We start from the raw sequence: 42,531 nt of genomic DNA, 5'->3' as shown, positions 1-42,531 counted from the left end.
GCCCTGCCATTTTGCAAAATAGATGAAAGTTGCGTAACCGGCGCCAGTGGTTAGAACCGTGGGAAAATAGAAAAGGTTATTGAAGAAATAGCACCAGCCTGCGATGAAACCATGAAAGGGACCGAGCGACATTTTGGTCCATTCATAGAGACCGCCTTCGACCGGCCATTTCCGGGAAAGTTTGAGCAACACGTATGCCTGCGGCAAAAAAAAGCAGAGGAACGCGGCAAACCACAGTGGGATAGAGGAATAACCATTTCCTGCTGCGATGCTGATCCAGCGCAGTCCAACGATCGCGGTGAGGTGGAAAAATACCAGATCCCAGAAACCGAGTTCTCGCTTTAATTCCGCCGCCATCGGTGATGATTCTAGCCCAAAGGCGTATTTTTTCAACGCAGAGTCGCAGAGAAAAAACAAAAGAATCTTTTTAATAGCTCTGCGTCTCCGCGTCTCTGCGTTAAAGAGCTCCTTCTTGTGGTGGTAAGACTGATTCGATGATGCGGCGTACGAACATGGACTCCGGCATTGCGCCTTCAATGACAGCCTGATCGTTGATGACGGTTCGCGGCACGGCCATCACGCGATAACGCTGCGCCAGATCCGGAAATTCTGTCGCCTCGATCGCTTCCGCCGTAATCTTATCGCTTTCCATTGCCATTCGATGCGCCAGCACCACGGCTGCCGGGCAGTGCGGTCACCCAGGTGTAACAAAGACTTTCAGATTCAAAGGCTCCGTAAGTTTTCCAATCAACTCTTTAGAAGAATCGCTGAGTCCTGATTGCCGTTTCCCTGCGGCAACAAGACCCTCCAGCAAACTTGCAAATTCATAACCGCCTGGAATTCCAAAATACCGGATTCCATAATCGCGATCCCCCTCAATAATGATTGCGGGCACTCGACTGACATTGTATTGCTCCGCTTGAGCGCGATCGATCAATGGATTCAGAACTTCCAGCTTGATTCGGTCGGACAGCGCTGCGACGGCCTTGAGCAGCCGTTCTGTATCGGGACAGGTCTCGCAGTTTAAGGTTTGCGTAAAGAGGATAACGCGAACATCGTGAGCCATCTCCGACAAACGTTTCTTGATTTCAATTTCGTCTTGCGGGTCAAACATCGTCGCTCCTTCAAAGCCAATCAACTTATAATAGATCGAGAAACTGATCATGACCAGCGCAGAAATCACTCTATTGGATGAAATCCTTCCGGATTTTGATGTGGCTGCAAAATACACGATCCGGATTCAAGCATCACCGGAGCAAATCTTCAACATTCTGCAAAGTGGAATTCCAACCGGAACTCTGACCCGTCTCTTGATGCTCTTGCGCCGCATTCCCCGGATCTTCCGGAACGACGGATGTGCTGATTACTCATTCTATAAATTAAAACAGTCACAAGGTCGCGAGATTGTGATCGGAATCATCGGACAATTCTGGAAACCTGCCGCAACAACGATTGAGATCAACAGCCTGGATGAATTCATGAGCTTCCAAAGACGCGGATTTTCCAAAGCAGCTTTGAATCTCCGCATCGTGTCTCAGAAGAACGGTAGTTCTCTTTTGAGCACGGAAACACGCGTAGTCAGTTACGGTTCTGCGAAAGATAAGTTTGGAACCTACTGGCGATTGATCAAACCGTTCAGTGGAATGATCCGGCGCGAAATTCTAAGGAAGATTAAGAAACAGGCAGAAGCTGCGTAACGACTATTTGATTTCTGCTTCGACTGGAATCACAATTTCCGGGAATTTCTTGTCATCGGTCGCGACCCGGACACTTCCCGAAATTTTTCCTGCAGCCAATTTTTCCTTCACGACAGCAATATTGAGTTCAAACATGGAACTTCGGCCGGATGCAGGAGACTGCGTAATCTTCAAAAACGGGACGTCTGTTTGAATGCTCTTGATTTCAAAGTCCCCCTCACGTTTTCTCAACCTGACAGTCTCATATAAATTCTCGATCAGGTCCGGATTTGTATTCAGGAGCGACAGATCAATTCCAGTAAAATCTACGCTTTCCGGGTTCGCAAAAAGATCACGCATGACAAACAGGTTCACGCCAACTGGAACAGCCGAAAACTTGGGGTGATTCGTGTGCAACAATAGTGATTCTTCGTAACGTCCGGGAGCCGTACCGGCTGGAACTGTAATGGTGAGTTCAAAGATTTTACCAGTCTGGACTTCTTTCAGGTTGGCCTTAAAATGTGTGCCGTGGAGTTCCACGTTTGTAATCTTCAGCGGTTGTTCTTCATGATTGATTACACGTAGTGTTTGGTCCTTGTTTTCATCTGCATACAAGCTAATGTACGCTCCAGGAAGGGGGCTTACTTCAATTACAGGTTCGATGACACCGCTAAGCGTGAACGTGAATTTCGGTTGAACAGGATCGTTCGAATGCAGTTCTGCTTCCATGTCCATCTCTCCAGTAAAGTAAGTCGTGTTCAGCTCGATTTGGATGGATCCCTCTGCGCCCGGAGGGATCTCGGGTTTGAACCTGGATGTGAGACCGGGAAGATTAAATTCAACTTTGTCGAGAATCAAAGGAGCAGTCCCTTCATTCTTTACCTGAAATTTATGGACAACGATTTCACCCTGTTTGACCTGCCCAAAAGTGTATGTTTTCTCGCCAAACACAGCACGAGGCGCTCCTTGAGTTTCAGCAATGGAAATGCCAACCAGAGCAATGAACAGAAAAATAACGCTGAATCGAATTTGCATGGAAAATGAATACTCCAAAAGACAGTTAGAGACCGAATTGCTTCGGTCTCTAACTACTAAACTTGCGGTTTGTGAATCAATCGCACTCTGCGCCGCAGAAAATGACCATACCGTTTCGTAGGCCTTGATTGTCATACTCCCACAGGAAGTATTGAAATTCATTTCTGAACAACGCATAACGTCCGCACTGCAGATTTCCACCGACGTCAACACATCCCACCAATGAGCTCAGCTCATTTGTCACTTTCGTGAACTTTGGCGTCCCGTAACCGCGGCTAATCAATCCTGTATTTTCACTGGAGCAAACCTTGGTTCCGTCAGACAGGATGCCGCACGTGGTAATGGTTACACCACCGCCGGGAGTTCCCAGCGCACGGAAGTAGATGTCGTAGCACGCCGTTTCGCCACCATCGCATGCAAAGTCAGCCGGAATATTCAAATTGCAGGGCAGTTGGAATGTAGATCCGGTGAAGTTGCTGATTGCGTCTCCGTTGCAGTCGTATGCCTGGTCCCAGGAATTACCATCGCAAACGGAGAAAGGTCCCTGTGTCAGCCAAATCGTTGACTTGGACGGTGAGCCGTTACTACCGAGTCGAACAAAAATCGTTTTTCTGCTGGTGTTATTCATCGGCGGATTCTTGCCCTTTTCCACACCGATGATGTTCATCTTAAAGAGGAACTTGCTATCGCACAGATTCCCGACGCCGCCCGCGAGAGCCGGCATGGAAATGGCCAGACATAAAATCAAGGCCAGTCCAATTTTTTTCAAATTTCACCTCCCTGTGAAATTACTGTTTGATTTGTTTTCATTAGCAGCCTCTCAAGTTGAGAGTCCTGAACTCCTCGAAAAGTAGATTATAGTGTAACACCTGAGGATTCGATTGCAATAACGGATCGCGGTTTTTACATGAATTTATTGTTGATTGGTACTCTTATTTTTATTGCTGGAATTCTGACCTTCCTTCTGATCGCTCGCAAAGGAAGGAAACTCCGAACGGCGCATGTTTTGCCTCCTGAAACAGATCAGGCTTTTCTGGAAACCAGCGGCGGAGAAAAGCATCCAGTGCAGACCGGTTCTCATTTTTATATCGGAAAAAAGCCGGATAGTAATCTTGTAGTTTCGAGCGCTTCACAGGATTACGAAGTGTGCATTTTCTATCATCGTAAGCGGTTTGCGTTTCAGACATTATCCGGCGGCAGGGAAGTGCTGATCAATGGTGAGGAACAGGTAGCGGGCTATCTATCGGACGGGGACGTTTTGAAAGTTGCAGGTGAGTCGTTTACCTTTCGCTCGTTTATAAACTACTCGTAACTTTGGAGAATCCACTGTCTGTTGTGATACGCAAAAACGAATGTTGAACTGCCACTGCCATAAGAACGCGAATCCTTATCTGATTCCAGAAATTTTTCGTACTTGACGATTACTTTAGCGGAAGGCGGATATCCTTCATTATTCTGAAGACCGTAAACTGCATTAGCAAGATCGTATTCAATTCTCATTCCATACTGCTTCTCTTTTTTTGGCGTTTCGGCAGTTTTCTTAATCCGGCCGATTGCTTCTTTTAAAACAGGTTCCACTTCCGCTTTCATTTGCTCCAAAGTCATTTCTGTGCGGGGAGCTGGTTTTGTTTCCGGAACAACCGGTTGGGATTGTGGTTTCAATTCTTCCCGGAGGTTTTGAAGCTCTTTCAAAAGTCTCTGGTTTTCATCGGACAACTTCTTGACGTCTTTTTGAAGCTGTTCCATCTGAGGATCTTTTTGTTTTTCCTGGCTGCAGCCAAAAAGGAATGAGAAAATCAGAAGAGTGAAGAATATCTGCCGGGAGATGATGGCGCTCCCGGCAGATAAAAACTTAGAATCCATTGGACCAGAATCTACTTCAATTTAGAAACAATTTTCTTAAGTTCTTTTCCGGGTTTGAATTTTGGAATGCGTTTGGCAGCAATTTTAATTGCTTTTCTGGTTTGGGGATTGATCCCCGTACGAGCCTTTCGCATTGCAGTAGAAAATGTGCCAAACCCGATTAAAGCGACTTTCTGGCCTTTACGCATGGAGTCACTGATAGCGTTAATGGCTGCATCCAGCGCGCTCGCAGCCTGCTTCTTGCTCAGCTTAGCGCCCTTTGCAACCGCATTCACTAGATCTGTCTTGTTCAACTTTTCCTCCTGTTGTCAAAATAAAAGACAAAGCATTCTAGCTCAAGGTGCTCAAAAGGTTCAAGGGGCTTCAGGGGTTGCTTTTCTACAATCTGAAATCTACAATTTGAAATCTGCAATCCTGAATGGCGGTATCGTCTAGGGGACCAGGACGGGTGGTTCTCAGCCATCAAACCGGGGTTCGAATCCCCGTACCGCTACTTTGTAGAATTTTCAAATTACAAACCACAAAATCCAAACAATTTACAAATGTCAAAGGTCAATTTTCAAACAAGGGGTCCCAGCAACGGTTTGAAAAATTGAACCTTGGAGCCTGGAATTTATTTGTAATTTGTAATTTGGGATTTTTGGTTATTATCTTTTTTCGAGGGGGATATAGTCGCGGTGGCCATGACCAAGATAGATCTGGCGGGGCCGCGCGATTTTCTGGTCAGGATCAGAAAGCATTTCCATCCATTGAGCGACCCATCCGGACGTTCTGGCAATTGCGAAAAGAACAGGGAAGATCGTAATCGGAAATCCCATGGCTTGATAGATTAAACCTGAATAAAAATCAACATTCGGGTAAAGTTTTTTCTTAATAAAATACTCTTCTTCCAACGCGATTCTTTCCAGTTCCAGAGCGATATCAATCATTGGGTTCTTTCCCGTTACGTCAAAAACCTCATACGCAAGATTTTTAATGATTCGCGCGCGCGGATCATAGTTCTTGTACACGCGGTGCCCGAATCCCATGAGACGGACCTCGCCGGCACGAACGCGTTTGATGATGTCGGGAATGCGTTCTTTGGTGCCGATTTCCGCCAGTTGCCGCAGCACCATCTCGTTCGCGCCACCGTGAAGAGGCCCGTAGAGCGCAGCCGCCGCGCCTGCGGTTGCCGAGTAGGCATCGACATGAGAAGAACCGATGCTGCGCATTGCATTTGTGCTGCAATTCTGTTCATGATCCGCATGCAGGATGAACAACACATCGAGGGCGCGTTCCAGCACTGGATCCGGTTTGTATTTCAATTCCGTTTTCTTAAACAGCATGTTCAGGAAATTCCCGGTATATTCCAGATCGTTGTCAGGATACGCAAAGGGCATTCCGATGCTGTGACGGTACGCGAAAGCAGCAAGAGTCGGCATCTTCGCAATCAGACGATAGATTTGAAGTTTTTGCGATTCAGGATCCATGATGTTCTGGGCATCAGGATAAAAAGTGCTCATTGCTGCAACCGTGCTGACCAGCATTCCCATCGGATGAGCGTCATAGTGAAATCCATCAATAAACTTTTCAATGTTTCTGTGAACGATTGTGTGGTGCGTGATGTGGTACTTCCATTCCTGCAGCTGTTCTTTGTTGGGGAGTTCGCCAAAAAGGACCAGGTAAGCGGTTTCGAGAAATGTGCTTTTTTCAGCGAGTTGTTCAATCGGATATCCACGATAGTTAAGGATTCCTTTGTCTCCATCAATGTACGTGATCCGGCTCTGGCAGGAGGCAGTGTTGAGGAAACCGGGATCATAGGTCATCAAACCGGAATCGTCGTCACTCGCCTTTATCTGTCGCAAATCAATGGCCTTGATTGCTCCATTTTGAATGGGAACTTCGTAACTCTTGCCTGTTCGATTGTCAATGATGGTTAAGGAATTCTTCTCGCTCATAGCACGTCACCTTATTCAATCTACAATATGCAATATGCAATCACTTTTCTATTCTGCTGGTGGTTCCTCTTCCGTTTCTTCCGGCTCAGGCGTTTTTGGAGTTTCCGGTTTCGCAGGCGCGGCAACTTCGGGTTTCCAGGTCTGCAAACGATGTGAATTTACGCTGATTCGGGTTTCCAACTCGCCCAGGCGGGAACGGAAAATGTTCACATTTTCAAAGGAATTCCATTCTCGCACTCCCCGGTGGAAGTCCGAAAGATCGGTCATGGTTTGCACAAACAGGTTGTAACCATCTTTGTACTTATCGGGGGCATTGGCCATCGTTTCCTGCCAGCGCGCCATGCTGATCAGGTCATCCGAAGCTTGTTTCAAGACAAGAGTTGCTTCTTCTGTGGATAAAGCGGCCTTGACCGCTTCGGCGGGGTCCTTTCCTGTGCTTGCTGCGACTTCCCAGGCAGTTGCCGTCGCATCACGAAGCTTTGTCAGTCCCGGGAGATTCCTGCTGATTCTGCCTGCGCTTTCATTGATTCTCTTTGAATATGCTTCCGGTTTCAACACGCCTCTGTCGAAGTCTTCCGGATTTTCAATAGGTTCACCGATGGACAGTTCAGGATATTTCGTCCGTAGATTATCAACATCCTCTTTTGTATAGACTCGTGCTTTTTTCTTCGTCTCCGTATCTGCAGCCGGCGGCGCTGGAGCGGGTGGCGGAGCCTCTACTTTTGGGGCGTTAGCTTCCGTCATTTTACCCAGATCTAAATTCGCCTTCTTCAAGGAATATTGAACGCCCGAATCATCTTTAAAAAGAATCATCTGATCCGTTTCGGAGACCAGCGTCCCCGTCATCATCTTTCCATTCTTTAATACAACCGTATAAGCACCTGCACTCGCAAGGCTGAAACAGAAAACCAAGAGCAGGAAAGGAATCGTTTTTCGCATAGCTCCTCCACTCAAAAGTGTCTTTATTCTAGCATACGGAGCGCAGGCTTCCAGCCTGCATTAGAGTTTCTACATTTGCTTCTGTAATCACGAGGAGAATGATTTTTTAAACAAAACCACGCCGGCAGAATGCCGGCGGTTATTAATGCCAGCCTGGAGGCTGGCGCTCATCTATCGGCAGCAAAAATGAGCGCCGGCATTCTGCCGGCATTAATGTTCGCCGGCTTTTAGCCGGCGCGCAGGCTTCCAGCCTGCATTAAGGACCGCCAGCCTGCCCGCTTGCAAAGTTCAGGGAACCACACCAATATTGATTCTCGGAGGTAATAATTTCATGAGCAATCGAATTGAAAAATACTGGTATGTTGTTCTCGGCAGCATGATAGGCGCCGGCGTTGCATTACTATTTGCTCCTCAAACGGGAGAAAAAACACGTCGACAGATTGCAAAATATAGCAAGAAAGCCGGCAGCCGCGCCCAGTTATTTGTGGGCGATATCGCCGAATCGTTGGATTGCGTTGTTCGCGATGCTCTGGAGTACGGCGGGACAGGCCTGGAAAAAGGAAAGAAGCTCACCGACCGGGCGCGAAATGAAATCCTCGAAGTGTTAGATGCCGGAAAGAAGTATCTGGAAGACGAGAAGCACAAGCTGGATAAAATTCTGAAATAGTTTGCGGGCGACCCGCCCGCGAGACTGTCCAAAAAGTCAAGAATTGCCGCGAGTTAGTGGGAGCGCGGGCATCCCTGCCCGCAATGAACTCGTCGAGCTACAATGCTTTTGCGGACTGGAAGTCCGCGCTCCAACTGACTTTTTGGACAGTCTCCCGCACCACTTACGAGCCCGGCTCGATTATGTTGGGTGCCGGGCTTTCCTCGGCCTTCGTGGACATTGAAATCAGCAGGAGGCCGACGCCTATACAGATGGACATGTCTGCGATATTGAAGAATGGCCAGTGGTGTTCAAACCAGTGCAAATCGATGAAATCGATTACATATCCATAAAGTAAACGGTCGTAAAGATTTCCAAGAGCGCCTCCCAGAACCAGGGCCAGACCGAAGAACATCCTGGGATTCCTGACATTCAAACGCAGGAAGTACACCAGAATTACAGCCAGCGATACGACGGAAAGAATGGAGAGTCCCCACGAAAGGTAAGGACTTGTAACAGAGGAACCCAATCCAAAAACAGCGCCTCTGTTGTGGATGTACGTGATGTTCAGAAAATCGGGAATCACGGTGATGGACTCATGTTGCATCATTCCCTGAGTCACGATCTTCTTCGTCGTTTGATCCAGCAAGAACACAATGATAGATGCAAGCAGGTAATTGACTCGATCTCTCCAGGAACTCATGCGTGGCCTACCTGTAATTGGTCGAGAACTTCAGCGCATCGACCACAAACATTCGGATAAGCGGGATTGGCGCCGACATCCATTTTAATTTGCCAGCATCTCTGGCACTTTTCTCCTTCACTCCTCCGCACTTCAAAACGCGTTTCTGTACCGAAATTTACGCGTACGCGCGAAACGATAAAGAGCTCCGCTAGAAAATTTTCGTATTTTTCCACAATCGGTTTTTCCTCTTCTGCGAATTGACAGATCACCTCCGCTTCCAGTGAAGATCCGATTTCTTTCCTTTGTCTGGCCTCTTCCAGTAATTTTAAGACAGCATCGCGGTATTCGGCCAGTTTTTCCCATTCTTTTTTTTCTTCTTCAGTAAGCCAGTCCCTTACTGTGGTTTCGAATTCGGTAAGATGGACCGTTTTAGCCTTATCTTTAAAAGCGGGCATCTCCTGCCAGACTTCTTCGCTAGTGAAAGAGAGGATCGGCGCGGTCAACCGAACGAGCTGGTTCAGGATTTTAAACATCGTTGTTTGCGCGGCCCGGCGCTTGGTGCTGGACGCAAGCGAAACATACAAACGGTCTTTGTTGATATCCAGATAAAAAGCGCTCATGTCCACCACACAGAATCTGTAAAGTGAGTGATAAACAATGTGATATTCAAAACGCTCATAAGCTTTCAACACTTTTTCTGTTAACTCGGACAAACATTGCAAAGCCCAGCGATCCAGCGGCTCCAAATTCTGTTCCTCAACTTCCTGATAGTCCGGCTGAAAGTCGTAAAGATTGGAGAGCAGATAACGGAATGTGTTTCGAATCTTGCGATAAGCTTCCGCTACCCGTTCCAGCGTTTCGTGCCCGATGCTGATTTCTTCATGGTAATCCACCATGGAAACCCACGCGCGCAGAATTTCCGATCCGCTCTTCTTGACGATTTCTTCTGGATCGATGTAGTTTCCAAGACTCTTCGACATCTTGTGCCCTTTCGCGTCAACCACCATGCCGTGAGTAACGCAGATCTGGTAGGGCGACCGGCCTCGAGTCTTGATCGCAGTCATCAACGAGCTGTTAAACCAGCCACGATATTGATCGTTTCCTTCCAGATAGACATCCGACGGCCACCAGAGATCCTTTCTCACGGACATCACCGCCTCATGACTGCATCCTGAATCAAACCAGACATCCAGAATGTCAAAACCTTTTTGGAAAGTTGTGTGACCGCAGTTCTGGCATTCTACATCGGGAGGAAGCAGATCCTTCGCATCGCGGATATACCATGCGTCTGCTCCCTCCTTCTCATAGATATCCGCGACAAAATCGAAGATTCGCGGATCCTGTAAGAGCTCTTTGCATTCGCCGCAATAAAAGGCGGTAATCGGTACACCCCAAACTCGCTGTCTGGAGATTGTCCAATCGGGACGTGTATCGATCATGTTGTACATCCGTTCTTCACCCCACGCCGGTTCCCACTTTACTTTCTTGATCTCTTCCAGAGCTTTGTCTTTTAACCCTTTCATCGAGACGAACCACTGTTCTGTCGCGCGAAAGAGAATCGGATTATGACAACGCGGGCAATGCGGATAGCTGTGATCATATTTTTCCGAATAGAGCAGCATTCCGTTCTCTTTCAAATGCTGCACAATTTTCGGGTTAGCGTCGAAGACGAATTGACCGCCAAAAAATTTTACATCCGGATAAAACCGTCCCTTGTCATCTACAGGATTCAGGATTTCGAGTCCATATTTGACGCCGCTATAGTAATCATCCGCGCCATGACCGGGAGCGGTATGCACCGTTCCTGTGCCCTGATCCATAGTCACGTGATCGGCAACAATGAGAATCGAGTCGCGATCCAGAAAAGGATGCCGGGCTTTGCGGCCTTCGAAACGACCTCCCGAAATTTTCGCGATGATTCGTCCTTCGGGCAAACGAGCTATCTGCGTCAGATTTGCAAGCAACTTTTCGGCAAAAATGTACGTTTCACCATCCGGTAACTCGTAAGCAACATAATCAAAATCCGGATGGAACGCGATGGCGAGATTGGCCGGCAGCGTCCAGGGGGTTGTGGTCCAGATCAGAACAAAGATTTTCTTGCCTTTTAGCGCAGGATCCAAGGAGCTCCAATCCGCTTCTACAGGAAACTTTACATATATGGAAGGGGACCGGTGGTCCTGATATTCGACTTCCGTATCGGCCAGTGCGGTTTCGCAGGACCAGCACCAGTGCACAGGTTTGAATCCTCTATAGACATGGCCGCTGCGGTAAAATTCACCGTAAATTCTTGCAATGGTTGCCTGATACGAGGGCGCCATCGTCATGTAGGGATTCTCCCAGTCGCCAAAAATGCCAAGTCGCTTGAACTGGTCCCTCTGGATGTCGAGGTATTTTTCCGCGTACTTTCTGCATTCTCTGCGGAAATTTACCGGATCCATATCCTTCTTCTTCGCGCTTGTATGCTTTTCCACCTGCAACTCAATCGGCAATCCGTGACAATCCCACCCGGGTACATAAGGCGAATCGTATCCCATCATCGATTTGGATTTAACCATGAGGTCCTTCAGAACTTTGTTGACGACATGACCGAGATGGATTTTCCCGTTCGCGTACGGAGGGCCGTCATGAAGTAAGAACCGTGGCTTGCCTTTTTTCGAGCGTCTCAAATTTGCATACAAATCGAGAGAGTCCCAGAGTTTCATGGTCTCCGGTTCGCGCTGACTTAAGTTTGCCTTCATGGGGAACTTCGTTTGAGGCAAATTTAGCGTCTTTTTGAGTTCTTTTTCGTCCATAAGTTGCTTGATAATTGTAAGCACAAAGAGAATTTAACGCAAAGGCAGAGCTTACTTGCTTGCGTGTCAAAATAATGGATATACTAGCTACGCCTTGAAGCAACTTTCAGAGAGGGAGAAACCGTACATTCCACGAGTGTCAACCACTCCGACCGTATTCGCGTACTTGGCCACAAACTATTTCACCTTTTGGAGCCGATGAATTTCGAGAGAAACGTCCCGGCGGATTTCTCGCCGGTGGAACTTGCAATCGCAAAGGATCTGGTGGAAGCGCAGGGCTGAAAGCGGAATAATAACCACAGATGAACACAGATAAACACAGATTTGAAGTTTATTATCGTTGTTCATCTGTGTTTATCTGTGGTTACAAGTAGCGGCATATTCCAGCAGCGCATCAAACTGAACATCTACTTCGATCGCTCCAGGGCGTAAGCCCCGGATCGTGCGAATCGCATCGATGGCCGTCATTCCATTTCGTATGAGCCACGCCGCCACAATCGTTCCCGATCTCCCGTATCCTGCATAACAATGGACGTAAATCGGCCCGTGCGAGGCAATGTATTGCATGCAGTCGTCGATCTGCTCCATTGTCGGCGCCTGAAAGTCATCGACAGGAACATGACGCGCCTCAAAACCTGCGTTGTGATAGTTTTCAAGCTGCGGTTCTTCCTCAACTAATGAAAGAATGGATCTGACCCCTGAAGTTTTCAGAAATTCAAGGTCTTCATGCACAGGCCTCCATTTGCCCGGCTTTTCTCCAAAAGAAAGGATATCGGGTTTTACCCATATGAAGGATGTTTCAAAACTCATCTATGAAGTATAATGGCATTGTTTCACGAGACTCAAATACAAGAAGATTTCAACTGACCTCATGGAGGGGCTGTATGAAAGATTTCACCTTGCGTCTTGTTTTTTTTGCCTTCCTTTTTTTCTTAATTGGCCATACAGTTTATGCTGCGGAAACAACCGCGAACATCATTGGCACTGTCTATGATGACAAAGATGCGGCCATTCCCGGGGTGACGATCACCGCCGTAAACGCAGCCACTAACTTCACACGCGTAACAACTTCTGAGGCCGGCGGCTTCTTTCGCGTTGCATTGCTTCCACCTGGAACCTACACAGTGACGGTTGAGATTGCAGGTTTTGCGAAGGAAGTGCGGAAAGGAATTGAGCTGACACTCGGCAAAGAAATCATTCAGGACTTCCACCTGAGGCTCGCTGCTGCAGGTGAGATCGTTGAAGTTACAGGTGTCACTCCGCTCATCGATGCAACGAAGTCGCAACTTGGGGAAACCTTGAGTGCTGAAAGCATAGAGAATCTTCCTTTGAATGGCCGCGATTACACTCAACTATCCCTGCTCGCACCCGGTGTGAAGCCTGTGACGCTTGGTAACTATGGGCAGTTCCAGATTGGTGGCCAGCGTGGTGACGCTGTGAACTACACGATTGATGGCGCCGAAAACAATTTCTCATATACAAATGAAGGACGAACGCTTTTCACACAGGAAGGTATCCAGGAATTCCAGATTTTGACGAACCGTTTTTCTGCTGAATACGGCCGTGCAACAGGCGGTGTAATCAATGTGATTTCAAAATCCGGAACAAACGATTTTCATGGCAATGGATTCTTTTTCTTCCGGCCGGATGAATTGGATGCCGCCGACTTTTTTGCTGATCAACGAGGCGTGGATTTTCCCGTAGATCAACAACAAGGTGGTGTTACCTTAGGCGGTCCGATTAAAAGAGACGAGACATTTTTCTTCTTCGCGTTTGAACAAGTAAATAGAGACGGATCGTTATCGGTTACACCGGTCGACCGATTCCCTGATGGTGTACGCCCCAAACCGATTGATCTGAGTCTTTTTACAGGAAAAATCGATCATCAACTCAACGAAGATCATTCCATGGTGTTCCGTTACAACTTTCAGGATCGGTCGGAAGCAGGATTCTATGCCGGTGGGAGTTATGTGGATGGCGTTGTTACGGAAGCGAATTCTCATTCACTTGCGATCTCTGAAAATGCCGTTCTTTCGAATGACAGTTACAACGAAATCCTCATTCAATACGGAAGACATCTTCGTGAAGATACCGTTGAGGGGACCGGTCCGGCTCAATATCGCTTTGCTGATCTAACCTCCGTGACCGGACATCACTATTGTTGTCCTCAGCGTTTTGAAGAAAACCGAATCGAGATTTTGGATAACTTCACAAAAGTCTTTCCTACAGAAAAGGGAGAACATACTGTAAAGTTTGGCGGCGATTACATCCATATTAATTCCGACATCATATTCGCACAATATTTCGGTGGGGGTTACTTTTTTAATACCGATCAACCTTTTGATCGGGACAATCCGGACACATACCCTACCTACTTTTTTATCGGTGTTGGAGACCCGAGAAATGAGAATACAAATCATCAATTCTCTGCCTTTGTACAGGATGATTGGCGTGTTAATGACAGGCTCACTTTGAACCTTGGACTGCGTTACGATATCGAAACTTTCAACGGTACCGAGACACCGGTGCCCCTGGGAGGTGGTACGGATATCGTTCTCGGAGAGATTCCAGATACAGATACGAACAATATTTCTCCGAGGTTAGGATTTACGTACGATTGGGGCGGAAAAGGAACTACCATCCTGCGTGGCGGTTATGGCCGTTACTATAAACCGATCCTTCATAATGTGTACAATAACGCTCTACTTTTTGATGGAGCGCAGTATGCTGTCAAGGCCATAACAGATCCGGACGTTTTGAGGGATATCTGCTGTGGACTTCCAGATCCATCCCTTTTTGAAGACACCGGGTTCGATATCCGGCCAATGGAAAGCGCAGATGTGGCTTTTACAGATCAGATATCCATTGGATTCCAGCAAGAACTTGCACGGGATTTTGTGATCAACGCTGACTATGTGTTTGTTCGGGGACAGAATCTTACCCGCGAACGGAATCTGAATGCTCCATTGGACATAGATGATCCGAATTTTACGCCGCCCTTTCCTCAATACGGGCGGGTCAGACTACTGCTTACCGATGCGGGCTCCTGGTATCATGCCCTTCAACTGAATTTGCAGAAGCGCTTAAGCAACAAATTCATGTTCACGACTTCTTACACACTTTCGAAAGTTGAGGAAGACGCGGGCGACTTCTTTAGCATCTCTGAGCCCAACGATCAGTCGAACCTGGATGCAGAAAAGGGCCCTGGTACGCACGATCAACGTCATGTATTTTCTTTTGGTGGAGTCTATGAACTGCCAAAGCAATTTCAGGTTAGTACGATAATTCGTGCTGCGTCCGGGATTCCGATCAATTTCCGCATAAACGAAAACCACAACGGCGATGGTTTTTGTTGTAACGACCGGCCCGATTTGGGTCCCAATGATACTTTTGGATTCCCGCCACCCGACCGTCCGGGGAATATGCCCAGGAACTTTGGTCGTGGCGAATCCTTTTTCCAGGTAGATTTGCGCGTTGCGAAAAATATCGATTTTGGCGAACGCTACCGGCTGGAGTTGATCGGGGAAATCTTTAATTTGTTCAACCGTACAAATTTCAACTTCCGTCCGGCTTCTGTGAATCGAATCGTCACTCCTGATGATGTTGGCAAGTCTGTGGATGGTTTTGCAACGGCGTCGGAAGTTTTTGATCCGTTGCAGGTGCAATTCGGCATCAAACTGAACTGGTAAAAGTAAACCGCCAAGACGCCAAGGCGCCAAGGATTTTTGATGGTTCTTAGCTTGGCGCCTTGGCGGTTTAAAATGTTAAAATTGTTTTGTGTACCGGTTTACACTTGTTTTACTCCTCATTCCTGTTTTGTTGAATGCGGCTGAGAAGCCAGATTTACTTCTGATTACAATCGATACACTGCGGGCGGATCATCTGGGTTCCTACGGAAATCAGACCATCCGCACTCCGAATCTGGACTCCCTTGCGCGGAAAAGTCTGTTTTTCGAAAATGCAATTTGCCCGGCGCCGCTCACTTTGCCGTCCCATACATCTCTCATGACCGGACGATATCCTATTCGTCATGGAATTCGCGATAACGCCGGTGTTGTGGATTCGAAAGAGCTCACTCTCGCAGAGATTCTTCGCGCGAAAGGTTATCACACTTACGCATTTGTCGGTGGATTTCCGCTGGAGCATCGTTTCGGGTTGAACCAGGGATTCGATGTTTACGATGATCTTTTTCCGAGGGAGAAAAATCGCTCACTGGATTTTCGATCGGAGCGCGGCGCTGATGCGGTGGTAAACGCGGTTCTGCAAACGAAAATCGTACGCCCGTTTTTTTTATGGGTCCATTTTTATGATCCGCATGCACCCTATTTGCACAACGGTTACCACGGCGAAATTGAGTTTGTAGACCGGCAAGTCGGCGTTTTGCTGCGCAAATTCCAGCAATATCAGCCTGTGATTGCAGTGGCCGGTGATCACGGTGAGAGTCTGGGAGAGCATGGCGAGTGGACCCATCGAATCTTTGTGTATGACAGCACAATGAAGGTTCCTTTCTGGATTCAAGGTCCTGGAATTACTGCGGAAAGAATCAAACGACAGGTTCGCATAATCGATTTTCTTCCCACGATTCTCAGCATTCTAAAAGTGCAGGCCCCTTCCAATTTAGATGGCGTTTTGTTGCCGAAAAATGCGGGCCAATCGGCATTTCTGGAATCGATGTTTCCTCAGCTGGAGCTGGGATGGAGCGGGCTTTTGGCGATTCGTAATGATGAATGGAAGTTCATTCAGGCGCCAAAACCGGAGCTATACGATTTGCGCTCGGATCCGGGTGAGAAAGTGAATCTATATGCGAGCAAGAAGGATATTGCAAAAAAAATGCAATCGCAGATTCCGGACATGCGCAGGCGAGACGCCCGCGCTACTATCTCTCCTGAGATGGCAGAAAAACTCGCTTCACTTGGATACATTAGCGGAGGATCGACGAACAAGACCTCCACCATCGATCCCAAGGATCGGATAGCAGTCTGGAACCAGATAGAAAAGGCAGTGGATCTGGAAAAAACGAATTCCACGGAATCCGTTGCAATTTTGGAGCAGGCGCAAAAGAACGATCCGGATAATCCGATGATTCTTGGATTTCTGGCGCAGAAATACGCTGAAGCGAATCGATTGAAAGAAGCAAAAAGCATTTTAGCCAGAGTTCTTAAACAGGATTCGAAAAATTCGCTTGCACTTTACAGGATGGCGCGGATTTGCCTCAAAACAGGGGAGGCGACAGAAGCGAAGCGCTGGGCAGACATACTACGGAAACTGGAACAGAGTAACGCCGATGCGTGGATCCTTCTTGCGCACGCCGATGTTGCTCTTGGGAATCTGGATCGCGCCGCTGAAAATCTGTTGACCGCTTTGAAAATTGATCCACGAGACGACGATTTGCGGATCGATCTGGGGAACATTTACTTGCAGACGGAGAAAGCCGGGTCGGCGCGAGAACAATTCGACTTCGTTCTAAAATCGGATCCGAAGAATCTTCAAGCCCTCAACGGTGTGGCAACCTGTCTGTTTACACAGGGGGATTTGACTACGAGTGAGGCCAAACTGAAGACGGCATTGCTGGTTGACGGCTCTGATCCGCAAACCAAAATGAATCTGGCTCTACTGTATTCGAAGCAAGGGAAAAAGTCCGAGGCGATCGCCCTTTATCGGGAAGTGCAGAATTCGCCAACCACTCCTCCGGATTGGAAGGAACAAGCGTCGCGTCGTCTGAAAGACCTGCAATGAAAACAAAGTGGTGCGGGCGACTCGCCCGCGAGACTGTCCAAAAAGTCAAGAATTGCGGCGAGTTAGTGGGAGCGCAGGCATCCCTGCCCGCAATGAACTCGTCGAGCTACCATGTTTTTGCGGACTGGAAGTCCGCGCTCCAACTGACTTTTTGGACAGTCTCCCGCTTCGTTTTGCTCTTCACACTCCCCGTTCCTCTTTTCGCAGCGAAATCGAACGTACTCCTCATCTCCATCGATACCCTTCGCGCGGATCATCTCGGATGCTACGGTTACAGAACAAAGACGCCGGCCATCGATACGCTGGCTTCAGAATCGATGCTGTTCGAAAACACAATTTCTCAGGTGCCACTGACTCTACCCTCGCACTCCACTATTTTTACCGGGCTTTACCCTGATCAACATGGAGTTCGCAACAATGAGAACTTTGTTCTTGCCGGAAGCTTCAAAACACTTGCAGAAATTTTTCAGCAGAACGGATTCAACACGGGCGGTGTGATCGGTTCCTTTTCACTCGATTCCGGTTTTGGAATTTATCAGGGATTCCAGTACTACGAAGATCAAATCGGTCAGGGACACGACCCTGAGATCAACCGGCATGTGGAGCGAAGAGCCGAAACTGTTTGGAAGCTCGGCAGGAAATGGATCGAGTCGCAAAAAGGTCCCTGGTTCACTTTTCTGCATTTTTTTGATCCGCACTTTGGCTTTAATCCCCCTTCCGGTTATCCGCAAACTTATGACGGCGAAATTGCATACACAGACAAAGTCGTTGGTGAGATTCTTCAGTTTCTAAAAGACAAAAAGCTGATGGACTCTACAATCATCGTATTGCTTTCCGATCATGGAGAGTCGCTTGGGGAGCATGGCGAAGACAATCACGGTGTTTTCCTGTACGATGCCACGCTGAAGGTACCGTTCCTTATCCATGCGCCCGGTTTAACCGCGCAGAGAATCGCGAACCAGGTGCGGCTTGTCGATGTGGCTCCGACACTTGTGGAACTCGCAGGTTTGCCCAAGCAGACCGGTTTTGCCGGCGAAAGTCTGTTGCCGTTGACCAAGGGAGTGAAAAAGAACCTGCCCGCTTACAGTGAAAGCTACTATACAAATCTTTTGATGGGCTGGGCTCCGCTCCATTCGATGCGGTGGAGTCAGAAAAAATGGATTGATGCACCGAAACCGGAACTGTATGACCTTGAGCGTGATCCAAGAGAATTGAAAAACATTTATAGTTCTTCGGCTATTTCGAGCGGTCTGCGATCGGAGCTTCAAAAACATTTGAAGCGAAATCCTTCGCAAACACAACAGCAACCGGATCCTGAGACTCAAGAAAAGCTCGCAAGCCTTGGCTATGTGACGGGAGGCTCTCCGCACTCCGGTGTATCGCGGTTCGATCCAAAAGATGGAATTGCACTTTGGATCGAAATAGAGTCGGCTGTGCGCTCTGCGCAATTGAGTCAATGGGCAGAGGCAGAAAAGAGCTTTCGAAATGTGTTGACAAAACAGCCTGATAACGTGATTGCGACAAAATTTCTCGCGAATGTTTTGCGAAAGCAGGGGAAAAATGACGAAGCAATCACGCTGATGCAGAGCGCTCTCAAATCCAACTTCCATCAAACAGAAACGCGATTCCATCTGGCAGAAACGTACCTGGATACGAAACAATATTCCGAAGCTCTGTCTCAGGCTTCTGCAATTCTGAAAGAGGAACCGGAAAACATGCGTGCACTCGCCATGGCCGCATGGCTTCAGTCTCAGCTGCAAAAGGACCAGGAGGCATTGCAAACCTATAAGAAGCTGGCCTCGCTTCGGAAGCTCAACGAAAAGGAAGCCCTTGATGCAGCGGCAATTCAACTCACTTCCAGAAACAATCAGGAAGCCGAAAAATATTTTCGAATGGCTCTTCAAGCAAACCCCAAATCTACTGCCGCCTGGAAAGGACTAGCTCTGATCCTTGCCAGCAAACAACAATGGGAAGAATCTCTCGAAGCTTTCTTGAAAGCGGGTGATTGCGAAAGCATCAAGAAGTTTTTGCAGCGCGTGGAAATTGCTTCCCCTCGAATCGAGGCCGTTCGAGCAAAATGTCCGTAAAAATAGTAATCTCTTTTGCGTTCTTCTTGGCATTCTTGGCGCCTTGGCGGTTATATCCAGAAACGAAAACGAATATTGTTCTGATTACGATCGATACGCTGCGCGCGGATCATCTCGGGTGTTACGGGTATAAACAGAACACTTCACCCAATCTGGACGCGTTCGCGAAGGAATCGCTTCTTTTCGAAAATGCGTATTCAGCCGTTCCGTTAACGCTTCCGTCGCATGTAACAATGCTGACCGGTTTGTATCCTGAACGTCATGGCATTCGCGACAATGCTCATTTTGCATGGAAGCAATCCCCCTTGATTCAACTTGCCTTGCAAAAGCATGGATACAACACAGCAGCCTTTATTTCAGGAGCGCCACTCAACGCCTCTTTCGGATTGAATCGTGGTTTTGCTGTGTATGAGGATCAATTTACGGGAGCGGAAAGAACGGCGAACGAAACGACAGAACGAGCGTTGCAATGGCTGGCAAAAGCTCGCAGTCCTTACTTTTTGTGGGTTCACTATTTCGATCCTCACGCTGAGTATGAACCTCCGCCAGCATTCCGCAAGAAATTTCCTGATCCCTACGACGGAGAAATTGCTTTTGCGGATCAGGAGCTGGCAAAGCTACTTCGGGCCGTTGGTAAAAACGCCGCGGTCCTCCTCACAGCAGATCACGGAGAAAGCTTAGGAGAACATGGCGAAACAACCCACGCAGTTTTTGTCTATAACGCAACTATCCATGTTCCGTTAATGATCCGCGCTCCAACACTGGCGCCTGGCAAAAGAAATGATGCAGTCTCGCTGGCAGATATCGCTCCGACTATCCTGGAGCTGGCCGGCCTAAAGCCCGCACAAATGGATGGTGTCTCATTGCTTCAGGAAAAAAAGAGCAGAACGCTCATCGCGGAATCACTTTATGCACAACGAAATTACGGCTATGCGCCTTTGTATGCATCGATTCGTGATCGTAAAAAGTTTATTCAGGCCCCTGAACCGGAGTTTTATGATTTGGCGGCCGACGCGAAAGAAATCAATAATCTGATCAAAAAAAGCAGAGTGGATGAGTGGCAACGTGCAGTCAAGACTTACGCGAAGAATGGAGAAACAGGAAAGGGAACACTCCCTCCTGAAGAGGAAGAAAAGCTGAGAAGTCTGGGATACGTGAGTGGATCCGTTGCGCAGACCGGAATCGATCCCAAGAAAAAAATTCAGATCATGGAACGCTTCCGGCTGGGCATGGTGATGTTGAAGGAGGAGCAATACAATCAAGCGGAAGCGCGCTTTCGCGAAATTACGGGTACCGAAAAACACAATGGTCTGGCATTTCGTTTTCTCGGTGACACTCTTTCGGCTCAGCAGAAATATGCCGAAGCTGCGAAAGCTTACGCAACGTCTACTGAACGCTTACCGGATCCAGAAGTAAGTGTTCAACTTGCAAAAGCTTTGAACCGGCTCGGCGAAACTTCGCGTGCCGAAAAAGTTCTTCGCGAAACGGTTCAACGCTTCCCGCATTATGTAGAAGCCGCTTTTGAGCTTGCTTCTTTCTACAGCGGACAAAAACAATGGGACAAAGCGCTTGGCACATTGAATCAGGACCGGCCCGAGTTTCACAATCAGCGGGGACTCGTCTATTTAACCCAGGGAGACGCAGCAAAAGCAGTGGACGAATTCTTGATCGCGATTCGCGGTTCAGAAATGGCCACCTATTGGAATAATCTGGGAATTGCTTATCAGAGAATGAATCGGATCAAGCCCGCTGAAGACGCATACCTACGCGCATTAAGACTCAATCCTTCTTATGCAGAATGCGAAGCGAATCTGTCCTTTATGCTGATCTCGTTGAAGAGATGGGAGGACGCCGGGAGTCACCTGGAGCACGTGACTTCACGCAACACTCGCCTGTGGAGAGCCCGGATGGCGCTGGGTTATGTGCGCGAGATGCAAGGAAAGTCTGCAGATGCAGTAGAGATTTACAGAAAATTGCTTGAGGAAGCGCCCGCCGATTGGCCGGAACGCTCGCAAGTAAAAGCGCGCCTAGCAAAATTAGCGAAGTAGCGCGGACGTCTCGTCTGCGTAACCACCGCAGGCGGGACGCCCGCGTTATTTCAGTAGGAGCATGATCGCCGAAGCAAAAAGGGCGGCCATGGTTCCGGAAAAGACCAGGAATTTGGTCCAGGCTGCGCGATCCATTGCGCGGGAAAGCGATTCCGCTTCGATGATTTGCTTCTGTCGCGTTTGCACATCGCGGTTGTAAGTGTCGAGCTGTTCGTAGTTTTCGTGGAAGGAATCTTCTTCCAACCGCAACTGTTCGACTTTTTTCCCGAGATCATAAAGGAAGGGCTGCATATCGCGCCGGTAGTGTTCCATTTCCCGGTTGAGCTGTTTTTTCTTGTCTTCCAGATGTTGAATCTGTTCGTTGTGGCCTTTGATACGCTGCTCAAAATCGCGCTTCGAGGTTTCTTTGTTCTGTTCTCCCCGTTCGATTTCAGCGCGTTCATTGGCAAGTTCGATCTTCAGCTTCTCCGCTGTGGAAAGAAGAAAAGGCAGCTTACAATCCAGATCGGCTTTTTCTACATACAGGCCGCGGATAGCTTCCTGTTCCACCCGTATTTTTGCTTCCTTGTCTGCATCTGAACCCAGATCGAGTTCCTGAATGCTTTGTTGATGCAAACGGATCTGTTGGGAAATATGGTCCTGCTTAGATCGCAATTCTTCAATCTGAATCTTGTTGCTTTCCTTCTCTGCATTGATTTTTTCTATCCTTTCCCGATGAGGCACGATCGCCTGTTCCAGAAAGTCCAGATCTTTATTGAATTTTTCAGTCAGTTCCGCTTTTGTGTGATCAATATCTGCAATTTCTGTATCGTGCTCACCGAACTGAGTTTTCAGACGGTTCATTTCAATTTGCAGTTCTTTTAAATTGACCAGGATCCCGGCGAGGTCCGGATGATGAAGGTGAGCTTCCCAGGCGCGCACGCCCAGAGCATGCACGTACTTCTCTTTTTCGCGCTCCAGACCTTTGATTTCAAAATACAAACGCGTGACTGTCCCTTTGCGTTTGATTTCAGAAACACCCGTGGTGAAGATTAGCCCAATGCGGCTGCCGATTGAATGTCTGGCGGCCGGGTCCGTTTTGACCTCTATCGTTTGAACATCCATCTCCAGTTGCTGCCCATCATATTACGTGGACCATGCTTTGTCAATAGTACTACATATTGTGCAAAAAAAGTAGCGCAGGCGTCTCGCCTGCGGCCGGATAGGAGTACTATTATTAAGATGGAGGGTTCGCATGAAGACCAGAATCGAAAAGGATTCTTTGGGCGAGCTGGAGGTTCCCGAGGAAGCATATTACGGAGTCCAGACGGCGCGTGCTGTTGAGAACTTCCGGATCAGCCCGTTGCGATTTCAAACTGAATTCGTTCGTTCTCTGGCATGGATCAAAGCGGCGGCCGCCAAAACGAACCGGGAACTGGGTCTGCTCGATGAGCAAAGAGCCAACGCCATCGAACAGGTCGCGCTCACAATAGCGCAGGGAGCCCATCACGATCAGTTTGTAGTGGATGTTTTTCAGGCAGGCGCAGGCACGTCTTTCCATATGAACATCAATGAAGTGATCGCCAATCGCGCGTGCGAGATTCTTGGAAGCAAGAAAGGGGATCACAAACTCGTCCACCCGAACGATCATGTGAACATGGGACAATCCACTAATGATGTCATTCCTACAGCCATTCGTTTGACAGCGTTGTCTCTATCTTTTCCCTTATTAGAAGCGCTGGAAAAATTAGAGGATTCGTTTGAATCCAAATCCAAGGAATTCGATTCCGTGATCAAAGCGGGACGCACCCATCTGCAGGATGCAGTTCCTTTGCGGTTAGGACAGGAATTCGGCGGTTATGCCGCCTGTATCCATAGAGCGGAAGAGCAGGTTTCACGCGTAAGCACGGCACTGCAGGAACTGGGAATCGGCGGCAGCGCTGTTGGGACCGGCCTGAATACGCATCCTGATTATCGCAAGAGAATCGTATCCAACCTTGCGACGATCACCGGTTTTTCATTGCGCACAACAGACAACTATTTTGAGGCGATGCAGAGCATGGCCCCCTTCACCGCCATGTCTGCTGTTTTACGAAATCTTGCAATTGAATGCATCCGGATCGCAAACGATCTCCGGTTGATGGCTTCCGGGCCAAACACCGGCTTGAACGAAATACAGTTGCCCGCGGTTCAGCCGGGATCTTCGATCATGCCCGGGAAAGTGAACCCTGTGATGGCTGAAATGCTGAACATGGTTTGCTTTCAGGTGATCGGCGCTGACAGTTGCATTACCCTTGCTTCACAGGCGGGACAGCTTGAACTCAATGTCATGATGCCGGTCATTGGATACAACCTTTTTCTTTCCTTTTCCATTTTAACGAACGCTTTGAACGCATTTCGTGAAAAGTGCGTCGATGGGATCGAAGCGAACGTTGAGGTGAGCAATAAGTATGCTGAGAATACGCTGGCGCTTGCAACAGTTTTGAATCCCTACATCGGTTACTTGAAAGGAGCCGAAGTGGTAAAGGAATCGTTAAAGACCGGCCGTACGATCAAAGGAATTGTGCTCGAAAAGGGGCTGTTAACGGAGCAGCAATGGAACGAAATCTTTGATCTCCGTCGTCTCACGGAACCGAACCTGACCGACAAGAAAACTTAAATAACTCTGCGTAGCTCTGCGCCTCTGCGTTGAAAAAAAAGCTGGTGTATACTAGGGCGAACTACGAATAAGGAGCTGCATCATGCCAGAGATTAGAAACGACAAAAGCAAAGCGGTCGAGGTAGCCTTGCTGCAAATTGAAAAGCAGTTTGGCAAGGGATCGATCATGCGTCTCGGTGATAAAGAGGCGATTTTGGTTCCGACCATTTCGACAGGGGCACTTTCGATTGATGCGGCTCTGGGGATTGGTGGTGTACCGCGTGGACGTGTAGTGGAAATATTTGGGCCGGAATCTTCCGGAAAAACAACGCTGGCTCTGCATATCATTGCAGAAGCGCAAAAAGTGGGAGGCATGGCTGCATTTATCGATGCAGAGCACGCGCTCGATCCCGAGTATTCGCGCAAGCTTGGCGTTGTTGTGGACAATCTGCTTGTCTCGCAGCCTGATAGCGGCGAGCAAGCCCTCGAAATTGCGGAGATGTTGATTCGCAGTGGAGCAATCGATTGTATCGTGATCGACTCTGTTGCGGCTCTCGTTCCGAAAGCGGAACTGGAAGGAGAAATGGGCGATTCCTTCATGGGTTTGCAGGCCCGGTTGATGTCTCAGGCAATGCGAAAACTGACAGGAATTGTTTCCCGTTCCAACACCTGTCTGGTTTTCATCAACCAGATCCGCGAAAAGATCGGTGTGATGTTCGGCAGTAACGAAGTCACAACTGGTGGACGAGCGTTGAAGTTTTATTCCAGCGTTCGCATGGAAATCCGTCGCGAACTTTCGATCAAGGATGGGGATCAAACTGTTGGAAACCGCACAAAAGTAAAAGTGGTTAAAAACAAGCTTGCTCCTCCATTTCGAATTGCTGAGTTCGACATCATTTACGGCGAAGGAATCTCCCGCGAGGGGGACCTCATCGATCTGGGAACGCAGCATAATGTGATCGACAAAAGCGGAGCCTGGTTCTCTTTCAAAGACACTCGTTTGGGGCAGGGTCGAGAAAATGTAAAAAGATTTCTGAAAGAGAACCCGGATATTGCGCACGAAGTGGAAGAACAGCTGCGCGTCAAACTGAATCTGGTCAAAGAAGAGAAAAAGATACCGGCTTAAAAGATCAAACCGCCAAGGCGCCAAACAAAGTAGCGCAGGCGTCCCGCCTGCGAATCGCCGGCCAGAGGCCCGCGCTACTTTGCTAAGTCGCCAAGAATTCTAGCGTCTTGGCGGTTTCAAATTAACGCTTGTAATCGTCTTCGAGGCGAATGATATCGTCTTCACCGAAGTAGGTTCCACGCTGCACCTCGAAAAATACGAGAGGGTGAGGGCCTGGATTTCCGATCCGGTGAAGCGATTTCTTCGGGATGTGGATCGTGTCTCCCGCTTTCAAACGGCATTCCTGACCATCGAGAACAATCAGGGCCTCTCCGTCAGCGATCATCCAGGATTCTTCGCGCTGTTCATGTTTTTGATAACTCAACCTGTGCCCCGGATGAATGTAAAGTCTTTTCACTTTGTAGTCTTTTCCCTCTTCCAGAACTTGCCAGAATCCCCATGGTGTGAGGCTTCGTTCGTTGGAAAATCTTGCATCTCCCAACCTGATCGCTTCCCAGGCAAGGTAGGCATTGCCATAGACTCCCGCATCTTCTCCTTTTTCAGCAGGGACCACTTTTACACGCGCAGCCATGGCCTGAAACGCATGGTGTTTCATCGTGTCCAGCGCAGGCGGCATGATGAGATCCCAAGCTGCCGCAACTCCGCCTCCGATGACGATAACTTCCGGATTGAAGATGTTAACCAGAGAAGCGAGTCCGATTCCAAGACCGGCGCCTGCTTCTACAAAAACAGATCGCGCGACCAAATCTCCGGCTTTGGCATGCTCATAGACAACGGCAGGCGTCATGCTCCCCCGGGGCACTGCAGCCAGCGTGGTGTCTTTATTACTAGCTAATTCCTCTGACAGTATTCGTAGGATTCCATTAGCAGATGCAAAAGTCTCCAGACACCCGATGCTTCCGCAGTGGCAAGGAGCTCCATCCGCTTTTACGGCGATGTGACCCACTTCACCCGCCATACCATCGGCTCCATGCAGAAGTTCTCCATCGATAATGATTCCGCCGCCTGTTCCTGTTCCCAGCGTCAAACAGCACACGTGTTTGTATCCGCGCCCGGCTCCCTGCCAGTATTCTCCAACGGCAGCGGCATTGGCGTCGTTTTCCAGATAGCACGGGACTTCGATCAGGTCCTGAAGCATTTTCCGGACCGCCAGACCGCCAAGCGCCGGAATGTTGGGAGCTTGAGTGACAATCCCTTCTTCGTACAAAACGGCTCCTGGAATACCAACCCCCACGGCCTTCAAATGCTGGTCCGGTAACGACGTTCTCAATCGATTGATGAAGAGGTAGAGCCGTTCTAAAAGCGCTTCTACGCCGAGTTGTGCTTCTGTGGCCGTTCTCACTGAAGCAAGAATATTTCCGCGATAGTCGAGCGCGCCCATCTTAGTATTCGTGCCACCGATGTCGACCCCGATCACGTAATCTTGCATAGTTCACTATAATTCAACCATAGATGAACACAGATAAACACAGATTATAAGAGAAATTATTTTATCTGTGGCTATATACAAAGTAGCGCGGGCGTCTCGCCCGCGGGTTTGCGCAGACGGGACGTCTGCGCTACTTTGATTAGTTGAAATATGGCGGAATATTATTTCGGGATAGCAGGCTGGTCATACAAAGACTGGAAAGGGATCGTGTATCCACAGGATGCGCCGGCAAAATTTGATGAGCTGGGCTATCTTGCAAATTTCTTTGACGTGATTGAGCTGAATAACACCTTTTACAGGATTCCTGAGTCTAAAATGGTTGAGAGTTGGGTAAAGCGAGTTCAACACAATCCCCGTTTTCAGTTTACAGTGAAGATTTATCAGGGATTCACACACGAGAAACAGCCTGTCAAGCGCGAGGAACTGGATCAGTTTTTCCAGGTGCTTGGACCGATGGTCGAGGCGAATCGTTTGGGACCTTTGCTCGCTCAATTTCCGGCTGCTTTCAAATACACATCGGAAAATGTAGATCGTTTGAGTGAGCTTGTGGAATCTTTCCGCAATTTTCCGCTCGCTGTTGAGTTTCGGCATCGTAGTTGGATTGGAGAGACGGTGAAAAACTGGCTCGAGGAGAATCAGGTAAGCTTTTGCAACGTGGATGAGCCGATCTTTCGCCATCATGTCAAACCGTCAGCGGAAGTTACCGGACCGGTCGGCTATGTGCGGCTACACGGCAGGAATTACGCTGACTGGTATTCGGGAAACCGCGATGCGCGCTACAATTACTTGTATTCCGAGGAAGAACTAGATCATTGGGTTCCGCGGATTGAAGAGATGGGGAAGAAAGCCAAAGACGTATATGTGATCGGAAATAATCACTTTCGTGGGCAGGCACCTTCCAATATACTTCAACTGAAATCGAAGACAATCCGCGAGCCGGTGCCAGTCCCGGATCCGCTTTTGAAGGCTTTTCCGGAGCTTCGTAAGGTTGCTTCCGCGACGAAAAAGAAAAAAAGGCGAGGTCAGGTGGATTTGTTCGACGAGGAATCCTGAGCTCCTTTTATGTGGCACGAATTTTGATCAAATCACTATTATTATTAAAAGCACTAGATAGTAAAATAAGGTAGGAGGAAAGTAAATGAGCAACAGGCGCTTTGGTTGGATCGCTATTTTGGGCGTGGCGCTGGTTGGCCTGATTGCTGGCATGGTCTTTACGGCGAAGCTTGATGTATTCAATCAAGCGAATGGACAGGAAACATCGCAAGTAGTACCGGCAGCGCGAACAGTACCCACTGAAGATATTTCAGGACAGCCTTTAACTTTTGATGCATTTCGTAAGATTGCAAAACGGATGAATCCCACCGTTGTAAATATTTATACCACTCAAATTGTCAGAGGAAGGGATCCTTTAGAGGATTTTTTTGGTGGTGGTCAGGAATTTTTCCGGCGGTTTTTTGAAGAGCAGCCGGAGCGCGAAATGCGGCAGAGTTCCCTTGGTTCAGGAGTCATTATTGATCCCGAAGGTTATATATTGACAAACAATCATGTGGTAGAAAATGCGGATGAAATTCGCGTTTCGCTGGATGACCGCGATGCGCAAGGGCGTAATGGTTTGGAGGCGAAGGTAATTGGTCGCGATCCAAAAACGGATGTCGCTTTGATTAAGATCACCGCAAAACATCCACTCGTTGCGGCCGCACTGGGAGATTCGGGAGCTTTGCAAGTGGGCGATTGGGTGATCGCGATTGGCAATCCTTTCGGTCTCGGTCACACCGTTACAGTCGGTGTTGTCAGCGCTAAGGGAAGAACGCTTGGAGGCAACTACGATGATTTCATTCAGACCGATGCCTCGATCAATCCTGGAAACAGTGGTGGACCTCTGTTGAATCTTCGCGGAGAAGTCATTGGCATCAATACGGCGATTGCAAGCAGAACCGGACAATCCGCGGGAATCGGTTTTGCTGTGCCGGTGAATCTGGCAAAAGAGATTCTTCCGCAGTTAAAATCTACAGGGCGCGTTGTTCGCGGACAGCTCGGGGTTTCGATTCAAACGCAATGGAACGATGCACTGGCGCGCCAATTCGGCGTCGATCATGGCGCTGTTGTTGCAGATGTTACAAAGGGATCGGCTGCTGAAAAAGCCGGAATCAAGCGAGGAGATGTCATTGTTAAATACAATGGAAAAACGTTAAACGAGGGAAGTGATTTACCTCGGCTTGTCGCTGCAACCAAACCAGGAACGGACGTTCGATTGACAATTGTTCGGGACAAAAAAGAAAAAGAAGTTACCGTCCGTGTGGGTGAGATGAAAGATATAGAAGCAACGGAAGGCGAGGACGATGGTAACAAGGATGAAAGTTCGGTTGAACTTGGCATTTCCGTCACCAATCTGGATAGCCAGACTGCTCGCCAGCTCCGGTTGGAAACCGACGAAGGTGTTTTAATTACCAGGGTAAAAGTAAACAGCCCTGCCGAAGAGGCCGGACTGGCCCGCGGGGATGTGATTCTGGAAATCAATCGGGAACCGGTCAAGAGCGTAAGCGATTATCGCGACCGCATTGACAATGCAAAACCGGGCGATACTCTGCTGTTCCTCATTTACCGGGGCGGTGGTAGCCTGTTCATTCCCGTAGAGATTCCAAAGAAATAGTTTTTGATTTGTGAAAAAGGCGGGCGTTAGCGTCCGCCTTTCTTGTTCTATAATGAATTACCATTTCACGGAGGCGCAACCATGAAACTTTTTATTGATACGGCAAGCCTGAAAGAAATACGAGAAGCTCAAGCAATGGGTATTCTGGATGGAGTCACGACAAATCCATCATTGATTTCGAAGGAATCAGGAAACTATCGTGACATTTTGAAAGAGATTTGTTCGATTGTGAAAGGGCCTGTAAGCGCAGAAGTCGTGAAGTTGCGTTTTGAAGAAATGGTGGAAGAAGGGCGGGACCTGGCAAAGATTGCGGACAATATCGTTGTAAAAGTTCCGATCAATTGGGAAGGTCTGAAAGTCATACGTAAATTGAGCTCCGAAGGGATTCGTGTGAACGTCACGTTGATTTTTTCGCCTACCCAAGCGCTTCTTGCTTCGAAAGCGGGAGCAGCTTATGTAAGTCCCTTTATTGGCCGGCTGGATGATATTGCGCAGGAAGGAATGGAATTAATCGATCAAATTGCAGCGATCTTCGATAACTACGATATTGAAACCGAAATTCTGGCCGCAAGTATCCGGCATCCTGTCCATGTTGTGCAGGCCGCACTGGCCGGCGCCGATATTGCTACTCTCCCCTACAATGTGCTGGATAAACTACTCAACCATCCGCTCTCCGATATAGGGGCTGAAAAGTTCCGCAAAGATTGGGAAAAAGTGTCTAAGTAAGGAGTAGCGCGGATGTCTCGTCTGCGAGCTTCGCAGGTGGGACGCCCGCACTACTTTGAACTATTCCTGAATGTAACCCAGAGCCCGTAAGTCTTCGAGCGTCTCTTCGTCCGTCTCGGATTGAATTGGTTTTTCTCCGGTGTTGGCGGGACCGGTTTCCCAGGTAGGAATCACGGCGAGTTGATGTTCCGCGCGATAGTGTTGTTGAAATGCATCGACCAGTGGTTTGCCGTCAAAATCCTTTGCAACAGGAAGGCGCAGTTGGTACAGCAACGTTGGCGTGATGTCGTAGATGGTTGCTTCCTGAATCGTGGCTCCTTTCTTGTAGGGTCCGCCAGAAAGAATGATAATCCCTGCGGGAGGCACGGCCTGAGTGGTGTGGGTGTAACTCGTGCGGTGAAATCCGAAGCCATGATCCGAAACGATCATAAAAGTGGAATTTTCCGGCGCGGATTTCATGATGTCTCCCACAATGGTGTCCGCGTAAGTGTAAACAGGTTCGATAATTCTGGCGAATTCCTTATCAAGACTTTCTATATCTGCAGCCGTTAAAGTTCCTTCCTTTGATTTCTTTCGGGCGTAGTCAAGTTTGTCCAGTGGAAGATAGCACCACATGAAATGGCTCGAAATATCTACAATTCTAAAAACAACAGCAAACACTTTTGCGGGATGATTCTTTAACACGTATTTAGATGCATCCCAAACGGAAGCATCCTGGCACCAGTAAGTCGGATAAGCTTTCAGCGCCTTGTCGAATGCAGTGATGCGGCCGTCGTTAGTTACGTCATACAGTTCCGGCAGATGATATTGTTTCCATTCTCTATGCGCGCGAGTTTTGTTGATTTCAGGGTACGGCATTTTCTCTTGCAGTTGTGCTGGAAAGGTAACCTGCATATCTAGCTGGCGATGTTTTCCCATCCGGTATTTATCGGAGACCATCACGCCTTTCACTTTTTCAGGGGGCCAGGTGACCCACCAATTCACGACAGAAACCGGAATGTCCCGCTCTGTCAGCATGTTCCAGAAAGCTTTCACACGACGCAAATTGCCTGTGCTTGGCTGTTCTTTTTTCTCAACTTTTACTGTGAAATCGCCGATGCCATGTTTTTCCTTGGTCTTGCCCGTGGCGATGGTCGTCCAGAGGAACGCGGAATGTGCAGGAAAAGCAGACAGCAAGTCTCCTGAAACACCCTTCTCTTTGAGCTTCCTGATGTTTGGCAATTTTCCTTGCTTCATTAACGGATCCATTAGATTCCAGGAAGCGCCGTCCAAACCGATCAGGTAAATCGGGCCCTCTGCGCCTGATGAGGAGCTGCGGTATTGGAAGAACGCAAGGATTCCACAGGAGAGTAGCAACACCATTGTGACCGCAAGAATAGGTTTCTTCATAGAAGTGAGTAAAATTACACCCCGCGTACCCGAAATGTCAACTGTAGGGGCTCGCGAGGTGCGGTCGATTCCACTTCTCCCCCTATGAAGGGGGAGGTTGGGTGGGTTGGGAAATTCAGGACAACCCTCCTTGCCCCTCCCTTTATAAGGGAGGGGAATCGGCACGGAGCCAATATAATACTTGCAATGCTTTTCAGACGACTCCTGTTTACGATTGCGGTTCTTCTGGCGTATTCGGCGATCGCGTACAACGTGACGTCGCGGGTTTTTTCTCCAACAGGAGATGAGCCGCATTATCTCGTGATTACCCACAGTCTCGCGATGGATAGGGACATCTCTTTATTGAACAATTATCAGGGGCAGCACTACCGGCTGTTTTACGATTCGATTTTGGCGAAACGCACCACTGCTTCCGCGGATAAGAAAAGAGAAATACCCACATTCGGTCTGGGCATGCCTCTATTTCTAGCTCCCTGGTACAAAACGATCAGCAATAACGCTCCACACAAGCTCGTTGCCTATCTTCGCATTGTCATTTGCCTTATTGCGGCAGTCGGAATTTATCAGCTTCTGTCGTTTGGTCTGGAACTGGGCGGAAGCCCGGCTGCGGCGTTTCTAATCACAACAGGAGCCGCTTTTGCTTCACCTCTTGTGACTTACTCCAGCCAGTTTTATCCGGAGATATTTGCGTTTGCCCTCCTGATCACTGGGCTGCGCACTCTGCGCAATCGACAGAAACATCCGTGGTTATCGGCCATTCTACTTTGTCTGATACCGGGATTGTTAATGTGGCTTCACCCGAAATACCTGGCGCTCGCTCTGGTTTTGACAGGGATGGTTACGGTTCTAATCTATCGTGACCATGAGAAAAAAATATCGAAAATGCAGATCGTTCATCTGGTGATTGCGTTAGTAGGTATTGCGACATTTTTCGTGTTCCTGAAGACCCAGTACGGAAGCTGGTCGCCCAATCGCATCTACGGTGGATGGCAAAAACAGGCTTCCTTGCTGGAGCTTTTGCAGCAGGAAGGAACCGAACGCTTGGGAGTGATGGTCAAGATGTTGTTTGGATTCTGGTTTGATGAAAGATTCGGACTTCTTCCTTTTGCTCCCTTTTACGTTGCTTTTTTTGCAGCATTGATCTGGTGTGTGCGAAAACGGCAAAACGTGGCATTTCCAGCGCTTATCCTTTTTGCATTGCACTTTTTGCCGCTCTGCTGGGGAGCGCCTCTGGGCGGCTATGCTCCCCCGGCGCGGCATTTTGTGGTGATGATCCCTCTGATCCTGACGCCAGTCTTTCTAATCTATTCGAAGTGGATTTCCGAACAAAAAATATTATTGATCACAATGCAGCTGGGAAGCATTTATATTGCTTTCAGGATGCTTACAAACTACAGGAAAATTTTTGCGAACGTTACCTGGAGAAATCCTGATGGTGGGAGTGAGTTCTGGCCACTGTTGAATCTGGAACGTTGGATTCCAAATTGCATAGCATCACGTCCTGAGTACGCTTTGGTATTTTTCTGGCTGTTGGGAACAATTCTCTTTGTTTTCTGTCTCTATCCCAGAGAGGAACCGATCGTGACGAGTCATGATTACGCTGGATCTGAATTCGCCAGTTCCCATTGAAGAGCAAATCCGGGGCTGCTTTCATCAACTTCTTTTGAAAGGACAGGTAAAACCTGGCGATATTCTGCCGGAACCCGAGCAGTTGGCGGGATTGCTGCACGTGAGTCCATGGATCGTTTCGCGCGCTTATTACAATCTGTACAAAGAGGGGTTTCTGGACGGAGTTGTCGTATCTTTTCAAGCGCGAGGAAACACGTCCCGCGATGTGGCAGAAATTGTGCAGGAGTTGTTTATGGCGGTAGAGGCTGTGAGGAAGGCGGGATTAAGCTGGGAAGAGATTGAGTCCGTGCTGCAAACTTTAAAGGCTGAAGAGGTTGTATGCCCCAGGAAGATCGTTCAAAAGTATCCAGCAGTATGTCCATATTGCCGCGAAAGTGTTCAAGGGGACACGGTTTCGTGTCTATTGTGTAAGACGATTCATCACCGCGAGTGCTGGGAGGAAACAGGGCACTGTTCCGTTTTCGGATGTAAAGGAAAGGTAAAACTGAAATCAGAATGAATACTGCAATTGAGCTTCACAACATACAGAAGACTTTTGGAAAGAAACAAGTTTTGAACGGCGTTTCCGGCAGGATCGAAAAGGGGAAGGTCGTTGGTCTTCTGGGTCGCAACGGAGAAGGAAAGACGACGTTGTTTCGGATCCTGTTGGATATTATCGCATCCGATTCGGGATATGCGTCTGTATTGGGAATGATACCGAATGGCACAGGTGAAATCCGTTTGCGTGTTGGATACGTTCCGGAACGGCCTTCCTTTCATGAGTTTATGAGAATTGAAGATATCTTTCGTTTGCGTGAAGGATTTTTTCCTACCTGGAACTGGCAAAAAACTATCGCGATGTCGAAAGCACTGGAATTGGATACAAAAACGCCGGTGAAAGGGGCGAGCAAAGGAACGCTTGCCAAGACAGCATGGATTTGCGCGACGGCGCACAATCCGCAGATCCTTCTTTTGGATGAACCGACTTCGGGATTGGACGCTGTGATTCGTGATTCACTGCTCTCTCACTTTGTTCGCGAATTGACCCGGGAAGCAAAAACGATTCTCGTTGCGAATCACCATATGGAAGAGTTGCTTGGCGTTTTGGATGAGGTCTGGATTCTAGCCGGCGGCCGGATCGTAGCGTCCTGTTCACTGGAGGAATTAAAACAGAATGTTCATCAGGTGACTGGAAGACTGAAAAGCACGGAAGCCGTACAGGGCCTGGTTTTACTGCACCAGCAAAAGATGGGAGACCTGGTCAGGTGGGTGGTAATGCACAAGGAAACACTCTATCGAATCCGCCAACAGGAATTGCTCAGTCAAATGGAAATTTCATCCTTACCCGTCGAAGAAACTTTAAAACTTCTCCTTTCTAACTCATGAGCTTATGCTAACGCTGATCAAACTGGAATTCTGGAAGCAGAGTAAGACATTTCTTTCAACATTACTTGCTCTTGTATTCGGAATAATGATTCCTGCTCTCCTCCTTCCGTTAACGACTTCGCTTCGTTTGATCGAATCCTTTTCAGGCGCCGCGAGTTTGATGATACTGTTGATGCCCCTTGTGATTGTTTTTCTTGCTTCTTCCGCCGCCGCATCGCTGAGAAAAACAGAGGATAAAAATCATGAAGAGTTATTGCCTGTCCACCCAATCCTGAGGATTTATGGCGCTTATCTTATCAATCTTTTTTTCACCGCTTTTATTTTCGTGGTGGTATTTTCTCTGCTTGGAGTTCGAGAAGTCTTTTACATTGCGGCTTATCGTCTCGAGCTGTTTGAGTTACCGTTTGGAATGATTGTATTGTACGCTTGGACTCTTCACTGCTTGAGCTTCAGTATCTCCTATGTGTTGAATTTGCCGGTGCTCGGTGCGGGCCTTGCCTTGATTTTTTCAACCGTCGATCTGTTTTTTCGTGGATTATTCCTGTATTACATTCATTACTGGTCTTCTGAGCCAATTGAGTTATTTCATTTAACATTTTTGATTCCTACAATCTTTGTTTTTTTTACGCCCACTTTAGCCGCCTTTAAGTTGGAGCGAGGATTGAAATTTGGAATCAAAGGTGCTTTTCCGGTTGTTCTTTGCTTTCTGGTGTTGCCGTTTTGGATATTTCTGATGGGCTATAGCATGTCCAACACTTTTTGGATGCATTTCTGGGTCACATTGGCTGAAACTCTGTAGCAAGTCCCGTCTCACGAGTAAGGCTTCCAAGGTGCTATCATGGTAGCCATGAGCGAGAAATTCGAGCACCTGAAGCGGTTGAATGAGGAAGCGGAAAAAGGGGGCGGGGCTGAACGCATTAAAAAGCAGCACAAGGAAGGGAAGCTCACCGCCCGCGAAAGAATCGAGTTGCTCCTGGATGAGGGATCCTTTATCGAAACTGACCGGTTTGTTGTGCACCGCAGTTTAGATTTCGGGATGGAGGAGCAGAAGATTCCTGGTGATGGCTTCGTCACGGGTTACGGCAAGATCGACGGACGACTCGTTTTTTTGTTCGCACAAGATTTTACGGTTTTTGGCGGAAGTCTGAGCGAAACGAATGCCGCTAAGGTCGTGAAAATCATGGACCAGGCGATGAAGGTCGGCGCTCCTTTGATCGGTCTAAACGACTCGGGGGGGGCGCGCATTCAGGAAGGGGTGGCCAGTCTGGGAGGCTATGCAGACATATTTCTTCGAAACACTCTCGCGTCCGGAGTCATCCCGCAGATCAGCGCGATCATGGGGCCCTGCGCGGGCGGAGCCGTCTACTCTCCTGCGATCACCGATTTCATTTTCATGGTGAAGGATACCAGCTACATGTTTATAACGGGGCCGGACGTGATTAAAACGGTGACTCATGAAGAGGTGACGAAAGAAGAGTTAGGCGGAGCGATGACTCACAACACGGTCAGCGGTGTCGCGCATTTTGCAGCCGACAATGATCAGCATTGCATTTCCATGATCCGGGAGCTTCTTTCGTACATTCCCAGTAACAATTTGGAAGATCCACCCTTTGTCGCAACGGAAGATGATCCTTCTCGCGCGGAGGACTCCTTGAATTCCATCGTCCCGGAAGATCCCAATCGTCCTTATGACATGAAAAATCTGATCAAACTCGTTGTCGATAATGGCAATTTTTTTGAAGTCCACCATCATTTTGCTTCGAATATTGTAGTGGGTTTCGCGCGTCTTGCGGGACGCACCGTGGGAATCGTGGGAAATCAACCGGCTCATCTCGCAGGCGTGCTGGACATCAATGCCTCCGTCAAGGGAGCGAGGTTCGTGCGTTTTTGTGACTGCTTTAATATCCCGTTGATTGTTTTCGAAGACGTGCCCGGATTTTTGCCGGGAACGGATCAGGAATTAAACGGCATCATCAAGCATGGCGCCAAACTCCTTTTTGCATTTGCCGAAGCCACGGTCCCGAAAATCACCGTGATTACCAGAAAGTCCTATGGTGGAGCTTATTGTGTGATGGCGAGCAAACATATTCGAACAGATTTTAATTTTGCATATCCCACAGCGGAGATTGCGGTCATGGGGCCGGAAGGAGCCGTGAACATTGTCTATCGGCGAGAACTTGCCAAAACTCCGGATCCTGAGGCTTTGCGCGCACAATTGATAAAAGAGTACAGAGAAAAATTTGCTAATCCTTACATCGCGGCCGAAAGAGGATATATCGATGAAGTCATTGAGCCTCGCATGACCCGCCAACGACTTGTTACCGCGCTTTCCGCGCTAGAAAACAAACGAGATAAAAACCCACCCAAAAAGCATGGCAATATTCCATTGTAAACAAAGTGGCGCGGACGTCCCGTCTGCGCTGCTTGCAGGCGAGACGCCCGCGCTACTTTGATTACATGAAACGAATCTTTATTGCGAATCGCGGTGAGATCGCTGTGCGCGTTATTCGCGCTTGCCGCGAGATGCATTTAACAGCGGTCGTTGGCTATTCGGATGCGGACCGCGCTTCGCTTGCGGTGCGTCTTGCCGATGAAGCTTACCAAATTGGTCCTGCATCTTCCCTGGAAAGTTACCTCAACATTCCACGCTTGATCGAAGTGATGCAAGAGACGCAATGCGACGCGGTTCATCCGGGATACGGTTTCCTTGCGGAGCGCTCCGCCTTTGCGGCGGCTTGCGAGGAAGCGGGCATTACATTCATCGGGCCACGAAGCAAAGTAATCGAAATGATGGGGAACAAAATCCGCGCGCGACTCGCCGTTCACGCTAGTGGAACTCCTGTGGTCCCCGGCACAATGGAGCCTTTAAAAGATATTCATCAGGCTCATCGATTCGCTGAAGGAGCCGGCTTTCCTTTGATGATCAAAGCCGTTGCAGGAGGCGGAGGAAAAGGAATGCGGCTTGCACGCAACAGTATGGAGCTCGAAGAAGGTTTTCGTCTGGCGCAATCGGAAGCCGGATCTGCTTTCGGCGATTCCTCCGTGTATCTCGAAAAAAAGATCGAGAATCCACACCATGTGGAAGTTCAGATCCTGGCCGATCATCAGGGGAACATCATTCACTTAGGGGAACGGGAATGTTCGATTCAAAGACGGCATCAAAAGGTGATTGAAGAAAGCCCGTCCCCTTTCATAAATCAAGGCACTCGCGAAAAAATGACCACCGTGGCTGTCAATGCCGCAAAGGAAATCGGATATACGAATGCAGGCACCATGGAATTTCTTGTAGACGTGGATCAGAACTTCTATTTCTTGGAAATGAACACACGGTTGCAGGTCGAACATCCTGTTACGGAATGCGTCACCGGCGTGGATGTGGTGAAAGAGCAAATTCGCATTGCGGCCGGACAGGCATTGAGCTATTCACAAAAGGATATTTTGTTTCGCGGAGCTGCGATTGAATGCAGGATCTATGCCGAAGATCCGCAAAACAATTTCATGCCATCTCCTGGAAAAATATCCGGACTGCGAATTCCAGGAGGGCCCGGAATCAGAGATGACAGCGGAATCTATGAAGGTTACGAAGTTTCCATTCATTATGATCCGCTTCTTTCGAAACTTGTCGCATGGGGAGAGAACCGGCGGGAAGCGATCGATCGCATGAAGCGGGCCCTCGAAGAGTATCAAGTTCTCGGGATCAAAACAACGATTCCTTTTTATGAGCGAGTTATGAGGGATGCCGTTTTTCTTGAAGGAAATGTCACCACTTCTTTTGTGGATGAAATCCTTTCGCATCCGGAGCAAATCCTGGATCCTCCACTTGAAGAAATAGCGATTGTGGCAGCCGCGATAGCGCAGTTTGAAAGTTTGACAGCAACTCCGCGCGCGCCCCAAGCGACGAACGCCTGGAGATCGTTTGCTCGCATAGAAGGATTGCGATCATGAAATACATTGCGATCCTGAACGGAAAAGAAATTGCAGTCGAGATTACGCGAGAGAAAAGTCGGTACTGTTTGACAATAGAAAACAAAAGTTTTACTGTGGATGCGTTCAGGCCGCGTTCACAGAGCATTGCGATGCTCATTGAAGGTAGATCCCACGAAGTTGGATTGGAGAAGAAAAACGGAAATCTGTTTACTGTTTACTTGTTTAACGGCACCATTGATCTCCAGCTGATTGATGCGAAGAAATTTCAGGCGGCTGAAAGCGTTCGCCCGGCCGGCGCGTCCGGGCCGTTGAAGATTCAAGCGCCAATGCCTGGAAAAATTGTGAAAGTATCTGTGCAGGAGAAAAGCGCTGTAAGGGAAGGAGATTCACTTTTGATCATGGAAGCCATGAAAATGCAAAACGAGCTAAAGGCGCCAAAATCGGGAACGGTTTCCAGAATTCATGTTCGGGAAGGGGAGCCGGTCTCCTTGTCTCAAACCCTGATGATTTTGGAATAAGCAAATGTTTCCATTAGCTGAGCTCTTTCCAATTCTGTCGGAACACTATTCCGAGATTCCTGAAGTGCAGGAGGGGATCGTTCGAATCGCATGGAATTACTGTGTGGGAGAAAAAATCAGGAAAGTCAGTGAGCCGGTCCGTTTTGAGGAAGGAATCCTGCGGGTCCGTGTGACGCAACCGCAATGGCAAGTCACGCTGGATGGCATGAAACCGGAAATCATTGCGCGGATTAATAAGTACGTAAGGAAGAATCTTCTGAAAGATGTCGAGTTCGCGTAAGATGTAGGCGGTTCCGTCTGCGCGCAGGCGAGACGCCCGCTCCACTTTGTTTACAAGACAAGTGCTACAATAACTCCCATGCTTTCTATCGCCAGGGCATTCCAATTTCCTTATTTGCATTTCACAATTGTTTGCCTGATTCTCATTGCGTTCTTTCTGTTTTTCTGGCTGAAGCGTTTCGGGTTGTGGTGGGATCAATATCGTAGAAAAAGAAATCCACCTGCCCCTTATGATCCCCGGTTGTACAAATGGTATTCGCATGCGATTCAATTCTGGTCCGTTATGTTGTTCTTTGGACTTCTGCTGTTGGTGCTTTCCTTTTATCTTGCGGGATTTCAATTTGTCGGCAAGAAAGTGGGCATACAGGGCCTCATGACGCGTGCGGGCAACAGCGTGGATTTCGTTGGTTCAGACGGCCGGAGAGTGCAGGCGCATGTGAAAGGTCCGCAGACGGCCGCAGCCGGAATCTTTTTGCGCTTTCCGGATTGGATGGATGTGCTTGGCCTTCGCACGTACCATCGAATGGTAACCTTTCGCGGAAATCAGGAAACAGATTTCCATTATGGTAAAAAACCCGATGCGCAATGGATGCAAAAATATGTGAACGATCCGGTCCTTCTTTTTCTGTATAAGTACCGTGACTCAAACCCCGTCATGAATGTTTTCTACACCGAATCGGTCTATTTCAGTGGAAACAAGAAGCGGGTGATCATTACGAATCAGGGATATATCATTCAGTAGATGCGTGCATTGCTTGTTCGTCCCTGGATTCATGACTTTTCTGCGTACGATCTTTGGATCCAACCACTCGGATTGCTCTATCTCGCCGGGGTGCTTGCTCAAAACGGCTTCGATCTGGATTATGTGGATTGTCTGGAAAAACGTTTTGAGCACAAACCTGATGGACGCGCAAAATTTGCGAAGAAAATCATTCCCACACCGGAACCATTGAAAGGAATTCTGCGCCACTACAGACGCTTTGGTATTTCCCCGGATGAATTTCATGAGCGGCTGAAGGGATTGCAAAACCCGGATGTGATTCTGGTGACCTCCGGAATGACCTACTGGTATCCCGGCATCCAGGAAACGATTCGAAATCTGCGCGAGGCTTATCCGGAAACGAAGATCTTACTGGGAGGCATCTATGCCACTTTGATGCTGCATCATGCCCGGTTGCATGCAGGGGCCGATGTCGTTGTCGCGGGGGAATTTGAGAACCAAATTGTGGATTTCTTGAATAATTTGCAGAGGGCGGCCGTCCCTGGCCGCCAGGCGGGCGCGGAGGCCCGCTCCCCGAAGTTCAGTCTTCACGATTACCCGTGGCCTGCCTGGCATTTAACAGGCGAAAAACGATACCGTGTTTTGATGACTTCCCGTGGGTGTCCTTACCGGTGCACCTTTTGCGCTTCCGACGTTCTGAATGACCAGAAGTTTCAGCAACGGAATGTGGACAACGTGCTGGCAGAACTGGAAAAGTACTATTTTGAAGACCATATTGAGCATTTCGTTTTCTATGACGATGCGTTGTTGATCCATCACAAAAAACATTTGCAGCCTTTGCTCGAAAAAGTCATCGCGCGTGGAATCCAGGCAAAATTCCACACACCAAATGGTCTGAATGCGCGAGAAATCGATGGACGTCTGGCGGAGCTCATGTACACAAGCGGTTTCAAGACTATCCGTTTGTCTTTGGAATCCGTGAATCCTGACATTCAGAAGGTGCAGGCAAACAATAAAGTGACGAATCAACTTTTTGAGAACGCGATCAATAACCTATACCGGGCGGGTTACGTCGCGGGAGACGTCGAATGTTATTTGATTCAGGGTTTGCCCGATCAGAAAATGGAGGATGTCCTCAACAGCCTCGAATTTGCCGCCGGTCTTGGAGTGATCGCGCGTCTGGCAACTTTTTCCCCGATTCCTGGCACCCCGGAAGCCGAGGTTGCGCGCAAAAAAATTGGCGATCATTTTCTGGTCGAACCACTTCTTCAAAATCATTCCTATTTTCCATTGAAGAATACACGGATGACGGAACAAGATTTGCAATACATCAAGGATCTTTGTAATTCGAACAATGAAAGAATTAGAGCGCGAGGAATTGCCTCATGACTTCAAAACCTGCTGAAATTCGGGAACTCATCAAAGAAGCGGGTGAGCTTGAAACGGAAGTCATGCCGCCGTCTTCCGCAATGCCCCCCATTGCAATTCCGGAAATTCCCATCAAACGGGTTTTCTTGTTTCTCCTCTCCTTTTACTTTCTCATCGTTGCCGTGCGTCTCGTCTTTCTCGAAGGTCCCTCTTTCATAGGGACTTTAAGGAATATCGGGAAACAGGGTTTTCAAGTTCCGGCGAGTCCCACAGTTCTCTATGGCTATTTCATTTACATGTGTGTTGCCTGCCAGTTTTTTCCTATTCCCACGCTTCCACCGATTGCTTTCACAGCCAAAGTCTTCCATCCTGTTCTGGTGGCTTTTGTTGGCGCGATCGGCACCTGTGTCGCCAACCTCAATGATTATGTGATTCTTGGCTGGTTGTTTCGCCATAATAAAGTCAAAAAAATTCGTGATATCAGCACTTACAAAAAGCTGCTCTCGTTTTTTGACCGCTACGCATTCGTCACACTATCGGCTGCATCTTTTCTTCCCATTCCTGTCGACGTGATCCGTCTGCTGGCCATTTCCCGCGCTTATTCCTTTCTCAAATATGTGGCTGCCGCGTTTGTGGGCCGTTTTCCGCGTTATCTGATCATTGCCTATCTGGGAAAGGAGCTTCCAGCAAAGTACATCCTTGTGATATTCCTGATCACCGTGTTGCCTGCTGCTGTGAAGTTCGTTTCTGATATCATTAAAAAAAGGAGAAGGGCGTGATTGGATGGTTCTTTCGTAATGTAATTTTCTGGCATTATGAGCGTGGATCCTGGCAATGGGACGTTTCATGTCTGATCTTTCTTATGGTTATTTTTGCTACACCGTCCGATTTTCTCGAGCAATACACCGGAAACCCCCTCGATCCGACGGAGATACATCAGCGGCTTCTTGCCTTTTTTGGATCTTTTTAGACCTAGTTCGCCTTATCCTTCCCAACAAAAAATCCTCCAAAATCTCGTAAGAAAATCTTGAAAAATGTGCCCCATTTCGCTTGACATATCACACACGATTCTTATTATTGTCGTTCACCCAGCAATCCTATTGTAGCGTAAGTTGCGTCAGAACGGCTCGTGTCGCAGTTTTCACCCCGTTTTTCACCACCCCAAATAAAACTAAATCGAGGTTTCAAGAAAAAAACATGAAGAAAGGACTGCTTATTCTGTGTCTGCTCTTGGGAGCTTTTGGTTTGGCGCATGCGCCTATTATCAGAATGGTGGAGGGAAGTTCGAAAAACACTGCTAATGCTGTTGAATCTCAATCCATAAAGTCACACGTCGTCGAAGG

The 42,531-nt window shown here is 48.4% G+C and carries 38 protein-coding genes and 1 tRNA gene; 24 read left to right on the top strand and 15 right to left on the bottom strand.

Annotated elements, in window-relative coordinates:
- From L0156_03475 to L0156_03465, 3 genes are all read right to left on the bottom strand, one after another.
- On the bottom strand, window positions 1-357 hold a 357-nt coding region (locus L0156_03475; GenBank protein MCI0602048.1), incomplete at its 3' end, for an APC family permease.
- A gap of 100 nt (window positions 358-457) precedes the next feature.
- Window positions 458-658 carry a thioredoxin family protein gene (locus L0156_03470; GenBank protein ID MCI0602047.1) on the bottom strand — a complete coding sequence of 67 codons (201 nt, stop codon included), beginning with the start codon at window positions 656-658 and terminating at the stop codon, window positions 458-460.
- Between the two features lie 36 nt (window positions 659-694).
- Entirely contained in the window at window positions 695-1,165 is a 471-nt protein-coding gene (locus tag L0156_03465; GenBank protein MCI0602046.1) for a thioredoxin family protein, read from the bottom strand.
- Between L0156_03465 and L0156_03460 the strand changes: the two genes are divergently transcribed.
- The gene (locus L0156_03460) at window positions 1,164-1,697 is read left to right on the top strand and encodes a hypothetical protein (GenBank protein ID MCI0602045.1); all 534 of its coding nucleotides are present in this window, start codon (window positions 1,164-1,166) and stop codon (window positions 1,695-1,697) included. The genes L0156_03465 and L0156_03460 overlap by 2 nt on opposite strands.
- 3 nt (window positions 1,698-1,700) lie before the next feature.
- Here L0156_03460 and L0156_03455 read toward each other — a convergent pair whose 3' ends face one another.
- Window positions 1,701-2,711, bottom strand: coding sequence for a DUF1573 domain-containing protein (locus tag L0156_03455; GenBank protein ID MCI0602044.1), 1,011 nt, complete (start codon window positions 2,709-2,711; stop codon window positions 1,701-1,703).
- 76 nt (window positions 2,712-2,787) lie between these two features.
- Complete coding sequence (locus L0156_03450) at window positions 2,788-3,480, bottom strand: hypothetical protein (GenBank protein MCI0602043.1); 693 nt, start codon at window positions 3,478-3,480, stop codon at window positions 2,788-2,790.
- A gap of 138 nt (window positions 3,481-3,618) precedes the next feature.
- On the opposite strand from L0156_03450, the gene L0156_03445 reads away from it, so the two are divergent.
- A complete protein-coding gene (locus L0156_03445) occupies window positions 3,619-4,023 on the top strand; it encodes a hypothetical protein (protein MCI0602042.1) in 405 nt (134 codons plus the stop codon).
- On the opposite strand, the gene L0156_03440 is transcribed toward L0156_03445, so the two are convergent.
- A complete protein-coding gene (locus tag L0156_03440) occupies window positions 4,014-4,574 on the bottom strand; it encodes a hypothetical protein (GenBank protein MCI0602041.1) in 561 nt (186 codons plus the stop codon). The genes L0156_03445 and L0156_03440 overlap by 10 nt on opposite strands.
- Before the next feature lie 11 nt (window positions 4,575-4,585).
- Window positions 4,586-4,867 carry an HU family DNA-binding protein gene (locus L0156_03435; protein ID MCI0602040.1) on the bottom strand — a complete coding sequence of 94 codons (282 nt, stop codon included), beginning with the start codon at window positions 4,865-4,867 and terminating at the stop codon, window positions 4,586-4,588.
- Between the two features lie 127 nt (window positions 4,868-4,994).
- On the opposite strand from L0156_03435, the gene L0156_03430 reads away from it, so the two are divergent.
- Window positions 4,995-5,067 (top strand) — tRNA-Glu (locus L0156_03430).
- Window positions 5,068-5,221: 154 nt separating this feature from the next.
- Here L0156_03430 and L0156_03425 read toward each other — a convergent pair.
- Both L0156_03425 and L0156_03420 read right to left on the bottom strand, forming a co-directional pair.
- Window positions 5,222-6,511, bottom strand: a complete 1,290-nt coding sequence (locus tag L0156_03425) for a citrate synthase (GenBank protein ID MCI0602039.1) — start codon at window positions 6,509-6,511, stop codon at window positions 5,222-5,224.
- Between the two features lie 48 nt (window positions 6,512-6,559).
- Window positions 6,560-7,450, bottom strand: a complete 891-nt coding sequence (locus tag L0156_03420) for a hypothetical protein (GenBank protein ID MCI0602038.1) — start codon at window positions 7,448-7,450, stop codon at window positions 6,560-6,562.
- Between the two features lie 331 nt (window positions 7,451-7,781).
- Here L0156_03420 and L0156_03415 point away from each other — a divergent pair, with 331 nt between their 5' ends.
- Window positions 7,782-8,117 carry a YtxH domain-containing protein gene (locus tag L0156_03415; GenBank protein ID MCI0602037.1) on the top strand — a complete coding sequence of 112 codons (336 nt, stop codon included), beginning with the start codon at window positions 7,782-7,784 and terminating at the stop codon, window positions 8,115-8,117.
- 163 nt (window positions 8,118-8,280) lie between these two features.
- Here L0156_03415 and lspA read toward each other — a convergent pair whose 3' ends face one another.
- The 3 genes from lspA to L0156_03400 all read right to left on the bottom strand — a co-directional run bounded on the left by lspA (window position 8,281) and on the right by L0156_03400 (window position 12,383).
- Window positions 8,281-8,799, bottom strand: coding sequence for a signal peptidase II (lspA, locus tag L0156_03410; protein MCI0602036.1), 519 nt, complete (start codon window positions 8,797-8,799; stop codon window positions 8,281-8,283).
- Window positions 8,796-11,573 (bottom strand): isoleucine--tRNA ligase, encoded by a 2,778-nt coding sequence (ileS, locus tag L0156_03405; GenBank protein MCI0602035.1) that lies wholly within the window; start codon window positions 11,571-11,573, stop codon window positions 8,796-8,798. Before ileS ends, lspA begins: the two co-directional genes overlap by 4 nt.
- 354 nt (window positions 11,574-11,927) lie before the next feature.
- Complete coding sequence (locus tag L0156_03400) at window positions 11,928-12,383, bottom strand: dual specificity protein phosphatase family protein (protein ID MCI0602034.1); 456 nt, start codon at window positions 12,381-12,383, stop codon at window positions 11,928-11,930.
- 74 nt (window positions 12,384-12,457) lie between these two features.
- Between L0156_03400 and L0156_03395 the strand changes: the two genes are divergently transcribed.
- The 4 genes from L0156_03395 (at window position 12,458) to L0156_03380 (ending at window position 21,444) form a co-directional block, all read left to right on the top strand.
- Window positions 12,458-15,262, top strand: a complete 2,805-nt coding sequence (locus tag L0156_03395; GenBank protein MCI0602033.1) for a TonB-dependent receptor — start codon at window positions 12,458-12,460, stop codon at window positions 15,260-15,262.
- 88 nt (window positions 15,263-15,350) lie between these two features.
- Window positions 15,351-17,309 (top strand): sulfatase-like hydrolase/transferase, encoded by a 1,959-nt coding sequence (locus L0156_03390; GenBank protein MCI0602032.1) that lies wholly within the window; start codon window positions 15,351-15,353, stop codon window positions 17,307-17,309.
- On the top strand, window positions 17,306-19,396 hold the full coding sequence (locus tag L0156_03385; GenBank protein ID MCI0602031.1) for a sulfatase-like hydrolase/transferase: 2,091 nt from the start codon (window positions 17,306-17,308) through the stop codon (window positions 19,394-19,396). Before L0156_03390 ends, L0156_03385 begins: the two co-directional genes overlap by 4 nt.
- On the top strand, window positions 19,387-21,444 hold the full coding sequence (locus L0156_03380; protein ID MCI0602030.1) for a tetratricopeptide repeat protein: 2,058 nt from the start codon (window positions 19,387-19,389) through the stop codon (window positions 21,442-21,444). The genes L0156_03385 and L0156_03380 overlap by 10 nt, the downstream gene beginning before the upstream one ends.
- A 45-nt stretch (window positions 21,445-21,489) precedes the next feature.
- Here the strand turns inward: L0156_03380 and L0156_03375 are convergent, their stop codons facing one another.
- Window positions 21,490-22,548, bottom strand: a complete 1,059-nt coding sequence (locus tag L0156_03375; protein MCI0602029.1) for a hypothetical protein — start codon at window positions 22,546-22,548, stop codon at window positions 21,490-21,492.
- 130 nt (window positions 22,549-22,678) lie between these two features.
- Between L0156_03375 and L0156_03370 the strand changes: the two genes are divergently transcribed.
- Window positions 22,679-24,082 (top strand): aspartate ammonia-lyase, encoded by a 1,404-nt coding sequence (locus tag L0156_03370; GenBank protein MCI0602028.1) that lies wholly within the window; start codon window positions 22,679-22,681, stop codon window positions 24,080-24,082.
- An 82-nt stretch (window positions 24,083-24,164) separates the two neighbouring features.
- The gene (gene recA / locus L0156_03365) at window positions 24,165-25,187 is read left to right on the top strand and encodes a recombinase RecA (protein ID MCI0602027.1); all 1,023 of its coding nucleotides are present in this window, start codon (window positions 24,165-24,167) and stop codon (window positions 25,185-25,187) included.
- Between the two features lie 121 nt (window positions 25,188-25,308).
- On the opposite strand, the gene L0156_03360 is transcribed toward recA, so the two are convergent.
- Window positions 25,309-26,616, bottom strand: coding sequence for an ROK family protein (locus tag L0156_03360; protein MCI0602026.1), 1,308 nt, complete (start codon window positions 26,614-26,616; stop codon window positions 25,309-25,311).
- A gap of 150 nt (window positions 26,617-26,766) precedes the next feature.
- Here L0156_03360 and L0156_03355 point away from each other — a divergent pair, with 150 nt between their 5' ends.
- The 3 genes from L0156_03355 (at window position 26,767) to fsa (ending at window position 29,992) form a co-directional block, all read left to right on the top strand.
- Window positions 26,767-27,669, top strand: coding sequence for a DUF72 domain-containing protein (locus tag L0156_03355; protein MCI0602025.1), 903 nt, complete (start codon window positions 26,767-26,769; stop codon window positions 27,667-27,669).
- An 85-nt stretch (window positions 27,670-27,754) separates the two neighbouring features.
- Complete coding sequence (locus L0156_03350; GenBank protein ID MCI0602024.1) at window positions 27,755-29,266, top strand: DegQ family serine endoprotease; 1,512 nt, start codon at window positions 27,755-27,757, stop codon at window positions 29,264-29,266.
- An 81-nt stretch (window positions 29,267-29,347) separates the two neighbouring features.
- Window positions 29,348-29,992: a fructose-6-phosphate aldolase gene (gene fsa, locus L0156_03345; protein ID MCI0602023.1), complete on the top strand. Its 645-nt coding sequence runs from the start codon at window positions 29,348-29,350 to the stop codon at window positions 29,990-29,992.
- A 60-nt stretch (window positions 29,993-30,052) separates the two neighbouring features.
- Here fsa and L0156_03340 read toward each other — a convergent pair whose 3' ends face one another.
- On the bottom strand, window positions 30,053-31,381 hold the full coding sequence (locus L0156_03340) for an alkaline phosphatase family protein (protein MCI0602022.1): 1,329 nt from the start codon (window positions 31,379-31,381) through the stop codon (window positions 30,053-30,055).
- A 186-nt stretch (window positions 31,382-31,567) separates the two neighbouring features.
- On the opposite strand from L0156_03340, the gene L0156_03335 reads away from it, so the two are divergent.
- The 11 genes from L0156_03335 (at window position 31,568) to L0156_03285 (ending at window position 41,967) form a co-directional block, all read left to right on the top strand.
- Window positions 31,568-33,010: a hypothetical protein gene (locus L0156_03335; GenBank protein ID MCI0602021.1), complete on the top strand. Its 1,443-nt coding sequence runs from the start codon at window positions 31,568-31,570 to the stop codon at window positions 33,008-33,010.
- On the top strand, window positions 32,973-33,509 hold the full coding sequence (locus tag L0156_03330; GenBank protein MCI0602020.1) for a GntR family transcriptional regulator: 537 nt from the start codon (window positions 32,973-32,975) through the stop codon (window positions 33,507-33,509). Before L0156_03335 ends, L0156_03330 begins: the two co-directional genes overlap by 38 nt.
- Complete coding sequence (locus tag L0156_03325; GenBank protein MCI0602019.1) at window positions 33,506-34,375, top strand: ABC transporter ATP-binding protein; 870 nt, start codon at window positions 33,506-33,508, stop codon at window positions 34,373-34,375. Before L0156_03330 ends, L0156_03325 begins: the two co-directional genes overlap by 4 nt.
- A 4-nt stretch (window positions 34,376-34,379) precedes the next feature.
- Complete coding sequence (locus L0156_03320) at window positions 34,380-35,174, top strand: hypothetical protein (GenBank protein MCI0602018.1); 795 nt, start codon at window positions 34,380-34,382, stop codon at window positions 35,172-35,174.
- A 48-nt stretch (window positions 35,175-35,222) separates the two neighbouring features.
- Window positions 35,223-36,767, top strand: coding sequence for an acyl-CoA carboxylase subunit beta (locus L0156_03315; protein ID MCI0602017.1), 1,545 nt, complete (start codon window positions 35,223-35,225; stop codon window positions 36,765-36,767).
- A gap of 65 nt (window positions 36,768-36,832) precedes the next feature.
- The gene (locus L0156_03310) at window positions 36,833-38,320 is read left to right on the top strand and encodes an acetyl-CoA carboxylase biotin carboxylase subunit (GenBank protein ID MCI0602016.1); all 1,488 of its coding nucleotides are present in this window, start codon (window positions 36,833-36,835) and stop codon (window positions 38,318-38,320) included.
- Window positions 38,317-38,820 (top strand): acetyl-CoA carboxylase biotin carboxyl carrier protein subunit, encoded by a 504-nt coding sequence (locus L0156_03305; protein MCI0602015.1) that lies wholly within the window; start codon window positions 38,317-38,319, stop codon window positions 38,818-38,820. Before L0156_03310 ends, L0156_03305 begins: the two co-directional genes overlap by 4 nt.
- A gap of 4 nt (window positions 38,821-38,824) precedes the next feature.
- Window positions 38,825-39,100: a DUF721 domain-containing protein gene (locus tag L0156_03300; GenBank protein ID MCI0602014.1), complete on the top strand. Its 276-nt coding sequence runs from the start codon at window positions 38,825-38,827 to the stop codon at window positions 39,098-39,100.
- Window positions 39,101-39,178: 78 nt separating this feature from the next.
- Window positions 39,179-39,841, top strand: coding sequence for a hypothetical protein (locus L0156_03295; protein MCI0602013.1), 663 nt, complete (start codon window positions 39,179-39,181; stop codon window positions 39,839-39,841).
- Window positions 39,842-41,209, top strand: a complete 1,368-nt coding sequence (locus tag L0156_03290; GenBank protein ID MCI0602012.1) for a B12-binding domain-containing radical SAM protein — start codon at window positions 39,842-39,844, stop codon at window positions 41,207-41,209.
- The gene (locus tag L0156_03285) at window positions 41,206-41,967 is read left to right on the top strand and encodes a VTT domain-containing protein (GenBank protein ID MCI0602011.1); all 762 of its coding nucleotides are present in this window, start codon (window positions 41,206-41,208) and stop codon (window positions 41,965-41,967) included. The genes L0156_03290 and L0156_03285 overlap by 4 nt, the downstream gene beginning before the upstream one ends.
- The last annotated feature ends 564 nt before the right edge of the window (window positions 41,968-42,531 follow it).

The organism is bacterium, from assembly GCA_022616075.1.
Lineage (GTDB): Bacteria > Acidobacteriota > HRBIN11 > JAKEFK01 > JAKEFK01 > JAKEFK01.
This window is presented reverse-complemented; position numbering and strand designations above follow the sequence as displayed.

Excerpts from the sequence above, each read along its gene's own strand:
- ileS (MCI0602035.1), bottom strand. The coding sequence starts at position 11,573 with ATGGACGAAAAAGAACTCAAAAAGACGCTAAATTTGCCTCAAACGAAG.
- L0156_03340 (MCI0602022.1), bottom strand. The coding sequence starts at position 31,381 with ATGAAGAAACCTATTCTTGCGGTCACAATGGTGTTGCTACTCTCCTGT.
- L0156_03440 (MCI0602041.1), bottom strand. The coding sequence starts at position 4,574 with ATGGATTCTAAGTTTTTATCTGCCGGGAGCGCCATCATCTCCCGGCAG.
- L0156_03375 (MCI0602029.1), bottom strand. The coding sequence starts at position 22,548 with ATGGATGTTCAAACGATAGAGGTCAAAACGGACCCGGCCGCCAGACAT.
- L0156_03310 (MCI0602016.1), top strand. The coding sequence starts at position 36,833 with ATGAAACGAATCTTTATTGCGAATCGCGGTGAGATCGCTGTGCGCGTT.
- L0156_03315 (MCI0602017.1), top strand. The coding sequence starts at position 35,223 with ATGAGCGAGAAATTCGAGCACCTGAAGCGGTTGAATGAGGAAGCGGAA.
- L0156_03335 (MCI0602021.1), top strand. The coding sequence starts at position 31,568 with ATGCTTTTCAGACGACTCCTGTTTACGATTGCGGTTCTTCTGGCGTAT.
- L0156_03455 (MCI0602044.1), bottom strand. The coding sequence starts at position 2,711 with ATGCAAATTCGATTCAGCGTTATTTTTCTGTTCATTGCTCTGGTTGGC.
- L0156_03445 (MCI0602042.1), top strand. The coding sequence starts at position 3,619 with ATGAATTTATTGTTGATTGGTACTCTTATTTTTATTGCTGGAATTCTG.
- lspA (MCI0602036.1), bottom strand. The coding sequence starts at position 8,799 with ATGAGTTCCTGGAGAGATCGAGTCAATTACCTGCTTGCATCTATCATT.
- L0156_03285 (MCI0602011.1), top strand. The coding sequence starts at position 41,206 with ATGACTTCAAAACCTGCTGAAATTCGGGAACTCATCAAAGAAGCGGGT.
- L0156_03380 (MCI0602030.1), top strand. The coding sequence starts at position 19,387 with ATGTCCGTAAAAATAGTAATCTCTTTTGCGTTCTTCTTGGCATTCTTG.
- L0156_03460 (MCI0602045.1), top strand. The coding sequence starts at position 1,164 with ATGACCAGCGCAGAAATCACTCTATTGGATGAAATCCTTCCGGATTTT.
- fsa (MCI0602023.1), top strand. The coding sequence starts at position 29,348 with ATGAAACTTTTTATTGATACGGCAAGCCTGAAAGAAATACGAGAAGCT.
- L0156_03305 (MCI0602015.1), top strand. The coding sequence starts at position 38,317 with ATGAAATACATTGCGATCCTGAACGGAAAAGAAATTGCAGTCGAGATT.
- L0156_03330 (MCI0602020.1), top strand. The coding sequence starts at position 32,973 with ATGATTACGCTGGATCTGAATTCGCCAGTTCCCATTGAAGAGCAAATC.
- L0156_03320 (MCI0602018.1), top strand. The coding sequence starts at position 34,380 with ATGCTAACGCTGATCAAACTGGAATTCTGGAAGCAGAGTAAGACATTT.
- L0156_03425 (MCI0602039.1), bottom strand. The coding sequence starts at position 6,511 with ATGAGCGAGAAGAATTCCTTAACCATCATTGACAATCGAACAGGCAAG.
- L0156_03470 (MCI0602047.1), bottom strand. The coding sequence starts at position 658 with ATGGCAATGGAAAGCGATAAGATTACGGCGGAAGCGATCGAGGCGACA.
- L0156_03415 (MCI0602037.1), top strand. The coding sequence starts at position 7,782 with ATGAGCAATCGAATTGAAAAATACTGGTATGTTGTTCTCGGCAGCATG.
- L0156_03360 (MCI0602026.1), bottom strand. The coding sequence starts at position 26,616 with ATGCAAGATTACGTGATCGGGGTCGACATCGGTGGCACGAATACTAAG.
- L0156_03325 (MCI0602019.1), top strand. The coding sequence starts at position 33,506 with ATGAATACTGCAATTGAGCTTCACAACATACAGAAGACTTTTGGAAAG.
- L0156_03355 (MCI0602025.1), top strand. The coding sequence starts at position 26,767 with ATGGCGGAATATTATTTCGGGATAGCAGGCTGGTCATACAAAGACTGG.
- recA (MCI0602027.1), top strand. The coding sequence starts at position 24,165 with ATGCCAGAGATTAGAAACGACAAAAGCAAAGCGGTCGAGGTAGCCTTG.
- L0156_03295 (MCI0602013.1), top strand. The coding sequence starts at position 39,179 with ATGCTTTCTATCGCCAGGGCATTCCAATTTCCTTATTTGCATTTCACA.
- L0156_03420 (MCI0602038.1), bottom strand. The coding sequence starts at position 7,450 with ATGCGAAAAACGATTCCTTTCCTGCTCTTGGTTTTCTGTTTCAGCCTT.
- L0156_03465 (MCI0602046.1), bottom strand. The coding sequence starts at position 1,165 with ATGATCAGTTTCTCGATCTATTATAAGTTGATTGGCTTTGAAGGAGCG.
- L0156_03400 (MCI0602034.1), bottom strand. The coding sequence starts at position 12,383 with ATGAGTTTTGAAACATCCTTCATATGGGTAAAACCCGATATCCTTTCT.
- L0156_03370 (MCI0602028.1), top strand. The coding sequence starts at position 22,679 with ATGAAGACCAGAATCGAAAAGGATTCTTTGGGCGAGCTGGAGGTTCCC.
- L0156_03300 (MCI0602014.1), top strand. The coding sequence starts at position 38,825 with ATGTTTCCATTAGCTGAGCTCTTTCCAATTCTGTCGGAACACTATTCC.
- L0156_03395 (MCI0602033.1), top strand. The coding sequence starts at position 12,458 with ATGAAAGATTTCACCTTGCGTCTTGTTTTTTTTGCCTTCCTTTTTTTC.
- L0156_03385 (MCI0602031.1), top strand. The coding sequence starts at position 17,306 with ATGAAAACAAAGTGGTGCGGGCGACTCGCCCGCGAGACTGTCCAAAAA.
- L0156_03290 (MCI0602012.1), top strand. The coding sequence starts at position 39,842 with ATGCGTGCATTGCTTGTTCGTCCCTGGATTCATGACTTTTCTGCGTAC.
- L0156_03350 (MCI0602024.1), top strand. The coding sequence starts at position 27,755 with ATGAGCAACAGGCGCTTTGGTTGGATCGCTATTTTGGGCGTGGCGCTG.